This is a genomic window from Streptomyces sp. ATexAB-D23 (assembly GCF_000373645.1).
Classification (GTDB): Bacteria; Actinomycetota; Actinomycetes; order Streptomycetales; family Streptomycetaceae; genus Streptomyces; species Streptomyces castrisilvae.
Genome location: NZ_KB892005.1, coordinates 57,318 through 114,304 on the forward strand (window position 1 = coordinate 57,318; position 56,987 = coordinate 114,304).

49 protein-coding genes, 1 tRNA gene and 1 pseudogene (2 of these 51 cut by a window edge) are annotated in these 56,987 nt (G+C 70.3%); 34 read left to right on the top strand and 17 right to left on the bottom strand.

All coding sequences use genetic code 11. From position 1 onward, the window contains the following. Positions 1-478: the beginning of a prolyl oligopeptidase family serine peptidase gene (locus tag B082_RS0107140; RefSeq protein ID WP_234018121.1), read on the bottom strand. It extends 1,454 nt beyond the left edge of the window; only the first 478 of its 1,932 coding nucleotides appear in the window; it begins with the start codon at positions 476-478; its stop codon lies beyond the left edge, outside the window. Positions 479-547: 69 nt separating this feature from the next. Here B082_RS0107140 and B082_RS0107145 point away from each other — a divergent pair, with 69 nt between their 5' ends. Then, positions 548-1,390, top strand: coding sequence for a class I SAM-dependent methyltransferase (locus tag B082_RS0107145; RefSeq protein ID WP_026249515.1), 843 nt, complete (start codon positions 548-550; stop codon positions 1,388-1,390). A gap of 72 nt (positions 1,391-1,462) precedes the next feature. Here B082_RS0107145 and B082_RS0107150 read toward each other — a convergent pair whose 3' ends face one another. Continuing rightward, entirely contained in the window at positions 1,463-2,269 is an 807-nt protein-coding gene (locus tag B082_RS0107150; protein ID WP_018551128.1) for an SGNH/GDSL hydrolase family protein, read from the bottom strand. 468 nt (positions 2,270-2,737) lie between these two features. Here B082_RS0107150 and B082_RS0107155 point away from each other — a divergent pair, with 468 nt between their 5' ends. The 3 genes from B082_RS0107155 to B082_RS39770 all read left to right on the top strand — a co-directional run bounded on the left by B082_RS0107155 (position 2,738) and on the right by B082_RS39770 (position 4,929). Next, entirely contained in the window at positions 2,738-3,412 is a 675-nt protein-coding gene (locus tag B082_RS0107155; protein ID WP_026249516.1) for an ABC transporter ATP-binding protein, read from the top strand. Positions 3,413-3,619: 207 nt separating this feature from the next. Next, positions 3,620-4,333 (top strand): hypothetical protein, encoded by a 714-nt coding sequence (locus B082_RS39765; protein WP_234018122.1) that lies wholly within the window; start codon positions 3,620-3,622, stop codon positions 4,331-4,333. 197 nt (positions 4,334-4,530) lie between these two features. After that, on the top strand, positions 4,531-4,929 hold the full coding sequence (locus tag B082_RS39770; RefSeq protein ID WP_234018123.1) for a hypothetical protein: 399 nt from the start codon (positions 4,531-4,533) through the stop codon (positions 4,927-4,929). 129 nt (positions 4,930-5,058) lie between these two features. Here B082_RS39770 and B082_RS0107175 read toward each other — a convergent pair. Next, a tRNA-Pro gene (locus B082_RS0107175) sits at positions 5,059-5,132 on the bottom strand. A 96-nt stretch (positions 5,133-5,228) separates the two neighbouring features. Next, positions 5,229-6,170: a metallophosphoesterase gene (locus B082_RS0107180; protein ID WP_018551133.1), complete on the bottom strand. Its 942-nt coding sequence runs from the start codon at positions 6,168-6,170 to the stop codon at positions 5,229-5,231. Positions 6,171-6,249: 79 nt separating this feature from the next. Between B082_RS0107180 and B082_RS0107185 the strand changes: the two genes are divergently transcribed. Then, positions 6,250-6,714 (top strand): GatB/YqeY domain-containing protein, encoded by a 465-nt coding sequence (locus B082_RS0107185; protein ID WP_018551134.1) that lies wholly within the window; start codon positions 6,250-6,252, stop codon positions 6,712-6,714. 360 nt (positions 6,715-7,074) lie between these two features. Here B082_RS0107185 and B082_RS0107190 read toward each other — a convergent pair whose 3' ends face one another. Next, a complete protein-coding gene (locus B082_RS0107190) occupies positions 7,075-9,330 on the bottom strand; it encodes a transglycosylase domain-containing protein (protein ID WP_018551135.1) in 2,256 nt (751 codons plus the stop codon). 386 nt (positions 9,331-9,716) lie between these two features. Between B082_RS0107190 and B082_RS0107195 the strand changes: the two genes are divergently transcribed. Next, positions 9,717-10,067, top strand: coding sequence for a WhiB family transcriptional regulator (locus tag B082_RS0107195; protein WP_018551136.1), 351 nt, complete (start codon positions 9,717-9,719; stop codon positions 10,065-10,067). Positions 10,068-10,104: 37 nt separating this feature from the next. On the opposite strand, the gene B082_RS0107200 is transcribed toward B082_RS0107195, so the two are convergent. Together B082_RS0107200 and B082_RS0107205 are read right to left on the bottom strand one after the other, a co-directional pair. Continuing rightward, positions 10,105-11,478 carry an ArsA family ATPase gene (locus B082_RS0107200; RefSeq protein ID WP_018551137.1) on the bottom strand — a complete coding sequence of 458 codons (1,374 nt, stop codon included), beginning with the start codon at positions 11,476-11,478 and terminating at the stop codon, positions 10,105-10,107. Then, a complete protein-coding gene (locus B082_RS0107205) occupies positions 11,475-12,458 on the bottom strand; it encodes an ArsA family ATPase (RefSeq protein ID WP_018551138.1) in 984 nt (327 codons plus the stop codon). The genes B082_RS0107200 and B082_RS0107205 overlap by 4 nt, the downstream gene beginning before the upstream one ends. Positions 12,459-12,540: 82 nt before the next feature. Between B082_RS0107205 and B082_RS38640 the strand changes: the two genes are divergently transcribed. From B082_RS38640 to B082_RS0107225, 4 genes are all read left to right on the top strand, one after another. After that, positions 12,541-12,699 (top strand): DUF4177 domain-containing protein, encoded by a 159-nt coding sequence (locus B082_RS38640; protein ID WP_003991873.1) that lies wholly within the window; start codon positions 12,541-12,543, stop codon positions 12,697-12,699. Beyond that, complete coding sequence (locus B082_RS0107215; protein ID WP_018551139.1) at positions 12,699-13,169, top strand: RidA family protein; 471 nt, start codon at positions 12,699-12,701, stop codon at positions 13,167-13,169. The genes B082_RS38640 and B082_RS0107215 overlap by 1 nt, the downstream gene beginning before the upstream one ends. A 152-nt stretch (positions 13,170-13,321) precedes the next feature. Further along, entirely contained in the window at positions 13,322-14,281 is a 960-nt protein-coding gene (locus B082_RS35765; RefSeq protein ID WP_078622516.1) for an NUDIX hydrolase, read from the top strand. Continuing rightward, entirely contained in the window at positions 14,278-15,108 is an 831-nt protein-coding gene (locus B082_RS0107225; protein WP_018551141.1) for an MBL fold metallo-hydrolase, read from the top strand. The genes B082_RS35765 and B082_RS0107225 overlap by 4 nt, the downstream gene beginning before the upstream one ends. Before the next feature lie 67 nt (positions 15,109-15,175). Here the strand turns inward: B082_RS0107225 and B082_RS0107230 are convergent, their stop codons facing one another. Then, the gene (locus B082_RS0107230; RefSeq protein WP_014046869.1) at positions 15,176-15,850 is read right to left on the bottom strand and encodes a Crp/Fnr family transcriptional regulator; all 675 of its coding nucleotides are present in this window, start codon (positions 15,848-15,850) and stop codon (positions 15,176-15,178) included. Between the two features lie 371 nt (positions 15,851-16,221). On the opposite strand from B082_RS0107230, the gene nth reads away from it, so the two are divergent. The 3 genes from nth (at position 16,222) to B082_RS0107245 (ending at position 19,238) form a co-directional block, all read left to right on the top strand. Further along, complete coding sequence (nth, locus tag B082_RS0107235; protein ID WP_037709628.1) at positions 16,222-17,109, top strand: endonuclease III; 888 nt, start codon at positions 16,222-16,224, stop codon at positions 17,107-17,109. 113 nt (positions 17,110-17,222) lie between these two features. Further along, positions 17,223-17,945, top strand: coding sequence for an NUDIX hydrolase (locus B082_RS0107240; protein WP_018551143.1), 723 nt, complete (start codon positions 17,223-17,225; stop codon positions 17,943-17,945). 87 nt (positions 17,946-18,032) lie between these two features. Continuing rightward, positions 18,033-19,238 carry a MarP family serine protease gene (locus tag B082_RS0107245; RefSeq protein ID WP_018551144.1) on the top strand — a complete coding sequence of 402 codons (1,206 nt, stop codon included), beginning with the start codon at positions 18,033-18,035 and terminating at the stop codon, positions 19,236-19,238. Positions 19,239-19,305: 67 nt separating this feature from the next. Here the strand turns inward: B082_RS0107245 and B082_RS39775 are convergent, their stop codons facing one another. The 6 genes from B082_RS39775 to B082_RS0107270 all read right to left on the bottom strand — a co-directional run bounded on the left by B082_RS39775 (position 19,306) and on the right by B082_RS0107270 (position 27,902). Beyond that, positions 19,306-19,509: a hypothetical protein gene (locus tag B082_RS39775; protein WP_078622517.1), complete on the bottom strand. Its 204-nt coding sequence runs from the start codon at positions 19,507-19,509 to the stop codon at positions 19,306-19,308. A 106-nt stretch (positions 19,510-19,615) separates the two neighbouring features. Then, positions 19,616-20,641 carry an alpha/beta fold hydrolase gene (locus B082_RS0107250; protein ID WP_018551145.1) on the bottom strand — a complete coding sequence of 342 codons (1,026 nt, stop codon included), beginning with the start codon at positions 20,639-20,641 and terminating at the stop codon, positions 19,616-19,618. Then, positions 20,638-21,168: a phage holin family protein gene (locus B082_RS0107255; RefSeq protein WP_018551146.1), complete on the bottom strand. Its 531-nt coding sequence runs from the start codon at positions 21,166-21,168 to the stop codon at positions 20,638-20,640. Before B082_RS0107255 ends, B082_RS0107250 begins: the two co-directional genes overlap by 4 nt. Before the next feature lie 39 nt (positions 21,169-21,207). Further along, positions 21,208-22,614: a Na+/H+ antiporter NhaA gene (nhaA, locus tag B082_RS0107260; RefSeq protein WP_018551147.1), complete on the bottom strand. Its 1,407-nt coding sequence runs from the start codon at positions 22,612-22,614 to the stop codon at positions 21,208-21,210. Positions 22,615-22,904: 290 nt separating this feature from the next. Further along, on the bottom strand, positions 22,905-24,902 hold the full coding sequence (gene acs, locus B082_RS0107265; protein WP_018551148.1) for an acetate--CoA ligase: 1,998 nt from the start codon (positions 24,900-24,902) through the stop codon (positions 22,905-22,907). 264 nt (positions 24,903-25,166) lie between these two features. Further along, positions 25,167-27,902 (bottom strand): bifunctional SulP family inorganic anion transporter/carbonic anhydrase, encoded by a 2,736-nt coding sequence (locus tag B082_RS0107270; protein WP_199783769.1) that lies wholly within the window; start codon positions 27,900-27,902, stop codon positions 25,167-25,169. Positions 27,903-28,186: 284 nt separating this feature from the next. On the opposite strand from B082_RS0107270, the gene B082_RS0107275 reads away from it, so the two are divergent. Continuing rightward, positions 28,187-29,500 carry a hypothetical protein gene (locus B082_RS0107275; RefSeq protein WP_026249518.1) on the top strand — a complete coding sequence of 438 codons (1,314 nt, stop codon included), beginning with the start codon at positions 28,187-28,189 and terminating at the stop codon, positions 29,498-29,500. A gap of 120 nt (positions 29,501-29,620) precedes the next feature. On the opposite strand, the gene B082_RS0107280 is transcribed toward B082_RS0107275, so the two are convergent. After that, positions 29,621-30,616 (bottom strand): ATP-binding protein, encoded by a 996-nt coding sequence (locus B082_RS0107280; protein WP_018551151.1) that lies wholly within the window; start codon positions 30,614-30,616, stop codon positions 29,621-29,623. A 102-nt stretch (positions 30,617-30,718) separates the two neighbouring features. Here B082_RS0107280 and B082_RS0107285 point away from each other — a divergent pair, with 102 nt between their 5' ends. Then, the gene (locus B082_RS0107285; RefSeq protein WP_026249520.1) at positions 30,719-31,543 is read left to right on the top strand and encodes a hypothetical protein; all 825 of its coding nucleotides are present in this window, start codon (positions 30,719-30,721) and stop codon (positions 31,541-31,543) included. 395 nt (positions 31,544-31,938) lie between these two features. On the opposite strand, the gene B082_RS0107290 is transcribed toward B082_RS0107285, so the two are convergent. Then, complete coding sequence (locus B082_RS0107290; protein ID WP_026249521.1) at positions 31,939-32,778, bottom strand: HAD family hydrolase; 840 nt, start codon at positions 32,776-32,778, stop codon at positions 31,939-31,941. 564 nt (positions 32,779-33,342) lie between these two features. Between B082_RS0107290 and ssd the strand changes: the two genes are divergently transcribed. The 7 genes and pseudogenes from ssd to B082_RS37805 form a co-directional block, all read left to right on the top strand. Next, complete coding sequence (gene ssd / locus B082_RS0107295; protein WP_018551154.1) at positions 33,343-34,404, top strand: septum site-determining protein Ssd; 1,062 nt, start codon at positions 33,343-33,345, stop codon at positions 34,402-34,404. Continuing rightward, a complete protein-coding gene (locus B082_RS0107300) occupies positions 34,401-35,549 on the top strand; it encodes a TadA family conjugal transfer-associated ATPase (protein ID WP_018551155.1) in 1,149 nt (382 codons plus the stop codon). Before ssd ends, B082_RS0107300 begins: the two co-directional genes overlap by 4 nt. Before the next feature lie 35 nt (positions 35,550-35,584). Then, on the top strand, positions 35,585-36,427 hold the full coding sequence (locus tag B082_RS35770; RefSeq protein WP_018551156.1) for a type II secretion system F family protein: 843 nt from the start codon (positions 35,585-35,587) through the stop codon (positions 36,425-36,427). Next, the gene (locus B082_RS35775) at positions 36,424-37,263 is read left to right on the top strand and encodes a type II secretion system F family protein (RefSeq protein WP_018551157.1); all 840 of its coding nucleotides are present in this window, start codon (positions 36,424-36,426) and stop codon (positions 37,261-37,263) included. Before B082_RS35770 ends, B082_RS35775 begins: the two co-directional genes overlap by 4 nt. 66 nt (positions 37,264-37,329) lie before the next feature. Continuing rightward, positions 37,330-37,536, top strand: coding sequence for a DUF4244 domain-containing protein (locus tag B082_RS35780; RefSeq protein ID WP_018551158.1), 207 nt, complete (start codon positions 37,330-37,332; stop codon positions 37,534-37,536). Next, the gene (locus B082_RS35785) at positions 37,523-38,065 is read left to right on the top strand and encodes a TadE family type IV pilus minor pilin (RefSeq protein ID WP_202453585.1); all 543 of its coding nucleotides are present in this window, start codon (positions 37,523-37,525) and stop codon (positions 38,063-38,065) included. The genes B082_RS35780 and B082_RS35785 overlap by 14 nt, the downstream gene beginning before the upstream one ends. A 140-nt stretch (positions 38,066-38,205) precedes the next feature. Then, positions 38,206-38,463: pseudogene (locus B082_RS37805) on the top strand (Rv3654c family TadE-like protein); the annotation flags it as partial. 40 nt (positions 38,464-38,503) lie between these two features. On the opposite strand, the gene B082_RS0107325 reads toward B082_RS37805, so the two are convergent. Next, positions 38,504-41,095, bottom strand: coding sequence for a DEAD/DEAH box helicase (locus tag B082_RS0107325; protein WP_234018124.1), 2,592 nt, complete (start codon positions 41,093-41,095; stop codon positions 38,504-38,506). Between the two features lie 78 nt (positions 41,096-41,173). On the opposite strand from B082_RS0107325, the gene B082_RS0107330 reads away from it, so the two are divergent. The 12 genes from B082_RS0107330 to B082_RS0107385 form a co-directional block, all read left to right on the top strand. Next, positions 41,174-41,527 (top strand): STAS domain-containing protein, encoded by a 354-nt coding sequence (locus tag B082_RS0107330; RefSeq protein ID WP_018551161.1) that lies wholly within the window; start codon positions 41,174-41,176, stop codon positions 41,525-41,527. Positions 41,528-41,800: 273 nt separating this feature from the next. After that, on the top strand, positions 41,801-42,271 hold the full coding sequence (locus tag B082_RS0107335) for an ATP-binding protein (protein ID WP_018551162.1): 471 nt from the start codon (positions 41,801-41,803) through the stop codon (positions 42,269-42,271). Between the two features lie 426 nt (positions 42,272-42,697). Further along, entirely contained in the window at positions 42,698-43,339 is a 642-nt protein-coding gene (locus tag B082_RS0107340; protein ID WP_018551163.1) for a hypothetical protein, read from the top strand. A gap of 122 nt (positions 43,340-43,461) precedes the next feature. Next, positions 43,462-45,012 (top strand): N5-glutamine methyltransferase family protein, encoded by a 1,551-nt coding sequence (locus B082_RS0107345; protein ID WP_018551164.1) that lies wholly within the window; start codon positions 43,462-43,464, stop codon positions 45,010-45,012. Further along, entirely contained in the window at positions 45,009-46,016 is a 1,008-nt protein-coding gene (locus B082_RS0107350; RefSeq protein ID WP_018551165.1) for an ArsR/SmtB family transcription factor, read from the top strand. Before B082_RS0107345 ends, B082_RS0107350 begins: the two co-directional genes overlap by 4 nt. A gap of 99 nt (positions 46,017-46,115) precedes the next feature. After that, the gene (locus B082_RS35790) at positions 46,116-47,384 is read left to right on the top strand and encodes an ABC transporter ATP-binding protein (protein WP_018551166.1); all 1,269 of its coding nucleotides are present in this window, start codon (positions 46,116-46,118) and stop codon (positions 47,382-47,384) included. Further along, the gene (locus B082_RS0107360; RefSeq protein ID WP_018551167.1) at positions 47,381-48,172 is read left to right on the top strand and encodes an ABC transporter permease; all 792 of its coding nucleotides are present in this window, start codon (positions 47,381-47,383) and stop codon (positions 48,170-48,172) included. Before B082_RS35790 ends, B082_RS0107360 begins: the two co-directional genes overlap by 4 nt. A gap of 363 nt (positions 48,173-48,535) precedes the next feature. Beyond that, the gene (locus B082_RS35795) at positions 48,536-49,189 is read left to right on the top strand and encodes an ABC transporter permease (protein ID WP_018551168.1); all 654 of its coding nucleotides are present in this window, start codon (positions 48,536-48,538) and stop codon (positions 49,187-49,189) included. A 180-nt stretch (positions 49,190-49,369) separates the two neighbouring features. Continuing rightward, a complete protein-coding gene (locus B082_RS0107370) occupies positions 49,370-49,567 on the top strand; it encodes a hypothetical protein (protein WP_018551169.1) in 198 nt (65 codons plus the stop codon). Positions 49,568-49,900: 333 nt separating this feature from the next. Continuing rightward, positions 49,901-52,750: a type I DNA topoisomerase gene (gene topA / locus B082_RS0107375; protein WP_018551170.1), complete on the top strand. Its 2,850-nt coding sequence runs from the start codon at positions 49,901-49,903 to the stop codon at positions 52,748-52,750. Positions 52,751-53,175: 425 nt separating this feature from the next. Beyond that, positions 53,176-56,442 (top strand): dTMP kinase, encoded by a 3,267-nt coding sequence (tmk, locus tag B082_RS0107380; RefSeq protein ID WP_199783771.1) that lies wholly within the window; start codon positions 53,176-53,178, stop codon positions 56,440-56,442. 469 nt (positions 56,443-56,911) lie between these two features. After that, positions 56,912-56,987, top strand: the beginning of a protein-coding gene (locus B082_RS0107385; protein ID WP_018551172.1) for a DNA polymerase III subunit delta'. It continues 1,130 nt past the right edge of the window; the window shows 76 of its 1,206 coding nt (coding positions 1-76); the start codon lies at positions 56,912-56,914; its stop codon lies beyond the right edge, outside the window.

Sequence of the window (56,987 nt, forward strand, 5' to 3'; positions counted from 1 at the left end):
GGCGGTAGATCTCCACCGGGGCCGCGCCGGGCCGTACGACATGGACCGTCGTGCCGTCCTCGTCCGTCGAACGGCCGATCACCGCCGTGTTGTCGTGGCCGATCGCGAGACCGGCCGGGTAGGACGCTTCGAGGCCGGGCGCGGCGGGCTCGACCTTCACGTCCACACCGCCGCGGAACGGCCGGCGCATCCACACCCCGAACTCGTCCCCGTCGGTGTCGTTGAACCACCACACGGCCTCGCCGTCCGGCGTCAGCGTCCCGTCCGTCGTCCCGTTCGGCCGGTCGGTCACCTGGCGCTGCTCCCCGGTCGCCCGGTCCCACGTGTACAGCTCATAGGTCCCCGTCGCGTTGGAGACGAACAACGCGCGGTCCGGCGCGTCCTCGGCCCACTCGGGGAGCGATACCCGGGGAGCCCGGAAACGCTGCTCCCACAGCGGGACGGATGCGGTCGTCGACGAATCAGTGGCCTCAGTCATGTCCCCATTCTGCGTCGGACGGCCGACAATCCGTTCGCCTCGTCCGCAGCCTGTGGATAACCTCGCGGGATGTCCACTGCTCCGATACCTCCCGTACCTCCCGACTGGCGCGAGGCCAACCGCAGGATGTGGGATGAGCGTGTGCCCATCCACGCAGGCAGTGACTTCTACGACCTCGATTCCTTCCGCGCGGGCAAGGACGCCCTCAGGCCCTTCGAAGTGGCCGAGGTCGGAGAGGTGACGGGCAGGACACTGCTGCACCTCCAGTGCCACATCGGCCTCGACACGCTGTCCTGGGCCCGGCACGGCGCCGCCCAGGTCGTCGGCCTGGACTTCTCGGAACCGGCCGTCGAGACCGCCCGCTCCCTCGCCGCGGACCTGGGACTCGGTCCCGAGCGCGCGGCCTTCGTCGCCGCCGACGTGTACGACGCGGCCCAGGCGGTCCCGGACTCCTCGTACGACATCGTGTACACGGGCGTCGGCGCGCTGAACTGGCTGCCGGACATCGACCGCTGGGCCGAGACAGCGGCCTCGCTCGTCGCGCCCGGCGGCTTCCTCTACCTGGCGGAGTTCCATCCGCTCACGGACTGCCTCGACGACGAGACGGGTTCGCGGATCGTGCACGACTACTTCAGCCGCGAGGCATGGGTGGACGAGACACCGGGTACGTACGCGGACTTCGACGCGGCGACCGTCCACAACCGCAGCGTCGAGTGGCAGCACCCGGTGGGCAGTGTGGTGTCAGCGCTGGCCGCGGCGGGCCTGCGGATCGAGTTCCTCCACGAGCACGACGCGTCGCTCTTCGCTCGTTTCCCCGTACTGAAACGTGGTTCGGACGACTTCTACCGCTACCCGCAGGACCGCCCCCGCATCCCCCTCATGTACTCGCTCAAGGCGACGCGCCCGGCATGACAGAGGCGCGGCGGCGCCCCGGAAGGAAACCGGAACGCCGCCGCGCCTCTGCTTCTGCTGCCTCTTCCCGCCTTACGCCGCGGAGCGGAACGCGGGCAGATAGCCGCCCGACTGTCCTTCGGGCTTGGGGTGGTACGAGTCGCTGACGGGGATCGAGACGCTGTGCAGCCACGGGTCGCCGGAGCACAGCTCGTGCCCGGTGAACTCGTCCGCGACCCCGGAGAAGGTGAACCCGGCGTTCGCGGCCTGCTTGGCGATGACGCCGTTCAGCACGTCCGAGGCGTTGTTGATGGCCGCGCGCTCCTTGTCGGAGAGCCCGGCGATGCAGCTTCCGCCGATCTTGTAGAAGCGCGGGTAGCCCAGCACCACGACGTGGGCCTGCGGCGCCTTGGAGTGGATGGACGCGTACAGCGAACTCAGCCCGGACGGCAGAGTGTTGTTCACCTTCGCGACGGCAGCGTCCACGGCCGCGAGGCAGGCGGACTCGCCGGACAGTACGCAGTCCTGCATGACATTGGCGAACCCGACGTCATTGCCGCCCGCGGTGACGCTCACCAGCGAGGTGGACGAGCTCAGCGCCCCGAGCTGGCCACTGGCCACGGTGCTCGTGGTGGCGCCCGAACAGGCGGCGAAGGTGAACGAGGAAGGCGAGTTCGCAGCGGCCCAGAGGTAGGGGTAGGCCTTGGTGCTGCGCTTGCAGTCACCGCTGTCGGAAATGTAGCTTCCCGCGCCGACACCGGACGAGTACGAGTCGCCCAGAGCGACGTACCCGCCGGCGGCGGCCGATGAGGAAGCCGACGCCGGCTGAGCCACGCCCAGAGCGGCAGCGGCGGCGAGGAGCAGAGTGGATGCGGACGCCCAGAATCTCCGTACTGACATAGCTGTCAGCCCTCCGAAGTGTGGGGGGTGGGTGGGGGGTTGATCGAGCGTCCCCTGTTCTAGCAGCTCCCGGTACCAGTCGGTAATAGCCTTGCGAGAAGCCGCCGGAATTGCCCGAATGATCGCTGACCACTCGTAGCTCCGCGCGTAGATAAACCCACAACTCCCCCTGAACCGAAGGTTTTACGACGGTCTGGTCATCGCTTCGCAGGGGGGCGGGGTCGGGTGGCAGGGGCTGGACGGCCTTGCCTCGCCCTGAAGGGGCGGCACACCGAGAGGCCGGGGCGCCGATTTCTCTTGGTTCATCAGATAGGGGGAAGCGAGAACACTTTCGTGGATCAATCGACGACTAGTGACTACTCTCAGTGACGACTGGCTGGGGTGCTCGCCCGGTGGAAGCGTGCGGGCGAGCCGATACGAGGAGCGACGGCAACAACGGCCTCCAGAGACAGAGAGGTGCGGTTCACCATGCACGCCATCCTTCGCGCGGCAGACGTGGAGCTGTTCTACGGCTCGCAAAGGGCCCTGTGCGGAGTGGACTTCACGCTCGGCGCCGGTGAGGTCTGCGCGATCACCGGCAGTAGCGGTTCGGGGATTTCCTCGCTGCTCTACTGCTTGGCCGGCGTCCTGGCGCCGACCCGCGGCGAAATCCTCTTGGACGGAGTGCCGCCGCACAGCCTCGATGACGACGAACTCAGCACGGTACGCAGAGAACGGTTCGGCTTCGTCCTCCAGTACGGAGAGCTGCTGCCGGAGCTGACCGTGGAGGAGAACGCGGCTCTGCCGCTCCGACTGGCCGGCCGACGCAAGACGAAGGCGCTTGAGGTGGCCGGCGAGGTCCTGGGCCGGTTGGGCCTCGCCGATCTTCGACAGCGCAGAACGTCGCAGATCTCCGGGGGCCAGAGTCAACGAGTCGTGGTGGCAAGAGCTCTCGTCCACCGGCCGGACGACACCTTTGCGGACGAGCCGACAGGCGCCCTGGACAGCGCGAACGCCGAGGCCGTACTGGAAGAGTTCCTGACTCCCGCGCGGTCCCAGGGCACTGCCGTGGTCATGGTGAGGCACGATGCCTCGGTGGCCGCCCGCGCGGACAGCCAGTACATGATGGCCGACGGGTCCCTGGCCGGGCGGGCAGCCGTGTGAGCTCGCGCTTCGGGATCGCGTTCCTGATCGGACTGCGACTTCTGCGGGGCACCGGCCGTGCGGGGAAGGCGCGCTTCCTCCTGACGTCTCTCGGCTGCGCGCTGGGCGTCACCTGCCTGGCTGCGGTTCTCACCACCCCCGCCATCCTTTCGGCCCACGACAACCGCGCGGCAGCACGCGAACCACAGCCGGTGAGTGGGGTTCTGCATGCCCGATCGACCGAGGACACTGTCTTCCCGATTCGCCAGGCCCCCTACGGCGCACAGCCGTTCACCCGGGGTCTTCCTCGGCCACCCGGCGGGCCGTCCCTCGCCTCTCCCGCCCGGCATCGATCATCTGCCGGAGCCCGGCGAGGTGCTCGTCTCCCCGAGATTGCGCGAAGCCCTCACCGAGCGACCCGGCCTCGCCGGCCTCGTTCCCGGCCGGCTCACCGGAACGATCGGGCCCGACGGTCTCACAGGCCCCCACGAGCTGTACTCCTACATCGGGCGTTCGCCGGGTCAACTTCCGTACTCCGCACGTCCGCTGGGCGGCTTCGGCTCCGCCTGGACACCAGCGCCCGCCGTCGACTCCTCCACCCTCGACATCCTGCGATTCACCCTGACCTGCGTGGCGCTGCTGCCGCTGGCCGTCTTGCTGGCCGTCTTCCTGTCCGTGTGCGCCCGGCTCTCGGCCGAGGCCAGGGCGCGCAGACTGGCCGCGCTGCGGCTGCTGGGACTCGGCGTGAAGGAACCCTGCGGGTCAACGCCGTGGAGACGGTGGCCGCTGCCGTCATCGGAGCGGTGCTCGGCGTCGCCGTGTATGCGCTGGCCAACGAAGCGCTGGCTCGGATCGGACTGCCCGGTCTCCAGCGGTATCCGCCCGACGGGCGGCCCACTGCTGCCGTCCTCGCCTGCTGCCTACTCGCTTACCCGCTCCTGACCTGGCTGGTCGGACGCAGCCGTGCCCGCGAGGCTGCCTCCGCCCGCTGCAGGTGCGTCGAGGCGCGCAGCCCGTGCCCCCGAAAAAGTACGGCATGCTCCTGCTCCTGCCAGGACTCGGGTGTGATCCGGGCCCGCCAGCCCTCTGCCCTCATCGGCGCGGACGTCCGTATCCCGCCGTCCGCACACCCGCCCGGCATGAGGTCCGCAGCGCCGGTTCCTCCTGATGTCGAGCTCGGCACCGGAATGGTCCTCGGCCGCGTCGCCGCCTTCGCCGTGTCCGCCGCCGACCGCGCCATGGAACGCCGAGGCCGACTCGCGATGCTCAACCTCCTCGGCGCCCGGCCCCTGACGGTCCGCGCGGCCCAGTGCATTCAGGTCCTGCTCCCGCTCACTGTCGGCCTCGTCGGCGCCCTGGTCGCCGGACGCCTCGCCGAATCCAGCTACCTGATCACCGGAGGCGGCGCCGTCCACTGGGATGGCGACGGCCTCCCCATCCTCGTGATCTGCACCACCGGAATCCTGCTCACCGCCACCCTGGCCTCACTTCCCCTCGCCCGCCGCCACGTCGACCTCGAACACATCCGACGCGACTGACAGGGCGGCGCGGCCGGGGTCGCACACGCGGCTTCCAAAGGCTGCGACCGTTCCTGGAATGCACCCGGAAACCACTCAGGGGCCTGATCCGATTTCTCGGATCAGGCCCCTGACCTGGTCTTACGGCTGTCGGGGTGGCGGGATTTGAACCCACGACCTCTTCGTCCCGAACGAAGCGCGCTGCCAAGCTGCGCTACACCCCGATCGCCACCGGTCTCCCGGCGACATCGATTACTTTAGCCCACCGGCGCCCGGAGACGAAATCCGGTTTTTGTCGGGATCGGGTGGGGAGGTGTGGGTCACGCGTCCCGGGGCGTCAGTGTCAGGAGCGTCGCTTCCGGGGGGCAGGCGAGCCGGACCGGGGCGTAGCGGCTGGTGCCGCAGCCGGCCGAGACGTGGAGGTAGGCGCGGTTGCCGTGGGCGTAGTGGGTGGAGAGGCCCTTGACGCGGTCCGTGTCCAGGTCGCAGTTGGTGACCAGGGCGCCGTAGAAGGGGATGCAGACCTGGCCGCCGTGGGTGTGACCGGCCAGGATCAGGGGGTAACCGTCCGTGGTGAAGGCGTCGAGGGAGCGCAGGTAGGGGGCGTGGACGACGCCGATCGAGAGGTCGGCGTCCGTTTCGGGGCCGCCCGAGACCTCGGCGTACCGGTCGCGCTTGATGTGGGGGTCGTCCAGGCCGGTGAAGGCGAGCTCCAGGCCGTCGAGCTTGAGGCGGCCGCGGGTGTTGGACAGGTTCAGCCAGCCCGCCTCGTCGAAGCCGTCGCGCATCGGCTCCCACGGGTTGTGGACGACGCCGACCGCCGGGGCGTTCCCGTTGAGGCCGTGCTTGCCCGACGCCTTCTCGAAGAGGTAGCGGACCGGGTTGCGGAGCTTGGGGCCGTAGTAGTCGTTGGAGCCGAACACGTACACACCCGGGAACTCCATCAGCGGGCCGAGCGCGTCCAGCAGCTCCGGCACGGCCTCGGGGTCCGAGAGGTTGTCGCCGGTGTTCACGACGAAGTCCGGGCGCAGCCCGGCCAGCGACTGGAGCCAGGCGCGCTTCTTGCGCTGGCCGCTGACCATGTGCACGTCGGAGATCTGAAGGACGCGCAGCGGGCGGGCCCCTTGCGGGAGCACCGGGACCGTCACCCTGCGCAGGCGGAACGAGCGGACTTCGAAGCCTGCAGCGTAGGCGAGACCGGCGGCGCCGGCCGCGGCGGTGACCGCCGTGATTTTCAGGGGTACTCCGTAGCGTGCGCGCATGCGCCCATCGTCGCAGACGAGGCGGGCACGCAGGAAAACAGGCGGGCGCAGGGCGCCCCACACCTGCCACAATCACCCCATGACCACGCTCAAGTCCAAGCTCAAGGAAGACCTCACCACGGCCATGAAGGCGCGTGACGAGCTGACCTCGTCCACGCTCCGGCTGACCCTCACCGCGATCACCAAGGAAGAGGTCGGCGGCAAGGCCGCCCGCGAACTCTCCGACGACGAGGTTCAGAAGGTGATCGCCAAGGAGGCCAAGAAGCGCCGCGAGGCGGCCGAGGCCTTCGCCAAGGGCGGCCGGACCGAGCAGGCCGAGCGGGAGAAGAAGGAGGGCGAACTGCTCGACACCTATCTCCCGCAGCAGCTGAGCGACGAGGAGCTGGCCGCGATCGTGGCGTCCGCCGTCGACGAGGCCAAGGCCGCCGGGGCCGAGGGGCCGCGTGCGATGGGCGCCGTCATGAAGATCGTCAATCCGAAGGTCGCGGGCCGCGCCGACGGTGGCCGGGTGGCCGCCGCGGTGAAGAAGCTCCTCGCAGGCTGAGTCCGCCCCCAAGGCCCACCCGCGGGGATGAGCAGGCGTGGGACGTACGCGCCGGTCGGAGCCGCGTAGCCCGGGTATCCGTCGGACGGATCCGCGCCGCACGGGTAAGCAACCGGACGGATCCGCGCCGCACGGGTAAGCAACCGGACGGATCCGCGCCGCACGGGTAAGCATCCGACGCATCCGCGCCGCACGGGTAAGCATCGGACGCATCCGTCGCACGGACAGGCGTCAGATGTGGACGTAGACGTAGACGTATAGGCAGATGCGATACGAGGAGGGGCGCCCCCGGACAATCCGGGGGCGCCCCTCCTCGTATCGCACCTTCGGCTCAGGCGCCGTATCGCTGTGCGCGGCGGCTCACGGGCCGTTCGTGCCGCCGTCGTTCTGGCCGCGGCCGTGACCGTGGCCGTCGTTCCCGCCGATCACACCCGGCGGGATGCTGATGCCGGGGAACGGGTTGTTGTCGTCACCGGGCTTGTTGTCGTCGCCGGGCTTCTTGCCCGGGTCCTTGTTCTTGTCCTTGTCCTTCTCTTCCTTCTGCTTCGCCCGCGGTACATCGACGTGGTTGAAGGACGGGGTCTCGGCGGAGGTCAGGGAGCCGGTCATCGCCGTACGCCATATCGGGCCGGGGAGGCAGCCGCCGCAGACGTCCTCGTAGTACTGGCCGCCGATGGTGATGTTGCTCATCGGGATCTGCTTGGCGCCGTCGCTGCCGACCCACACCGCTGTGGACAGGTTCGGCGTGTAGCCGACGAACCAGACGTTCTTGCGCTCGTCGGTGGTACCGGTCTTGCCCGCGTTGTCCCGGTCGTCCAGGCCGGCCTGTGTACCGGTGCCGTCCTCGACGACGCCCTTGAGCATCTGGTTGATCGTGTCGGCCGTGTGCTCGCTCATGGCCCGGTTGCAGCTCGTCTTCGGTACGTCGATCGGCTTGCCGTCCGGCTTGGTCACCGAGAGGAGGGCGACCGGCGTGCAGTACGTGCCGCGGTTGGCGAAGGTCGCGTACACCGAGGCCATGGCCAGCGGTGTCGACTCCTGGCTGCCGAGGGTGGTGGTGGGGATCTGGAGCAGCTGCTTGTTGTCGCCGCGGTCGTAGCCGACCTTCTTGGCCATCGCGAGCGTCTCGCAGAGGCCGGCCTTCTGCTCGAGCTTGGCGAAGTAGGTGTTGATCGACTTGCCCAGCGCGCTGGTCATGTCGAACATGCCCTTCTCCGACTCGGTCTCGTTCTCCACGTCCCACGGCTTGTCGTCCGCGGGGCCGCCCTCACAGGTGCGGAAGGCGTCGGCGGGCAGCGTTATCGAGGAGGGAGTGTCGAAGCTCTGGGCCGGGCTGATGCCCTTCTCCAGCGCCGCCGCCGCGGTGATCGGCTTGAAGGTCGACCCGACCTGGAAGCCGGCGTAGCTGCCGCCCATCTTGTGGTCGACGGAGAGGTTCAGCACGGTCTGGTGCTTGGACGCGTCGAGACCGTACGGCCGGGACTGGGCCATCGCCAGGATCTGCCCGGTGCCGGGCTGGACCTGGACGAGCGCGGCCGCGACCTTGTCGTCGTTGTTGACCCGGGAGGTGGCCGCCTCGTTGGACGCGGCCTGCGACCTGGGGTCCAGGGTGGTCTTGATGGTCAGTCCGCCGGTCGCCCAGAGCTTGGCGCGGTCCTTCGCGGTCTTGCCGAAGGCCGGGTCGCTCGTGACGATCTGGCGCACGTAGTCGCAGAAGAAACCGGCACCGTTCACGGCGGTGATGCAGCCGTTCTGCGGGCGCTTGACCTTCAGCTTGATGGGGGTGTCCTTGGCCTTGTCGGCCTGCTCCTGCGAGATCTTCTTGACGTCCGCCATCCGCTGGAGCACGGTGTTGCGGCGCTTGGTCGCTTCCTCCGTGTCGTTGATGGGGTCGTAGCGGCTGGGCGACTGCACGATCCCGGCGAGCAGTGCCGCCTCCTCCAGCTTCAGGTCCTTCGCGGACTTGGAGAAGTAGCGCTGGGAGGCCGCCTCGACGCCGTACGCCTGCTGCCCGAAGAAGGTGATGTTGAGGTAGTTCTCCAGGATCTTCCTCTTGCCGAGCTCTTCCTCGACCTGGATCGCGTACTTCAGCTCCTGGACCTTGCGGCCCAGCGTCTGCTGGGTGGCCTCGGCGACCTTGGCGGGGTCGTCGCCCGCCTCCTCGACGAAGACGTTCTTCACGTACTGCTGGGTGAGGGTCGACGCGCCCTGCGCGGTCCCGCCCGCCTGTACGTTGCTGTTCATCGCGCGCAGGATGCCCTTGAGGTCGACCGCGCCGTGCTCGTAGAAGCGGGCGTCCTCGATCGCGACGATCGCGTTCTGCATGTACGGGGAGATGCTTGTCAGCGGCACCACTGTGCGGTCGCGCGAGTAGACCGTGGCGATCAGACCGCCCTTGTTGTCCAGGATCTTGGTGCGCTGGCTCAGCGGTGGAGTCTTCAGGTTGGCCGGGATCTCGTCGAACCCGTCGACCGTCCCCTTGGCGGCGAGACCCAGTGCTCCGGCAGCCGGCAGCGCGATGCCCGCCAGAACGACTCCCGAGAGTGCGGCGACACCGAGGAACTTGGCGGCCTGCTGGGTCGTCGTGAGACCCCCGCCCGAGCGCTTCTTTGGCATGGGGGCAGCCTACGTTCTCATTCGCCGGACACACGTATATGCCTTGGCCTAAGCTGCTCCCAACTGTCACAGCAGTCCAGTTCCGTATCAACCCCCGTGCACGATCCGGCCACACGCTCCGGCGCTCCCGAATTCGCCTCGTGTGTCACCGAACGTCCGTTGTGGTTCTGGTGAACTGTCCCGATTCTGACGGGATAGTCGCGCATGTCCTCACCTCACTCCCCTGGGTGATCTGCCGCATACGCATAGTCCGTTCGGGCCATTCAAGATTGGGCCCGAAGGGGGTGTTGTGCTGTCGCCACCTTCCGTAACGTCCTCAACTGGCAGCGGTGAATATGCCGCTGCCGCCGTGGGGGAGCCTCGATTCGGGAGAGGACGGCGCCGGGATGGGCTGGGTAACCGACTGGAGTGCGCAGGCAGCCTGCCGCACTACTGATCCGGATGAACTGTTCGTACAAGGGGCAGCGCAGAACAGGGCCAAGGCGGTGTGCACCGGATGCCCGGTGCGGACCGAGTGCCTGGCCGACGCGCTGGACAATCGCGTCGAGTTCGGCGTGTGGGGCGGGATGACCGAGCGGGAGCGCCGCGCATTGCTGCGCAGGCGTCCGACCGTGACGTCCTGGCGCCGACTGCTGGAGACCGCCCGCAGTGAGTACGAGCGGTCCACGGGCATCCTGCCTGTGGCGATCGGGCTGGAGGACGACGAGCTGCACGAGACGTTCGCCGCCGTGGGGTAGACCGGCGGCAGTACGTACGGCTTACGCGTACGAGGGGCTAGGCAGCTCCGACCGGGGACGAACCGGTCGCGAGCCGGTCCCCGATGGCTCGTAGCCCCGAGAGGTCATGGACATCTCCGGGCAGCGCGGCCACGGCGGTCACGGCCACCTCGGGGTGCAGTGCGGTGAAGCGGTCGCGTGTGTCCTGTTCGCGCGCGACCACCTGCATGCGTTCGGCGTGCAGACGCAGCAGGGCTGCCGTCAGTTCTTCGGTGGTGACATCCGGTGTGACCTCTGTGGTGGCATCTGCCGTGACGTCGGCTTCGGGCGTGGCGTCCGAGTCGGCTTCGCGTGCGTGGGATGCGGTGGTGTCGGGGGGCGGTGCGGACCCGGCCGCGGGGGAGTCGGCGGGCTCACGAAGTCCAGCCTTCCCGGCCGTCTGATCCACAATGCCGACGGCTTCAAGATTTTCTGCGGCAGTCAGCGCCTGCTCGGCCGAGAGCCGCGCGGCGTCACTGCCGTGGACCCGGTTGAGCACCAGACCCGCCAGCGGCATGTCCTCCGCGGCCAGGCGTTCCACGAAGTACGCCGCTTCGCGGAGCGCGTCCCGCTCCGGCGTCGCGACGACGAGAAACGCCGTACCGGGCGCCTGAAGCAGTTTGTACGTGGCATCGGCCCGGGTACGGAAGCCGCCGAACATGGTGTCCATCGCGGCGACGAAGGTCTGTACGTCACGCAGGAACTGGCCGCCGAGCAGCTTGCCCAGCGTCCCGGTCATCATCGACATTCCCACGTTGAGGAACTTCATTCCGGCCCGGCCGCCCATTTTCGCCGGAGCCATCAGCAACTTGATGAACTTCCCGTCCAGGAACGATCCCAGCCGCTTCGGTGCGTCCAGGAAGTCCAGTGCGGACCGCGACGGCGGCGTGTCGACGACGATCAGGTCCCACTCGTCGCGCGCCCGCAGCTGGCCGAGCTTCTCCATCGCCATGTACTCCTGCGTGCCCGCGAAGCCGGCCGACAGGGACTGGTAGAAGGGGTTCTCCAGGATCGCGCGGGCCCGCTCGCCGTCCGCGTGCGCCTCGACGATCTCGTCGAAGGTCCGCTTCATGTCGAGCATCATCGCGTGCAGCTCACCGGCGTCCTCGCCCTCGATGCCCTTCACCCGGCGCGGGACGTTGTCCAGGGAGTCGATGCCCATGGACTGGGCGAGCCGGCGGGCCGGGTCGATGGTGAGGACGACGACCTTCCGGCCGCGCTCCGCCGCCCGTACGCCGAGCGCGGCGGCGGTGGTCGTCTTGCCGACGCCGCCCGAGCCGCAGCACACGATGATCCGGATGTCCGGATCGTCGATCAGGGCGTCGGTGTCCAGCGAGGGGGCGGCCGCCGTGCTCGTCTCCTGGCCCGTTCCCGCGTTCGTACGTGCTGTCATGAACCCGCCCCTCGTCCGGACTCGCCCGCCCCCTGCTCCCGGAGCCCGACCGCCAGGTCGTACAGCCCGGCCCGGTCCACCCCCTCGCCGATCAGCGGAAGCTCGTATCCCGGCAGGCCGAGGCCGGCCAGCACGGCGCGCTGCTCACGTTCCAGTTCGACCCGCTGGGTGTGCTCGGCGGCCTGCTCGACCAGAGGGCGTACGAGCCCCGCGGCGCCGGTCACGCCGGCCCGCGTCAGCGTCTTGGCGATCTCCTTGCGCCGGCCGCCGACCGTGGCACGCAGCGCGTCCCCGTCCAGCAGCTGCGGGCGCACCATGTTCACGATGACCCGGCCCACGGGCAGTTCGGCGGCCCGCAGCTCCGCGATGCCGTCCGCGGTCTCCTGGACCGGCATCTCCTCCAGCAGCGTCACCAGGTTCACCGCGGTCTCCGGGGACTTCAGCACCCGCATCACGGCCTGAGCCTGATTGTGTATCGGGCCGATCCGGGCGAGCCCCGCCACCTCGTCGTTCACATTGAGGAAGCGGGTGATGCGGCCGGTCGGCGGGGCGTCCATGATCACGTAGTCGTAGACGAACCGGTTCTGCCGGTCCTTGCGGCGCACGGCCTCGCAGGCCTTGCCCGTCAGCAGGACGTCCCGCACACCCGGCGCGATCGTGGTCGCGAAGTCGATCGCGCCGAGCTTCTTGAGCGCCCGGCCCGCGCTGCCGAGCTTGTAGAACATCTGGAGGTAGTCGAGGAGCGCGAGCTCCGCGTCGATCGCGAGCGCGTAGACCTCGCCGCCGCCGGGGGCGACGGCGATCTTCCGCTCCTCGTAGGGTAGGGAGTCCGCCTCGAAGAGCTGGGCGATGCCCTGTCTGCCCTCGACCTCGACGAGGAGGGTGCGCCTGCCCTCGGTCGCGAGGGCGAGCGCGAGGGCGGCGGCAACCGTGGTCTTACCGGTACCGCCCTTGCCGCTGACGACCTGGAACCTGCTCACGTATTCGAGCCTAACCAGTCACACCGCAGGCTACGCACGAGGCTGCGTATGGCCGGGATTGCGCAGGCATTACAGTCGGGCCATGACCAAGTGGGAATACGCGACCGTGCCCCTTCTCGTGCACGCGACCAAGCAGATTCTGGACACCTGGGGCGAGGACGGCTGGGAGCTGGTCCAGGTCGTTCCCGGCCCGAACAACCCCGAGCAGCTCGTGGCCTACCTGAAGCGGGAGAAGCAGTAGTGGCGGGCACCGTCGAGGCGAAGCTCGCCGAGCTCGGCCTGCCCCTGCCCGCCGTCGTGCCACCGCTGGCCTCGTACCAGCCGGCCGTGCGGTCCGGGGTGTACGTGTACACCTCGGGGCAGCTGCCGATGGTGGACGGCAAGCTGGCCGTGACCGGCAAGGTCGGTGCGGAGGTCACGCCCGACGAGGCCAAGGAGCTGGCGAAGACCTGCGCGCTCAACGCTCTCGCCGCCGTGAAGTCGGTCGCGGGCGACCTGGACCGGATCGCACGCGTCGTGAAGGTCGTCGGCTTCGTCGCGTCGGCCACGGACTTCACCGGCCAGCCCGGTGTGATCAACGGCGCCAGCGAACTGCTGGGCGAGGTCCTCGGGGACAAGGGTGTGCACGCCCGCAGCGCCGTGGGCGTCGCCGTGCTGCCGCTGGACGCGCCCGTCGAGGTCGAGATCCAGGTCGAGCTCACCGAAGCCTGAGCCCGGCTCCGTAACCGCCTTCTGATCCCGCCCGGTCGCGAAGACCGGGCGGGATCTCGCGTCTCCGGCGCCCGTGGCCGCATCTGTGTACGGGCCATGTACAGATCACCGCCCCCCTCGAACATCGTCGCGGTTCCGGATAGCCTCCGGCCATGTCCAATGGTCAGTGGTACCCCCCGGAATGGCCTGGCCGGATCAGGGCCCTCGCGGCAGGCGAGCTGACGGCCGCCGTGCCTCGGCGTGCCGCCACCGTGATGCTGCTCAGGGACGACGCCGCCGGGGGCGCGCCCGCCGTCCACATGCTGCGCCGGCGCACCTCGATGGCCTTTGCCGGAGGGGCGTACGCCTATCCGGGTGGCGGAGTCGACCCCCGCGACGACGACCGGCTCGTCGGCTGGGCCGGGCCCGCGCTGGAGACCTGGGCGCAGCGCCTCGGCGTCGCCACGCCGGCCGAGGCGCAGGCGGTCGTCTGCGCGGCCGTCCGTGAGACGTACGAGGAGGCAGGCGTCCTGCTCGCCGGACCGACGTCCCGGACCGTCGTCACGGACACCACGGGGGACGACTGGGAGGCCGACCGCGAGGCGCTGGTCGCGCGGGAGCTGTCTTTCGCGGAATTCCTGGAGCGGCGCGGACTGGTGCTGCGGTCGGATCTGCTGGGGGCGTGGGCGCGCTGGATCACCCCCGAGTTCGAACCGCGCCGCTACGACACCTGGTTCTTCGTCGCCGCGCTGCCGGCCGGACAACGGACCCGTAACGCCTCGACGGAGGCCGACCGCACGGTGTGGATCACCCCGGGCGACGCGGCCGACGGATACGACCGGGGCGAACTGCTGATGATGCCGCCGACCGTGGCGACACTGCGGACCCTGCGCCCGCATGCCACCGCCGCGGAGGCTCTGGCGGCGGCCTCGGTGCAGGACCTCACTCCCGTACTCGCACAAGCCCGTCTGGACGGTGACGAACTGGTGCTGAGCTGGCCGGGGCACGAGGAATTCACCAAGAACATCTCCACGGGTGGCAAGGACGAAACGCGCGGTGGTGGCGAAACGGCCCGAAGGGGTGAAGCGCGCGGCGAGGAGAGGACGGCCGGCGTGGAAGGGGGCGCGGTATGAGCGACGCGGCGGTGCTGCCGGGGCAGCCGCGGGGCGGTGTGCTGTCCGGTCCCGCGACGGCCCGTGCGGTCAACGTCCTGGCACCAAACCCGTCGGCGATGACGCTGGACGGCACCAATACGTGGATCGTCGCCGAGCCCGACTCGGACCTGGCGGTGGTCATCGATCCGGGTCCGCTGGACGACGCCCATCTGCGGGCGGTCATCGACACCGCCGAGCAGACGGGTCGCCGTGTCGCGCTGACGCTCCTCACTCACGGCCACCCCGACCACGCCGAGGGCGCGGCACGGTTCGCGGAACTCACCCGTACCAAGGTGCGGGCGCTCGATCCGGAGCTGCGGCTCGGCGACGAGGGCCTGGGCACGGGCGACGTGATCACGACCGGCGGGCTTGAGATGTACGTGGTGCCGACGCCGGGCCACACGGCGGACTCGCTGTCGTTCCATCTGCCGGCCGACCGCGCGGTGCTGACCGGGGACACGATCCTCGGCCGCGGTACGACGCTGGTGGCGCATCCGGACGGTCGGCTGGGGGACTACCTCGACTCGCTGCGGCGGCTGCGCTCGCTGACGGTCGACGACGGGGTGCACACGGTGCTGCCCGGTCACGGTCCGGTCCTGGAGGACGCGCAGGGAGCGGTCGAGTTCTACCTGGCCCACCGCGCGCACCGGCTGGCGCAGGTGGAGACGGCGGTGGAGTCCGGGCACCGGACCTCCTCCGAGGTGGTGGCCCATGTGTACGCGGACGTGGACCGTTCGCTGTGGCCGGCGGCGGAGCTGTCGGTGCGGGCACAGCTGGAGTATCTGACCGAGCACGGGCTGATCTGAGGGCGCACGTGTGAGGGGCCCCGCCGGTCACCGGCAGGGCCCCTCACACGTGACGTACGACGGTGGGTCAGCGGGAGCGCTTGGCCAGCCGCTCCACGTCGAGCAGGATCACCGCACGGGCCTCCAGCCGCAGCCAGCCGCGGCCGGCGAAGTCGGCGAGGGCCTTGTTGACCGTCTCGCGGGAGGCGCCGACCAGCTGGGCCAGCTCTTCCTGCGTCAGGTCGTGCACCACGTGGATGCCTTCCTCGGACTGGACGCCGAAGCGGCGCGACAGGTCCAGGAGCGCGCGGGCGACGCGGCCCGGGACATCGGAGAAGACCAGGTCGGACATCTGGTCGTTGGTCTTGCGCAGGCGCCGGGCGACGGCGCGCAGGAGGGCCGTGGCCACCTCGGGGCGTGCGTTGAGCCAGGGCTGCAGGTCGCCGTGGCCGAGGCCGAGCAGCTTGACCTCGGTCAGCGCGGTGGCGGTGGCGGTGCGCGGGCCCGGGTCGAAGAGCGAGAGCTCACCGATCAGCTCGCCGGGGCCGAGGACCGCCAGCATGTTCTCGCGTCCGTCGGGGGAGGTGCGGTGGAGTTTCACCTTGCCCTCGGTGACCACATAGAGGCGGTCGCCCGGGTCACCCTCGTGGAACAGCGCGTCGCCGCGCGCGAGGGTCACCTCACTCATCGAGGCGCGGAGCTCCGCGGCCTGCTCGTCATCGAGCGCCGCGAAAAGCGGGGCGCGCCGCAGAACGTCGTCCACGAGTTCTCTCCTTGTCGGCCTGTTCAGGGAACCGTGGTCCCCATCATGCCGGACGGTAAAACAGTGCGATCAATCACAAACCAGTTTGACGCACGTGCGTGCCGGAGCGTACGGCAGGGGGCCGATTGGGGGTGGATCACCAGTGACCGGGGCAGATGTCAGTGGCGGGCTCTAGGCTGGCCGGGTGTCCAGAATCGCCGGTGAGAGTGCAGGCCAAGGGGGCTGATGGGGTGTCGGACGGCCATGATTCCGCTGTGGGCGAACAGGCTGCGAGCAGCCGGAAAAACAAGGACAAAGCGACAGTAAACCGGTCCGGACAGGCGGCGGGCGCCGGCTCGTCCGAGCGATCGACGGCGGGCCGGGAGGAAGCGGTGACCACAGGGGCGCAAGGCGCGGCGGCGGAGTCCGGTGCGTCCGGAGCGGACGGTCCGAAGAGCACGGCGAGCGCGAAGAGTGCGAAGAGTGCGAAGGCCCCGGGGAAGCGGCCCGGTCGGCCGGAATCGCACCTGGCCATGGTCCGCCGTGCCCGCCGGATCAACCGCGAGCTCGCGGAGGTCTACCCGTACGCCCATCCGGAGCTGGACTTCAGGAACCCGTTCGAGCTGCTGGTCGCCACGGTCCTCTCAGCCCAGACCACGGACCTGAGGGTCAACCAGACCACTCCTGCCCTTTTCGCCGCCTATCCCACCCCCGAGGACATGGCGGCCGCGGTTCCGGAGGATCTGGAAGAGATCATTCGGCCGACCGGCTTCTTCCGGGCCAAAGCCAGGTCGCTGCTCGGCCTGTCCGCCGCCCTCCGCGACGACTTCGGTGGCGAGGTGCCGGGGCGGCTGGCGGATCTCGTGAAGCTGCCGGGCGTCGGCCGCAAGACGGCCAACGTCGTTCTGGGTAACGCGTTCGGGGTGCCTGGACTCACTGTCGACACCCACTTCGGCCGGCTGGTCCGGCGGTGGAAGTGGACCGAGCAGGAGGACCCGGAGAAGGTCGAGGCGGAGATCGCGGCGATCTTCCCCAAGAGCGAGTGGACCATGCTCTCGCACCGCGTCATCTTCCACGGCCGCCGCGTGTGCCACGCCCGCAAGCCCGCCTGCGGTGCCTGCCCGATCGCCCCGCTGTGCCCTTCGTACGGTGAGGGCGAGACGGACCCGGAGAAGGCCCGCAAGCTTCTGAAGTACGAGATGGGTGGCAAGCCGGGCCAGCGGCTGAACCCACCGCCGGACTTCCCCGGAAGCCCGGCACCTCCGCTGGGCGCCGACTGAAGCGGAGACCGCCGCGGACTGTCGTCGCCATGTCCGGGCGCGGTTCTCGGCCGCGGTTCGCGGTCGCGGAACGAATCGTGTGACGACAGGCGTTGTGAGACGGAGGGGTGCCTATGAAGACGCATGAACCCGGCACGGGGCAGTACGGCGGCACGGAGAGCGGTGAGCGCGCGGTCGCCGTCTCGGCCGAAGGGCTGCCCGGCTGGCTCGACCCCGTGTTCCGGGCCGCGCAGACCGTACGGCCGCAGCAGCTCAGCCGCTTCCTGCCGCCGGAGAGCGGCGCGGGCCGCCAGTCGGCCGTGCTCGTCCTGTTCGGCGAGGGGGCGCGGGGCCCCGAGCTGCTCCTGATGGAGCGGGCCGGAAGCCTGCGTTCCCATCCGGGCCAGCCGTCCTTCCCCGGCGGCTCCCTCGACCCGGAGGACGGCGACCAGGCGACGACCGGGCCGCTGAGGGCCGCGCTGCGGGAGGCCGAGGAGGAGACCGGTCTCGACTCGCGCGGGGTGCAGATCTTCGGTGTGCTGCCCCGGCTCTACATCCCTGTGAGCAGCTTCGTGGTGACGCCCGTCCTCGGCTGGTGGCATACGCCCAGCCCGGTCGGGGTCGTCGATCCGGGGGAGACGGCACGGGTCTTCACGGTCCCCGTGGCGGATCTCACGGACCCGGCCAACCGGGCGACGGCCGTGCATCCCAGCGGTCACCGGGGCCCGGCGTTTCTGGTCGAATCCGCACTCGTCTGGGGGTTCACGGCCGGTGTGATCGACCGGATTCTGCACTTCGCGGGCTGGGAGCGCCCGTGGGACAGAGCCAAGCAGGTGCCGCTCGACTGGCGTGCATGACAGGCTGACTTCCGTGCTCCGCAGCTCCGGTCCGCCCGGACCACGGAGACGTACGGGCCCGGTTACGAATCTGCGAGGCAATAGACGGTGAACGTGCTGGACATCCTGCTGCTGGCCGGCGCCGTGTGGTTCGCGGTCATCGGCTACCGCCAGGGGTTCGTCGTCGGCATCCTGTCGGTGATCGGGTTCCTGGGCGGCGGCCTCGTCGCCATCTACCTGCTGCCGGTCCTGTGGGACCAGGTGACGGACGGTTCGGAGGTCTCCTCCACCGCGGCCGTCGTCGCCGTCGTCATCGTGATCGTGTGCGCGTCCGTCGGCCAGGCTTTCACCACGCACCTGGGCAACAAACTGCGCCGGCACATCACGTGGTCACCCGCGCGCGCCCTGGACGCCACCGGCGGCGCCTTGGTCAACGTCGTGGCGATGTTGCTGGTCGCCTGGCTGATCGGCTCGGCCCTGGCCGGTACCTCGCTGCCGACGCTGGGCAAGGAGGTCCGTAGCTCCTCCGTCCTGCTCGGCGTCTCCCGGGTGATGCCGCCCCAGGCGTCGACCTGGTTCACGGACTTCTCGTCGGTCCTCGCGCAGAACGGCTTCCCGCAGGTCTTCAGCCCGTTCGCCAACGAACCGATCACCGAGGTCAGAGCCCCCGACCCGGCACTGGTCGGGAGCCCCGTCGCGGCGCGTGCCAAGCAGTCGATCGTCAAGGTCGTCGGTACGGCCCCGAGCTGCGGCAAGGTCCTCGAAGGCACCGGATTCGTGTTCTCCGACCGCCGGGTGATGACCAACGCCCACGTCGTCGGAGGCGTCGACGAGCCGACCGTCCAGATCGGCGGCCAGGGACGTCTGTACGACGCGAAGGTCGTCCTCTACGACTGGCGGCGCGACATCGCCGTACTCGACGTCCCCGACCTCGACGTGAAGCCGCTGCAGTTCGCCACCACGGACAACGACGCGGAGACAGGCGACAGCGCCATCGTCGCGGGCTTCCCGGAGAACGGCGCGTACGACGTACGCTCCGCGCGCGTGCGTGCCCGCATCGACGCCAACGGCCCCGACATCTACCACCGGGGCACGGTGCGCCGCGATGTGTACTCGCTCTACACCACGGTCCGCCAGGGCAACTCCGGCGGACCGCTGCTGACCCCCGAGGGCAAGGTGTACGGCGTCGTGTTCGCGAAGTCGCTCGACGACCCGGACACGGGTTACGCGCTGACGGCGGATGAGATCCGCGACGACATCACGCAGGGCCGTACCGCCAACCAGCAGGTCGACAGCCAGGGATGCGCCCTTTAAGGAGCCGTACGCCCCTCAGGGAGTCGGCAGAGCGGGCCCCCGAAGCGGTCCGGGGGCGGTGAGCGGGTCAGTTACGAGGATGGCGCAGCCGCGCCGAGACCCAGCGGGCCCGGCGGCGGAGGATGCGCGAGATGCCGAGTCGGGGATCATGCAGAACGTGCAATGTGTGCACCCGGCCCGGAAGGCCGTCCCCCTCATGAGTGCCCGGAACCGCCGCGGCGGTCGAGCGACGGTTGCGTGCTGCGTCACCGAAGTCGTGCGTCCAGCCCATACCCGGACGTCTGCCCGTGCCACATGGTCCGTAATCGCCTATCCGTCAGCCAATTGGCCTATGCGCCAGGCACGTGGCCATTTCTCGGACACGTGTGCCCCGGCGGCTAGCGGTCGGGCTCGGAATCCTTGAGCCAGTTGATGAGTTCGGCCGAGAACCCGGCCGGATCCTCCTCGTGGGGGAAGTGGCCCAGACCGTCGAAAAGTCGCCATCGGTACGGTGCCTCGACATATTCTCCGGATCCCGCGGAGCTGCGGGTGCGGACCGCCGGATCGAGTGAACCGTGCAGATGCAGCGTCGGCACCCGCACGGGCCGTTTCATGCGCCGGTTGAACTGGATGCCGTCCGGCCGGGCCAGCGAGCGCACCATCCAGCGGTACGGCTCGATCGAGCAGTGTGCCGTCGATGGGATGGACATGGCGCGTCGGTAGACATCCAGCGAGCTCTCGTCGGGGAACTCAGCCGTGTCCGGGCCCGCCCAGTCGGTGATCAGGCGGGCCACCAACGCCGCGTCGTCGGCCACGAGCTGACGTTCCGGCACCCACGGCCGCTGGAATCCCCAGATGTACGAGCCTGCCCGGGACTGCGCGAAGTCGGAGAGCATCGAGGACCGCCACCGTCGCGGGTGGGGCATCGAGGAGACGGCCAGCCGGCGCACCAGCTTGGGGCGCATCACCGCGGCCGTCCAGGCCAGGTACCCGCCCATGTCGTGGCCGACCAGGGCCGCGTCCGGCTCACCGAGCGACCTGATCACGCCGGTGATGTCGAGCGCCAGGTTGGCGGGGTCGTAGCCGCGGGGCGTGCGGTCGCTGCCGCCCACCCCGCGCAGGTCCATCGCCACGGCCCTGAAGCCCGCCTCGGCGAGCGCGGGCAGCTGGTGGCGCCAGGTCCACCAGAACTGCGGGAAGCCGTGCAGGAGGAGGACCAGCGGCCCTTCGCCCATTTCGGCGATGTGGAAACGCGCGCCGTTCGCCGCGACGTCCCGGTGGGTCCAGGGGCCGTCGATGCGGACGGGGCCGCCGGCCGGGGCGGACGGTGCGGGGGCGGGGTCCGCCGGGCCGGCCGGCCTTTCGTGGCCCGCCCGGTCTTCGGGGCCGGGTGGGCCGAATGCGCTGGAATCGGGGACCGTCATGTGGTTGAGCGTGCCACAGCCGACGCGTTGTCCTGGACCGGTACGTTCTCGATGGCCCTGTCCGAGCGGGTGCTGCCGCCCACCGGGAGGATCGCGTCCGCGGCGATGCCCGGACGGGGGTGCGGCTTGACGCCCTGGAGGACGGCGGCGGTCTGCTTGGCGGAGGCGATGGACTTCTCCGGCGGCTTGACCTTCTTGAACTTCGCGTACCCGAAGAGCGCGAGCAGGATGCCCAGAAGGATGAACGCCCCGCCCACGATCAGGAACGACCAGGCGAGGCCCAGCCCCAGATTGTGGATTCCGTACGCGGCCGCGAAGCTCAGCACCGGGATCGCGAACAGGAGCAGCACGCCCGTGACGATGAACGCCGCGCTGCCGATGACGCCTCGTTTGACGTCCTGCCGCACCTCGGCCTTGGCCAGGGCGATCTCGTCGTGCACCAGTGCCGACAGTTCGGCCGTCGCCGACGCGACCAACTGGCCGAGACTGCGGTCGGCGCCGCCCGCGTAATTGCCGGGGTCGCTCATCCCTGACTCCCTCTCCTGTTCAACACGTCCGATGTCAGATCATGCCGGACTGTCCGGCTTGTTGCTCGCTGCCCCCGCCAGTCGGGCAAGGCGGCGGTGCTCGGCCGCCTTCTTCTCGTGGATGGCGGCCATCCGCAGGTGGTACGCCGGGTCGTCCTGTTCGTAGACGTCCGGCACCCCGGACCCGTCCTCGTCGAGTTCCTCGGCCTCGGACAGTGCCCTGTATCTGCGTACCCGGAGTTTGAGCAGTACACCGGAGAGTACGGCGGCAATCAGGGAGCCGAGCAGAACCGACGCCTTGATCTCGTTGATCATGTCGTCGTCACCGGCGAAGGCGAGCTCCCCGATCAGCAGCGAGACGGTGAAACCGATGCCGGCAAGGGTGGCGACGGCGAAGACATCGGCCCAGGCCAGCTCCTTGTTGAGCTCCGCCTTGGTGAGCCGGGTGGTCAGCCACGTACCGCCGAACACGCCGATCGTCTTTCCGGCGACCAGCCCCAGGACGACGCCGAGCGTTTCGGGCCGGCTGAACACACCTGCCAGCGCGCCGCCGGAGAGGGAGACGCCGGCGGAGAACAGGGCGAACACCGGGACGGCGAAGCCCGCCGACAGCGGGTGGACCAGATGTTCGACGCGTTCACCGGGCGAGTGGTCCTCGCCGTCGCGGCGGGTGCAACGGAGCATCAGGCCCATGGCGACACCGGCGATGGTGGCGTGGATGCCGCTGTTGTACATCAGGCCCCAGACGACCAGGGCGAGCGGGACGTAGATGTACCAGCCGCGCACTCCCAGCCGCAGCAGCAGGTAGAAGACGCCAAGGCCGACGAAGGCGCCGCCGAGCGCGACGAAGTCGATGTCCTCGGTGAAGAAGACCGCGATGATCAGGATCGCGAAGAGGTCGTCCACGACGGCGAGGGTCAGCAGGAACGCACGGAGTGCGGCCGGCAACGAGGTGCCGATGACGGCGAGGACGGCGAGCGCGAAGGCGATGTCGGTGGCGGTGGGGACCGCCCAGCCGTCCGTGGAGCCGTCGCCGAAGACGTTCACCAGCGTGTAGACGATCGCCGGTACGGCCATACCGCAGAGCGCGGCGGCCACCGGGAGCGCGGCAGCCTTGGGGTCGCGCAGTTCGCCCGCGACGAGTTCCCGTTTGAGTTCCACGCCGGCGACGAAGAAGAAGACCGCGAGCAGCCCGTCGGCGGCCCAGTGCGCCACGGAGAGATGGAGGCCGAGGCTTTCGGGCCCGAAGTGGAAGTGGCTGACGGCCGCGTAGCTCGAACCGAAGGTGTTCGCCCACACCAGTGCGGCCACGGCGGCGACCAGCAGGATGACACCGCCGACGGTCTCCGTACGCAGGGCCTCGGCGACGAAGTTCCGCTCGGGGAGCGGAAGCAGCCCCAGGAACGTGCGGCGGGGGCCGGTGGGTGCAGGGTTGGGCGTGGCCACGGGGAGGGACCTCCGGGTCGGTACGGCAGCGATGGCATGGCTGATGCACTTGCCGACCAGACTTCCCGGCACCCCTGTGGACTTTTTTCTTGTCTTCTACCGATCAGCGGCCACTGTACCCGGGCGATGTGTGGGGGTGTGGGTAGTGATCCGCACTCCAAATACCCGAAGGGCATCCGGCGCGCTGCCGGATGCCCTTCGGGTGCCGGAGCCCGTCCCCGGAAAGGGAGCTGCCCCCGGGCCGGCGGCATGCGCCGCCGGCCCGAAGCCGTGCTGCTCAGGCCTTGGACTCAGTCCTCCGACGGGGCCGAGGGCAGCTGGGTCTGGATCAGGTCCATGACCGAGGCGTCGGTCAGGGTGGTGACGTCGCCGAGGGCGCGGTTCTCCGCAACGTCACGCAGGAGGCGCCGCATGATCTTGCCGGAACGGGTCTTGGGCAGCTCGGCGACCGGCATGATGCGCTTCGGCTTGGCGATCGGGCCGAGGGTGGTGCCGACGTGGTTGCGCAGCTGGGCCACCAGTTCGTCGGAGGCGGTGGCGGTGCCTCGCAGGATGACGAAGGCGACGATGGCCTGGCCGGTCGTCTCGTCGGCGGCACCGACCACGGCGGCCTCGGCGACCGACGGGTGCGAGACGAGCGCGGACTCGACCTCGGTGGTGGAGATGTTGTGTCCGGAGACCAGCATGACGTCGTCGACCCGGCCCAGCAGCCAGATGTCGCCGTCCTCGTCCTTCTTGGCCCCGTCGCCGGCGAAGTACTTGCCTTCGAAGCGCGACCAGTAGGTGTCGAGGAACCGCTGGTCGTCGCGCCAGATGGTGCGCAGCATGGAGGGCCACGGCTCGGTGAGCACGAGGTAGCCGCCTCCGCCGTTGGGCACCTCGCGGGCGTCGTCGTCGACGACGGTGGCCGAGATGCCCGGCAGGGCGCGCTGGGCGCTTCCCGGCTTGGTCTCCGTGACGCCGGGCAGCGGCGAGATCATCATCGTGCCGGTCTCGGTCTGCCACCAGGTGTCCACGATCGGGCACTTGTCGGCACCGATGTGCTTGCGGTACCAGATCCAGGCCTCGGGGTTGATCGGCTCGCCGACCGAACCCAGGACACGCAGGGAGGTCAGGTCGAACTTCGCGGGGATGTCGTCCCCCCACTTCATGAACGTACGGATCGCGGTCGGCGCGGTGTAGAGGATCGTGACCCCGTACTTCTGGACGATCTCCCAGAAACGCCCCTGGTGCGGGGTGTCGGGGGTGCCCTCGTACATCACCTGTGTGGCGCCGTTGGCCAGCGGCCCGTAGACGATGTACGAGTGTCCGGTGACCCAGCCGATGTCGGCGGTGCACCAGTAGACGTCCGTCTCCGGCTTGAGGTCGAAGACCGCGTGGTGGGTGTACGCCGCCTGGGTGAGGTAGCCACCGGAGGTGTGCAGGATGCCCTTGGGCTTCCCCGTCGTGCCCGACGTGTACAGGATGAACAGCGGCTGCTCCGCCTCGAATGCCTCCGGGGTGTGCTCGGCGGACTGGCGGCCGGTGATCTCGTGCCACCAGACGTCGCGGCCCTCGGTCCAGGCGGTGTCCTGTCCGGTGCGGCGGACGACGAGGACGTGTTCCACGGTGTCGATGCGCGAGACGGCGTCGTCGACCGCGGGCTTGAGCGCGGAGGGCTTGCCGCGGCGATACCCGCCGTCGGCGGTGATGACAACCTTCGCGTCCGCGTCCTGGATGCGGGCGGCGATGGCGTCGGCGGAGAAGCCGCCGAAGACGACCGAGTGCGCTGCACCGATGCGGGCGCAGGCCAGCATCGCGACGGCGGCCTCGGGAATCATCGGGAGGTAGACGGCGACCCGGTCGCCCTTGCCGACACCGAGCTCGGTGAGGGCGTTGGCGGCGCGGGAGACCTCGTCCTTCAGCTCCGCGTAGGTGATGGCGCGGCTGTCGCCGGGCTCGCCCTCGAAGTGGATGGCGACCCGGTCACCGTTGCCCGCCTCGACGTGACGGTCCACGCAGTTGTACGCGACGTTGAGCTCGCCGTCCGCGAACCACTTCGCGAAGGGCGGGTTGCTCCAGTCGAGTGTCTCGGTCGGTTCGGTGGCCCAGGTCAGGCGGCGGGCCTGCTCGGCCCAGAAGCCCAGCCGGTCCGCTTTGGCCTGCTCGTACGCCTCTGCGGTGACGTTGGCGTTGGCGGCCAGCTCGGCAGGCGGTGCGAACTTCCGCTCTTCCCGAAGCAGGTTGGCCAGGCTCTCGTTGCTCACGACTTCTCCCAGTCCCAGGGTGTCCGTTGTGTCCCGGGGCATAGCTCATCAGGCCCAAGGCCGGGTGACAAGTGTCTGCCAGGAATTGGTTTAGACCTGTGTCTCGTGTATAGAGGCATGATCCCGCTTCCGCGCCGGAGTGCCGCGGTGGAGCACGGCGTCGGTGTGGCGGTGTGCCGGATGGCGCCGTAGTCGGGTGGTGGTTCACCCGTGTGGAGGCGGTGCTGGTGGCGGGTTGGGGGACGTTGCGGCGCGGTGACGCGGAAGCGGGATCACAAGGTCTCACGGACCCGAAGCCTGTGCGGTTCAGGCGCCGGTACGTGCCAGCTCGGCCGGTTGGGCGGGCGCGACCGGGTCGAATACCTCATCCGGCCTGTTTCTGGTCCCCGCGCGTTCGGTCAGCAGATACGACTGTGCTTCGGCGACGTGGAAGTACATGCCGTGAAGCTGGAGAGTGCCGTCGGCGATGCGGCGCGCCACCGGTGGATGGGCCCGCAGGTGGTCGAGCTGCTGGACCACATTGGTCAGGCAGAGCTGCTCCGCCGCATCGGCGGACTGTCGGCCGGAGAGCCTTGCGGGGGCGTGGTTGCGCGAAGCCACCCGCTCCAGGCTGGGAAGTCCGTGCCGGAGCCAGCGCCACAGCGGCGTGTCCCGGGTGTCCGGCTCGGCGCCTAGGAGCGCGTTCATCGCACCGCAGCCGGAGTGCCCGCACACGGTGATGGAATCCACGCCGAGAGTGTCCACCGCGTACTCGATCGCGGCCCCCACCGAGTGGTCGCCGTCCTCGGCCTCCGGGGGTGGTACCAGATTGCCGATGTTGCGCACGGTGAACAGGTCGCCCGGTCCGCTGGCCGTGATCATGCTCGTCACCAGGCGTGAGTCAGCGCACGTGATGAAGAGCTGGGAGGGCCGCTGACCCTCCTCGGCGAGCCGTGCCAGCTCCCCACGGACCAGGGGTGCCGTATCGCGCTGGAACGAGCTGATACCTCTGACCAGCCGGTGAGCGCCGCTCGCGAGTGAGACCCGGGCGGTGGGTGCCGGCTGCGCGAGGGGTGGCGCGGACGCGAGGGATGTGGGCTGCGGGGGCGCGGGCGACGTGGGCGTGAGCTGCGGGCCCGGCGGGGGTGACGTGGGGGAGGCGCTCGATTTGGTGCGGGGCTCCGCCGAGGGGGGCATCCGGCTGGGGGCGTGCCGGGTGGTTGCGGAGACTGCCTCCGTGGTGGGGGCTGGGCCGGTGGGGGTGGCGGTGCGCGTGGCCTCGGGGGCGGGGTCGGGGGCTGGGGCCGGTACCGGGGCGGCAGCGGGGTGGCCGGCGGGCGTACTTGTGGGAGGCGCGTGTTCGGGCTGGTCGTGGCAGTGGTGGTTGCGCCACGGGGTCCATGGACGACAGTCGGAGTCAGCCGATGAGGTGGGCTCGGCGATCCTGCCGCCCGATCTGCCGGCGAAAGCCACTCGGCCGCCATGTGCGCTATGGGCGTTGCTCCAGTCCTGGATCGTCTCGTACGCCGCGTGATCCATGAAGAAGCCGTCCAGTTCGACAACAACGTCGGCGTCCTGGGGCAGCCGTCCCAGCGTCCGGCTGAGCCGCGGCACGGCCAGGAAGGTCAACTGGCCGCGTACAACGACGAGATACCGGCCGTCTCGTTCGGTGACCGCGATGCGGGTGCGGGCCAGCCGATGCAAGGCGACCACCACCGCCGCAGCGATTCCGATCGCCACGCCTTTGAGGACGCCGACGAGCAGCACTCCGGCGATCGTCGCGCCGTACACGAGGAACTCCCGGTGCCGGTGGACGTTACGGATGTGCGCGAAGCTCACCATCTTGAGACCGACCATCATCACCAGCGCACCGAGGGCGGCCAGCGGGATGCACTCCAGGGCGGTGACGAGCAGGACGGAGGCGAGCAGAATCCACACGCCGTGCAGCACGGTGGAGGCGCGGCCGGTCGCCCCGGCCCTCACATTCGCCGAACTCCGCACCGCCCCGCCGGAGACCGCGAGCCCGCCCAGCAGGCCCGATACCGCGTTGGCGACGCCCTGCGCGCGGAGCTCCCGGTCGAGGTCGGAGCGCTTGAGCGGAAGGCTGAGGCGGGCGGCGCCGATTGCTCCCTGTCCTTCTCCTGCCGAGGCGGCACCGGCGGCCCGCTCGCGGCTTCGGTCGGCGGCCAGCTTGTCGACGGCGACGGCGGCGAGCAGCGATTCGAGGCTGGCCACGAGCATCATCGTGAAGACGGCTGTAGCCAGTCCGAGCAAGGGGCCCTGTGGCATTTCGGGGAAGACGTGTGAGCGCCAGGACGGCAGATCGACTCGGGCGATCGATGGCGCCGCCCACGCTGCTGCGGCGGTGGCCAAGCCCACGGAGGCCAGGGCTGCGGGAACGCGACGCAGGAGCCGGCCGGCCCGTCCGGGCAGCCGCGGCCACAGCACCAGGATTGCGATCGTGAGTGCGCCGATCAGCGGAGCGGCCGGACTGACACGTGCCAATTGCTCCGGGAGATGGAGCGCGTTGGAGATGGCCGAGCTCTGTGGTGAACCGCCCAGCACGATGTGCAGTTGAGCGAGCGCGATGGCGACGCCGATGCCGGCGAGGGTGCCGTGCACGATGGCGGGGCTGACGGCGAGCGCGCTGCGGGCTGCGCGCAGTGAGCCCAGCATGAGCTGGAGCAGTCCCGCTCCGATGGTGATGGCGCAGGTGGTGCGCCAGCCGTAGATCTGGATCACCTCGGCTGTCACCACGGTCAGTCCGGCGGACGGGCCGGAGACCTGGAGGGGGGTCCCGCCGAGCAGTCCGGCGACGATGCCACCGACCGCGGCGGAGATGAGGCCCGCTTCCAGAGGGGCGCCCATGGCGACGGCCAGGCCCAGCGACATGGGGATGGCGAGCAGGAAGACGGTGATGGATGCGGACACATCGGCGCCCGCGATACGGAATCGGCCGCCGCGCTGTGGCGGCGGGCTGTGTGGTCGCTTGACTCCCGAGGACCGGGAAGGACGCGAACTGCGGGACGAGCGGTCGTGACGAGTGGGTACGCAGGCAGACATGTTTCCCGTCTCCTCCTGAAGGGCGCGGTCGCGGAATGCGGTGACGCGGGCCGTGAAATACGGCGTGCAGCGGCGGGATATCTCAACTCTCGGTAAATAGACCGTAATGGAGAGTAAAGAAGCGTGTCCAGGGTTGGCGGCAAATGGGCCAGCCGACCACCCATTCCGGTGAATAGGCAGTTTTTCATTCGGCCTGTCGCGCCGATCTCTGAGCAGTGCGTGCGACCTTGGCCGCGCCGTGTCGGCACTCGGCGCAAGCTACCTGCGAGAAAGAGGGTGGGCGGATGATGGCCGCCACGAAAAGGATCACCTTGGGCTTCATGGCTGTTGCGCTGCTCGCGGGGGCGGCCGGATGTTCGGGATCGGGCTCCGAGTCGCAGGCCTCGGGTCTCGGAGCTGTGAACGGGGCTGCCGGGGAGAAGAAGAAGGCTGCGGAAGCGGCACCCAAGAGCGTGTTCCGGGCCATCGGTGACGGATCCACCGCGTTCACGGGCGCCCAGCCCAAGCAGCCGGCGGTACAACGCTTGGCGGCCGGCAAGAAGCCGCCTCAGTTCGTGGTGTTCTCATGGGACGGGGCAGGTGAGGACAGCCAGAAGCTCTTCTCGCACTTCCGTGAGGTCGGCAAGAAGTACCACGCCAACATGACGTACTTCCTCAGCGGCGTCTATCTGCTTCCCGAGGCCAAACGGGCACAGTACGACCCGCCCAAGCACAACGCAGGAAGCTCGGACATCGGCTTCAACGACACCAAGGGCATCCGGAACACCCTCACCGAGCTGCGTGGCGCCTGGCAGGACGGAAACGAGATCGGCACCCACTTCAACGGCCACTTCTGCGGCGCTGACGGCGGCGTGGGCACCTGGTCCGTCGATGAGTGGAAGAGCGAGATCAGCCAGGCCAAGTCGTTCGTGAAGAGCTGGAAGACGAACGATCCGGGCCTGAAGAGCGAGAAGCCGCTGCCCTTCGACTACGACAAGGAACTCGTCGGCGGACGCACTCCCTGTCTGGAGGGCCAGAAGAACATGGTGGCGGCGGCCCGCTCCATGGGATTCCGCTACGACTCCAGCGGCGTCAACAATCAGGTCTGGCCGAAGAAGAAGGACGGGATCTGGGATCTCTCCATGCAGCTCGTCCCGGTACCCGGACGGGAATTCGAGACGTTGTCGATGGACTACAACTTTATGTTCAACCAGTCCGGTACGACGCAGGGAGACCCGGACCAGCACGAGTACTGGGGCAACCAGATGCGTGACGGTCTTCTCCAGGCCTTCGACCGCGCGTATGACGGCAACCGCGCGCCGCTGATCATCGGCAACCACTTCGAGTCCTGGAACGGTGGCACGTACATGCGCGCCATCGAGGAGACGATCGCAACGGTCTGCACCAAGAAGGACGTGCGCTGCGTCTCGTTCAGGCAGTTGGCTGACTGGCTCGACGCACAGGACCCGGCGACGCTCTCGAAGCTCGAAACGCTGAAGGTCGGCCAGGCTCCGAAGGCCGGGTGGCCCGCGTTCCTCGAAGGCGGTACAGGATCCGGCCGCGACCAGGCGGCTTCGAAGGCGCCTGCGGCGGCCGCGGGGAACCCCGCCGGCCGTTGAGGGCTCGCCTTCCCGTTGGGCGCCGGGCAAGCGACATGCCCGGCGCCGTCCGGTGCATCGGGGCGGATGGCCCGGCGCCGTCACGGCCGGCCCCGGCCCGGAGGGCCCCTGACTGCCGGCTCAGGCAGGCTGGGTGGCTTCGGTCCGAATGAAGCGCTCGTCGAGCACGAAAGCCGGGTCGACCTGGGCGGCCAGATCGGCACCGGTCTTCTCGTTGCCCCAACTTTCCGCGTTCCGCAGGTGGAAGTGGACCATCTGCCGTGTGTACCGGCCCCAGTCCCGCCGCTCGTACGAGTCTTCCGCGGCGTTCTGCAGCGCCTGCAGGGCCATCCTGTTGTCCGCCTCCAGCAGCTCGAAGCGAGCGGGACGGCCCTTCTCCATGGCACGCACCCAGTCGGAGTGGCCGACGGTGACCAAGAGGTCCTCGCCCACCTCGTCGCGCAGGAACTCCAGGTCGTCCTCGCCCTGCACCTTGTTGCCGACGACCTTCAGGTCGACGCCGAAGTCCCGCGCGTACTCCTTGTACTGGCGATAGACGGAGACGCCCTTGCGGGTCGGCTCAGCGATGAGGAAGGTCATGTCGAAGCGGGTGAACATCCCCGAGGCGAACGAATCCGAACCGGCGGTCATGTCGACCACCACGTACTCATCGGGGCCGTCCACGAGGTGGTTGAGGCACAGCTCGACCGCGCCCACCTTGGAGTGGTAGCAGGCCACGCCGAGATCCGACTCGGTGAACGGTCCCGTCGCCATCAATCGGATGTCTCCGTCGTCGAGCCGCACCGTACGGGCGCAGGCGTCGAAGATCGGATTGTCTTCGCGCACACGGAGCAGGCGTGAGCCCTCGCCCGGCGGGGTCGTCTTGATCATCGTCTCTGCCGAGGCGATGCGCGGGTTGCTGCCGCGCAGATACTCCTTGATCAGAGGCAGCTGCGCTCCCATGGCGGGCAGCGCTGCGGATTCCTCCTCGTCGAGGCCGAGCGCGGCTCCGAGGTGCTGATTGATGTCGGCGTCCACCGCGACGACGTGGGCTTCATTGGCGGCGAGGTGGCGGATGAAGAGCGAGGACAGCGTCGTCTTGCCGCTGCCGCCCTTCCCTACGAAAGCGATCTTCATGTTCACCTAGGGTAGTCGATCGATTGCTTGGAGTTGTCCCATTTCGTGAAGAAGGCCACTCCCGGCCAGTGGTTGCACTTGAGGCGCGTAGCCTCGCTACTTATGAGTACGACTTCCTCGGACCCGCTTGTCGCTCTGGGTGCTCTGCCGGGTGTGACCGACGCGGTGGACTCGGTGCGCAAGGCCGTCGATCGCGTCTACGGTCACCGTGTGATGCGGCGCCGCAGCAACGAGGTCACCGCGGAGGCCGCGCTGCGAGGGGCCCGCGGATCGGCCGCGCTGTCCGGCGCGGACTGGAATCTCGAAGAGATGCGCCGACGCTCGGACTTCAGTGGCGACGACGAGGCTCGTGTGATCGGAGCTGCCCTTCGCCTGACGGCGGAAGCGGGGCAGCTTCTGTCCATCTGGCGCCAGTCTCCGCTGCGAGTCCTCGCCCGGCTCCACCTGGTAGCGGCGGGCAGTGCCGCAGCCGAGGACGCGGTGGGCCGGCCCCGACTCGCGGGCGAGTCGGTGGATGAGCCGCTGATCGAAGCGTCGTTGCCGGACGCGGACGAGGTCGCGGGTCGGTTGGACGGGCTGAGCAGCCTCATCCTTTCGGGGAGCGAGGCGCCCGCCCTGGTGATGGCTGCCGTTGTCCACGGTGAGCTGCTGGCCCTGCGTCCCTTCGGCTCGTACAACGGTCTGGTGGCGCGGACAGCGGAGCGCATCGTGCTGATCGGGAGCGGGCTCGACCCCAAGTCGATCTGCCCGGCCGAAGTCGGACATGCCGAGCAGGGGAGGGCTGCCTATGCGGCGGCCTTCGACGGCTACCTGTCGGGAACGCCTGCGGGTATGGCGGCCTGGATCAGGCATTGCGGCCGCTCGGCAGAGCTGGGCGCAAGGGAATCGACAGCGGTGTGCGAGGCCCTTCAGCGCGGAGCCGCGTAACTCGCTGCACGCAGGGTCGTGTGGGGATGAATCCCGGGGCGTTGCGCGGCCGGTGGAACCCATTGCGGCGGCACCGGTCTCGGTACCGCCGCCGGCACATCCGCCCAGTTACCAAGCGTCCTCGAAATATGCCCATCAGGCCGGGTTCTTTGCCCGTTCCTGGTGCGGCTGGCCCGTAATCGACGGGTCGACGTCGCGTGGGTGCTGGACTTCGTGCGCGGTCCGTGGGGCCTTTACTGCGTCATCAGGTCATCCTCTCGGATGTCCTTGGTCTCGCGGGCCGTTGAGTCCTTTGTACTCCAGGGGTCCGGTGAGTGGTAGCCCTGGCCGCATTTCTTTACTTTTAGGTTCAATTACGGACTAGTTGGTCTCATGGTCCTGGCACGCGGATCGCGCTACGTGGAGGCCGGCGCCGAGCGCCGACGGGCCGCGTACCAGACGATCCCTGCGGTGAGGGCGGCTGCGCTCACCGCAGCCGCGGCCATGAGCGCGGGACGCGGTGGCAGTGAGAAGGACGGCACTCGTTGCTTGAGCCGGACGGGCCGGTCGAAGACGAGAATCGGCCACTCCCGGAGGGTTGCCTCCCGGCGCAGCGCACGGTCCGGATTGACCGCGTGCGGATGGCCGACGGATTCCAGCATCGGTACATCGGTCGCGGAGTCGCTGTACGCGTAGCAGCGGGCCAGGTCGTAGCCCTCGGACACGGCGAGCGCCTTGATGGCTTCGGCCTTCGTGGGGCCGTAGGCGTAGTACTCCACCTCGCCGGTGAAGCAGCCGTCGTCGCCGACGACCATGCGGGTGGCGACGACGCGGTCGGCGCCGAGCAACTCGCCGATCGGTTCGACCACCTCGGCGCCCGATGTCGAGACGATCACCACATCGCGACCTGCGGTGTGATGTTCCTCGATGAGTGTCGCCGCCTCGTCGTAGATGATCGGGTCGATCAAGTCGTGCAGGGTCTCGGCCACGAGTTCCTTGACCTGCTGCACGTTCCAGCCCTTGCAGAGCGCCGAGAGGTATTCGCGCATCCGCTCCATCTGGTCGTGATCCGCACCCCCGGCGAGGAACACGAACTGTACGTACGCGGTGCGCAGCACAGCGCGGCGGTTGATCAGCCCGCCATGGTAGAAGGACTTGCTGAAGGTCAGTGTCGAAGACTTCGCAATGACCGTCTTGTCCAGGTCGAAGAAGGCGGCTGTGCGCGGCAAGAAGCGGTTTTCCACAAGGCAGAGCATAGGGGCCCGCCATTCGGCGTAAACCCCGGCGCGTGGGTTTGCCTGAGAAGGCCGTCGGGTACACCATGGAAGTCACGGATCGTTCGCGACCGTGCTAACCCGGTCCGGCTCCTCCCCCCCCGAGTCGGCCGTGGGGACGACCCCCGCTCTCCCCCCCGGCGGGGGTCGTCGCATGTCCGGACACGGTTCTCCCGGCGGAATCCACCATTTCTCCTCCTTCTCGCCCATCTTGGGCCATGCCTGTGCGCGACTCATCTCAGATTGCGCCGTGACACTGGGTAGCGAAAGGGTTGCAACCGGAAGTCACCGGTATGAGCGACGGAGTTATTCACAACGACTGCGTTGTCCACGGTTTTCGACCAAGATCCACATGATTTCCCGAAGCGTCGCACCGTGATTCCACCCGTGAAGTCCACGGGTACCGGAATCACGGTTCTCGGAACGTCCCGAGATCGCCGTGAAACCGCGGTGAAGGTGAGCGATGAAGGGGTGGAGAACGTGGCTGAATCCAGTGCTCGGGATCGTCTGCCGACTGCCGGTGTACGGCGCGGTGGACCGCTGATCGTGACCGAGGATGTGGAACTGCTCGACGATCTGCTCAGGCTGTGCGCGGCCGCCGGCGCGGAGCCGGAAGTGCATCACACACTGCCCGACCGCAGAGGGGGCTGGGAACAGGCTCCGATGGTGCTCGTCGGCGATGATGCGGCCGCGCGGTGCCGGGGGGCGGCCCGCAGGCGGGGCGTGGTGCTCGTGGGGCGGGATCAAGATTCGCCCGATGTCTGGCGCCAGGCCGTCGAGATCGGGGCCGAGTATGTGCTTCGTCTCCCTGATTCCGAGGGCTGGCTTGTGGATCAGATCGCCAACGCGGCGGAAGGCGTTGGCCGGCCCGCGCTCACAGTAGGGGTGATCGGCGGGCGGGGTGGTGCCGGTGCGTCCACGCTGGCGTGCGCACTTGCCGTGGCCGCCGCGAGAGCCGGACAACGAACGATGCTCATCGACGGGGACCCGCTGGGCGGCGGCATCGATGTGTTGCTCGGCGGTGAACGAGCCGAGGGGATGAGGTGGCCTGATTTCGCCCATTCCCAGGGGCGGGTCGGCGGAGGCGCGCTGGAGGAGTCACTGCCCTCGTTGCACGGGCTGCGGGTGCTCAGCTGGGGCCGCGACGACTGGGTCGTCATCCCGCCGCCGGCCATGCGGTCGGTCCTGGCCGCAGCCCGCAGGCTCGGCGGGGTGGTGGTGGTCGATCTGCCGCGCCGGGTGGACGAGGCGGTCGCCGAAGCCCTTGCGCAGCTCGATCTGGGCCTTGTGGTGGTCCCCGGCGAGCTGAGGGCGGTCGCGGCGGCGAAGCGGGTGGTGTCGATGGCCGGAATGGTGTTGGACGACCTGCGAGTCGTGGCCCGGGGGCCGTACGCGTCCGGACTCGACGAGCAGTGGGTGGCCGACGCCATGGGTCTGCCGCTGGCAGGTGAAGTCCCACTGGAACGCGGGCTGCTGGACGAGCAGGGCCGGGGCGAGCCGCCCGGCGGCAGCGCGCGCGGGCCACTTGCCAGGTTCTGCACCGCCTTCTGGGAACAGGCTCTCGCTCAGGAGGACGCCAAGAGCCCGGTCGCGGGGGGCCTCTCATGACCGAGGCGCTGCTCGACGCCGTAAGGCAACGGCTTGCGCACAGCGGCACAGCGCCGACCCCGGCGGGGGTTGCCGCGGCGTTGCGCGCCCAGGGGCGATTGCTGGGTACGGCGGAAGTGCTCGGCAGAGCAGATGAGTTGCGGGGCGAGCTGATTGGTACGGGGGTGCTGGAACCGCTCCTTGCCGACCCTCAGGTCACGGATGTCCTGGTCTCCGCGCCCGATCGGGTGTGGGTGGACCGGGGTGCCGGGCTCGAACTCACGGAGGTGGCCTTCGCCGACGCCGCGGCCGTCCGCAGACTGGCGCAACGGCTGGCGGCCGTGGCCGGACGTCGGCTTGACGACGCCCGGCCATGGGTGGACGCGAGGCTCCCCGACGGGACCCGGATGCATGCGGTGCTGCCTCCGGTGTCCGTCGGCTCGACGTGCCTCTCGCTGCGAGTGGTCAGGCCCAGGGCGTTCTCGCTGACGGAGTTGGTGGAAGCGGGGACAGTGCCGCCCGGGGGCGACCGGGTGCTGAGGGCTCTGGTGGAGGCCCGGGTCTCGTACCTGATCAGTGGGGGGACGGGAGCGGGGAAGACGACCCTCCTTTCGAGCCTGCTGGGGGTGGTCGGGGAACGTGAGCGGATCGTGCTTGCCGAGGATTCGGCGGAGCTGCGGCCGGACCACCCCCACGTCGTGCGGCTGGAGTCGCGCCCCGCGAATCAGGAGGGTGCCGGACGGGTGACTCTCAGAGATCTGGTGCGCCAAGCCCTGCGCATGCGCCCCGACCGGCTGGTGGTCGGTGAGGTGCGGGGAAGCGAGGTCACCGAGCTCCTGGCAGCCCTGAATACGGGACATGAAGGCGGTTCTGGGACTGTCCATGCCAACGCCGCCGGGCACGTTCCGGCCCGGTTGGAGGCGCTCGGGACTGCGGCGGGGCTGGACCGGGCAGCACTGCACAGCCAGTTGGCGGCGGCCCTGTCGGTGGTGGTCCATCTCGCGCGGGACCGTGCAGGGCGCCGCCGGATCGCCGATGTCCATGTGCTGGAACGTGATGCGGCGGGTCTGGTGGTCACGGTGCCGGCGCTGCGTTGGAACGCTGCGGGTTTCGAGCGGGAACGAGGCTGGGAGCGGCTGCGGGAGCTCACAGGGGGCGTGTTGTGAGCGGCGGGTCGGCATCGACCGGAGTCCCGGAGCTTGTGTACGCCGCAGCGCTGTGTGCGGTGACGGCGGTCTGGCTGCTGGTGGGGAACGGGCAAACACGGCGCAGGGCACGGGGGGTGCTTTCCGGCGAGGTCACTCCGTCGGAGCCCCAGGAGCGCTGGGGGAACGTCCGGAGCCGGATCCGGGCGGGGCTGAATGGGCGGTGGGAGTGGCTCTGCCTGCCGGTGGCTTCGGTTCTGGCGGTTCTCGGACAGTCAGTGCTGCCGATGATCGCGGGGCCGGTCGCGATTCCTCTGGTGCGGAGATGGCTGCGCAGGAGGAGGCTGCGCGCGGAACAGGAATCCCGGGCCGACGGGGTCGTGGACCTGTGCGGTGCGCTGGTCGGTGAGTTGCGGGCAGGGCACGAGCCGGGGCAGGCACTGCTCGTCGCGGTTCGCAGCACAGGGGTGGTGGGCGAAACGGCCTTCAGGGTGTCGGCTGCCGCGCGGTTCGGCGGCGATGTTCCGAAGGCGCTGGCGCAGGCGGCGGGTGAACCGGGCCTGGAGGGGCTGGCCGGAGTGGCCGCCTGTTGGCGGGTGGCGGTGGGCAGCGGTGCGGGCCTGGCGGCGGGCCTGGACCGGCTGGAAAGCGCATTGCGGGCCGAGCGCCGTCAACGCGAGGAACTACGGGCACAACTGGCCGGAGCTTGGTCGACGGTCGCGGTTCTTGCGCTGCTGCCGGTGCTGGGCACGGGACTTGGTGCCGCGCTGGGAGCGGATCCGCTGAGGGTGCTGTTCCACAGTCCGGCCGGTCTGTTCTGCCTGGTCACAGGTGGATTGCTGGAGGTCTGCGGTCTTCTGTGGGCCGCCCGTATCGTGCGGGCGGGGGAAGCGGAATGAGGGGCTTGGCCGGCGATGCCGTTCATACGGTGGGGGCCGTCGGGGTGGCACTGGGGCTTTGCTGTCAGGTGGTTCTGCCCTTGGCCAGGCGGCAGACCGGTCGGCGGGTGCGGCGGCGGGGCGAGCGGCTTCTGGCGGTGGCTCCGGTGGCGCCCGCCGTGTGGCCGGCCACGTCCCGAGCGTCCATACCGCTCGGGGGGCTGCCCATGCCCGTTGGGCAGTTCAAACGGTGGGCGGCGCTGCTGGGCGTAGTGCTGACCGGCTGGTTCCTGGTCGGTGGGCTGGTGGGGTGGGCGGTCGGCCTGGGGTCGGCCTACGGCGCCTGGCGGTGGCAGCGGTCCCGCCGAGGGCAGGCAGCCGGGCTCGCGGCGGAGGAAAAGGTACGTGCGGCGGAGGCCGCGCGCCAACTTCCACTGGCAGCAGACCTGCTGGCGGCCTGTATCTCCGCCGGCGCGGGTCCGACAGAGGCGGCCGAAGCGGTGGGTGAGTCGCTGGGCGGAACCGTGGGTGAGCAGCTTGCACGCACTGCGGCGGAAATCCGGCTCGGCGGTGACCCTGCCGTCGCCTGGGGGCGGTTCGGCGAAATACCAGGCGCTGCTGCCCTGGCCCGCTGCCTGGACCGGGCGGGTTCGACCGGTGCTCCGGCGGCGGAGCCGGTGGCTCGGATGGCCGAGGCGTTGCGGGCCGAGCGGGCAAGGGCGGCTGTGGCCAGGGCCCAGCGGGCTGCCGTGATGGTCACCGCCCCTGTCGGGCTCTGCTTCCTCCCCGCCTTCTTGGCGGTTGGGGTGGCGCCCGTGGTGATCGGGCTGGCCGGGGGCCTGCTGCAACCGGCTTAGCTCGAAAAGGGGCATGGGGAAAATTCAATCCGATTAGTGCTGTAAGTGAGACATCGGGGGTTTGGGATGATGCGCAAAATCATGAACTGGATGCGGTCCGTGGCGGGCGTCGTCCGGAGCCGGGCCGATAGCGGAATGACGACTTCTGAGTACGCGGTGGGCACGATCGCCGCCTGTGCGTTTGCCGCGGTGCTCTACAAGGTGGTCACCAGCCCTGCGGTCATGGCCCAACTGCAATCGCTGCTGAAGGGCGCACTCGATGCGAAGTTCTGAGGCCGACGACGAAGCGGTGGCGGGCGACGAAGCGGTCGCGGACGTCGGACTGCTGGGCGATCGGGGTGCGGTGACGGCGGAGGCCGCGATGGTGATTCCGGTGCTGGCGGTCTTCGCCCTCGCGCTGCTGTGGGCGTTGATGGCTGCCTCTGCCCAGATTCGGTGCGTGGATGCCGCTCGGGCAGGCGCCCGTGCGGCAGCCCGTTCCGAACCGGCACCGCTGGTGAAGGAGGCCGCTCTTTCCGCGGCGCCGGCAGGGGCTGCGGTCGATGTGGAACGGTCCGGGGCGCTGTGGCGGGTCAGGGTGTCTGCTCCGACGCCCGGCCCGGGGAGCCTGGCCGTGACCCTGAGCGCGGAGGCCGCTGCGGCGGCCGAGGACGCACCGGCGAGGGAGGACGCGCTGGTCGCGGAGACCGAGGCGGGGGCGAAGCCGGGGGCCGGGGTGGGCGCCGAGGCTGGTGTGACGGACGGGCACGGGGAGGGAGGAGGGCTTGGCAGGAGGCGAGTTGCGAGGGGGGATGAGGCGTGAGGGTGGGACGAGGGGCTGGGGAAGAGCGAGGGGTCGGAGAGCGGCAAGAGGCGAGGGTGCGGGGCCGGCCGGCGGTCCGGTGGCCGGTCCAGTGGCGGGTGCGTGCACCGGTCCGGTGGCCGGCTCGGTGGCGGGGTCGGGTGGGGGACGGAGGGCTGGCGACTGTATGGGCTGCGGTGACCACGGCGACGCTGTGCACCGTGTTCGCGGTGGTCCTGACGCTCGGACAGGTGGTGGCTGCTCGGCACCGTGCCGGGGGTGCGGCTGATCTGGCCGCCTTGGCCGCGGCCGACCGGGCGCTTGAGGGTGAGACGGAGGCCTGTCGGTCGGCCCGGGAGGTGGCCGGGGCGCAAGGGGCGGAGGTGGTGCGGTGCGTTGTCCAGGGGGAGGTGGCCGATGTGACGGCCAAGGTGCGGTTCGGGCCGTACGCGCCCGTGGTCAGGGCTCGGGCGGGGCCTGCGGCGACGGCTTCTCCGGCTCCTCCGCCGGTGACGCTTCCGTCGTCGGCGGGGTGGGAGAGCCGGGCTCGGCCGGGCCGTGTTCCGGTTCGGGCGAGTCCGGCGAGGCAGGACCGCCAGGGGCCGGAGGCGCGGATCGGAGGAGCTCCGTGAGAAGCCGGACGGCACCCCGTTTGTGCAGGGGCTCGTTACCGTTGCCGCACTTGGGGGACTGGATGCACGACGGGCAGCCCGCGTCGCACTCGCAGGACGCGATGGCCAGGCGGGTGGCGGACAGCCACTCGCGTGCGGTGCGGAATGCGCGCTCGGCGAATCCGGCACCGCCGGGATGGCCGTCGTACACGAAGACGGTCGGCAGCAGGGTGTCCGGGTGCAGGGGCACGGACACCCCGCCGATGTCCCAGCGGTCGCAGGTGGCGAAGAGCGGCAGCATTCCGATCGAGGCGTGCTCGGCGGCGTGCAGTGCGCCCCCGAGGATCTCGGGATTGATCCGGGCGGCGTCGAGCTGGTCCTCGGTCACCGTCCACCACACGGCACGGGTACGCAGGGTGCGGGGAGGCAGCTCCAGCTTGCTCTCGCCGAGCACCTCGCCGGTGATCAGTTTGCGGCGCAGGAAGGAGACGACCTGGTTGGTGACCTCGACGGACCCGTAGCAGAGCCGCCCGTCCCCCCAGGGGATCTCGGTGTCGGTCTCCAGGACGGCGATGGCGGTGGTGTCGCGTGCGGTGGTCGAGTACGGCGGGGCCGCCTCCTCTACCAGGGCCACGGAGTCCTCCAGGTCCAGCTTTCGGACCAGGTAGGTGCGGCCCTGGTGGAGGTGGACGGCGCCCTCGTGCACGGCGCTGTGGGCGGCGGACTCGTCCACGGTGCCCAGCAGCCTTCCGGTGCCCTCCTCGACGATCTGGACGGGGCGGCCGCCCTCGCCGCGGATATCGGTCAGGTCGGCGGCCCGCTCGCGTCGGGTCCAGTGCCAGCCCGAAGCCCGCCTGCGGAGCAGCTTCGCGGTCTCCAGTTGCGGGAGGAGGTCGGCCGCGGCCGGCCCGAAGAGCTGCAGGTCGCGTTCGGTGAGCGGCAGCTCGGCTGCCGCTGCGCACAAGTGGGGGGCCAGGACGTACGGGTTGTCCGGGTCGAGGACGGTCGATTCCACAGGCTGTTCGAACAGGGCCTCGGGGTGGTGGACGAGGAAGGTATCCAGCGGGTCGTCGCGGGCCACCAGGATGGCGAGCGCACCTTGGCCCGCCCGCCCGGCGCGGCCCGCCTGCTGCCACAGGGAGGCCCTCGTGCCCGGGTATCCGGATATGACGACGGCGTCCAGGCCCGACACGTCGATGCCGAGTTCGAGGGCGGTGGTGGCGGCGAGGCCGAGCAGCCGGCCGGAGTGCAGAGCGCGCTCCAGGGCGCGGCGTTCCTCGGGGAGGTACCCCCCGCGGTAGGCGGCGACCCGGGCCGGGAGGGTGTGGTCGACCTCGGCGAGGCGTTCCTTGGCGATGACGGAGACGAGCTCGGCGCCGCGCCTGGAGCGGACGAAGGCGACCGAGCGGACGCCCTGCACGGTGAGGTCGGTGAGCAGGTCGGCGGTCTCGGCCGTGGCGGTGCGGCGTACAGGGGCACCCTTCTCGCCGTGCAGTTCGGTCAGCGGGGGTTCCCACAGGGCGAAGACGAGTTCGCCGCGCGGGGAGGCGTCGTCGGCCACCTCTGTGACCGCGAGGCCGGTGAGGCGGCCCGCCGCGAGTGCGGGCTGTGCGGAGGTGGCGGAGGCGAGGAGGAAGACGGGATCGGCGCCATAGCGGGCGCAGAGGCGGCGGAGCCGGCGCACCACCTGGGCGACGTGGGAGCCGAAGACGCCCCGGTAGGTGTGGCACTCGTCGATGACGACGTAGCGCAGGGAGCGCAGGAAGGAGGACCAGCGGGGGTGTGACGGGAGTATCCCGCGGTGCAGCATGTCGGGGTTGGTGAGGACGTAGTTGGCGTACTGCCGTACCCACTCGCGTTCTTCGAAGGGGGTGTCACCGTCGAAGACGGCGGGCCGGATGCCGTTGCCCAGCGGAGCGGCGAGCGCCTTCACCGAGCGCCTCTGGTCGGCTGCCAGGGCCTTGGTGGGGGCGAGGTAGAGAGCGGTGGCTCCTCGCCCGTTGGGGGCCTCTGAGCCGTCCAGGAGCGCGCTGAGCACTGGGGCGAGGTAGGCGAGCGACTTGCCGGAGGCGGTTCCGGTGGCGATCACGACCGAGGTGCCGTCCAGAGCGTGTTCGGCGGCGGCCGCCTGATGGGTCCAGGGGTGGTCGATGCCGGCCTTCTGGATGGCCGCGATCACTTCCGGACGGATGCGATCGGGCCAGACGGCATGGGTTCCCGCGCGCGGGGGCAGGTGCTCCGTATGAGTGATGCGCGCGGACCGGCCCGCCCCTGCGGCGAGCCGGTCGAGGACCGTGTCGGGAGAGGGGCGGGAGCCCCCACTCTCCGGGGGTCGACTGGGGCGGTGATTCTTGGCCATCGGCACCGAGTGTGTCACTGGCAAGGCGGACAATGGTCCCAAGGCGTCGTGCATGGCTGCCGGTAAGTGATTGAATGCCATCGCGGCTGGCGATCCGTCCCCCGGCTCCGTCGGGGAGACCGAGGGGCGACCGCTCGATAGCAAGGTGCTGGAGGATCCGTGGACCTGTCCTTGTCGACTCGCAATGTGTCCGGCCCTGGTGGCGACCGTACGGTCGTCGAGGTCGGTGGCGAGATTGATGTGTATACCGCGCCCAAGCTGCGCGAGCAGTTGGTCGAGTTGGTGAATGACGGCAGCTACCACCTGGTTGTCGACATGGAAGGCGTCGACTTTCTCGACTCCGCCGGCCTCGGCGTGCTTGTGGGCGGCTTGAAGCGCGTGCGTGCCCATGAGGGCTCGCTGCGCCTGGTGTGCAACCAGGAGCGCATTCTCAAGATTTTCCGGATCACCGGTCTGACCAAGGTGTTCCCGATCCACACCACGGTCGACGAGGCCGTCGCGGCCACCGACTGATCTCCGGTCTGCCGCCGGGCCGGTTCCATACCGGTCCGGCGACGATCGGTGTGACGGCGGCCTCGGTGGAGGGCCGCCGGCGTGATGGCCCTCGTTCCGTGGTCGCCGGTGAGCCCGGCGGCCGGTGTCCGGCGTCGGCCGTCACCCGGTCGGCGGTCTGCGGCTGATTTATTTGTCAGCCGCCCGATCCGTCGGAGACAGAGACAGAGCCAGAGGCTCGGGGCCGCAGGGCCCGTTTCTGGCATGCACATACGTACGTTCGAGGGGGATCGCATGGCCACCGTTGAACTCCGCTTCAGCGCCCAGCCCGAACACGTCAGGACCGCCCGTCTCGTGGCAGCGGCCGTGGCGCGCCGGGCCGGGGTCGACGAGGCCGTGCTCGACGAGGTCCGGCTCGCCGTGGGTGAGGCGTGCAGCCGCGCTGTCGGGCTGCACCGCAGTCATGGCATCACGGCACCTGTCGCGGTCTTCCTGATCGAGGAGGAGAAGGCGTTCTCCATCGAGGTCGGTGACGAGGTGCCGGGCCCCGGCGCGGACGGCTCCGTGCCCGGTGGGGTTTCCGGACGGCGCGGTGTCGTGTCCGGCGGAGGGCTCGACCAGCCCGAGCCGGAGACCGATGACGAGGACGAGATGGGCCTCGCGGTCATCAGCGGTCTCGTCGACGACGTGGAGGTCAGGTCCGGCGCGGACGGCGGAGTGATCCGGATGACCTGGCCCAAGACGCCGGTGGCCGTACTGCCCTGAGCCGAGCGCACCGGTTCGGCCGGGCGGCCCGTTCACGGGCGATGCCTGAGCCGGACGTGCCGGGTGGCCCGTGCCGCCCTTTTCGCGGGGCTGCGTCACGCTTCCCGAGGCCCTGCTCAGCAGGGCCTCTTTTTTCGCTCTCGTGAGTGATGAGGGATCAGATGTGCCATCAGTAGTGCATTAACTGAGCGATTTTGATGTTGCGTCAGTCGGTCGGGTCGCCGTACGGCATCTGTGGGCGCCTCGTACGGGTGGCTGATCGCTCACGTGTTCCCGTTGGTGGGAGCCGTGTGGGTGAGTTGTATCTCCCTCCTTTCGCTTGGTGCAAATGGCTGCAAAAGCTGTCCTACCGGACGACTGGCACCCGGATGGAGGTCGTTCGGCGTGTAAGTTCCGGGGCCGAGAGCCTTGGAAGGGACCAATCCGGTGAACAAGAAGCTTGCAGCCGCGCTGTCCGGCGGTGCGGTACTGGTACTGACGCTGTCGGGCTGCAGCGACGACAGCGACGACAAGGTGAACGACTGGGCCAAGAAGGTCTGCGACCAGGTCCAGCCGCAGCTGCAGAAGATCGCGAACGCCAACGCCTCCATCCAGCAGCAGACGGCCGACAACAGCAAGCCCGCCGACGTCCAGGAGACCGACTCGGCCGCCTTCCACCAGATCTCGCAGGCGTACAAGGCGCTGGGTTCCGCTGTCGAGTCGGCGGGTCCGCCGCCGGTCGACGACGGTGAGACCACGCAGAAGGAGGCCGTGAAGGAGCTCAACGCCTCCTCCACCGCCTACGCGAAGCTGCAGAAGAAGGTCGACGCCCTGGAGACGAAGGACCAGGCGAAGTTCGCCGACGGCCTCAAGGGCATCGCGGACGAACTGAACAAGATCAGCACCAACGGCGATCAGGCGCTGAACAAGCTCCAGTCCGGCGAGGTCGGCAGCGCGATGGCCAAGCAGGAGGGCTGCCAGAAGCCCACCGCGTCGGCCTCGCCCTCGACCGGTTCCTCCGGTTCCTCGGACGACTCCGAGCCGTCGAAGGAAGCGTCGCCGTCCGTGTCGCCCAGTAAGAAGTCGTAACCGGCGGCCGATCGCCGTGGCCGGAGCCACGGCCGGCGCACCTCGGCCGAGCGGCCCGGCGCACCCCCTGGAACGCACGGGCGGCGGCCGGGCCGCTGCCGTTGTCAGTGGGACCCCTCACAATGGGTCACGTGAGTAAGACCAGCCTTTTCGCAGCAGACCTGCCCGCGGCAGACCACGCGCCCCGGCTCCGCGAAGCCCTGCTCGCGGCCGCCTTCACCGCCGATGGGCTCCTCGACCTGCTCGGCGCGCCCGCCTATGCCGCGCTCGCCCGCAGCGAGACGGTTCCGGCGCTGCGCGCCACGCGGGGCGAGGGGCCGCTCGACACGCTGGTGCGGCTCTTCCTGCTCCAGCGCCCTGTCCGGTCGGAGCGGGCCGCCGCCGTGCTCCCGCTGGCGGAGTGCGTGGCGGACGGCTGGCTGACCGAGAAGGACGGCGATGTGCGGGCGACCGTCGACCTGCGGCCGTACGGCGGACCGGACGGCCAGGACTGGTTCATCGTCTCCGACCTGGGCTGCGCGGTGGGAGGCGCGGGCGGTATCGGCTCGCGCGAGAAGGGCGTCGTCCTCGGTATCGGCGGGGCGTCCACCACCCTGGCCGGGATCACCGTCCGCCGGCCCGTCGCCTCCGCCCTCGATATCGGCACGGGCTCCGGCATCCAGGCGTTGCACGCCGCCCAGCACGCCACGAAGGTCACGGCCACCGACCTCAATCCGCGCGCCCTCGCCTTCACCCGGCTCACCCTCGCCCTGTCCGGCGCCGCCCCGGCCGACCTCCGCGAGGGCTCACTGTACGAGCCGGTCGGCGACGAGACCTTCGACCTGATCGTCTCCAACCCGCCGTTCGTCATCTCGCCCGGCGCGCGGCTCACCTACCGCGACGGCGGTATGGCCGGCGACGACCTGTGCCGGACCCTCGTCCAGCAGACGGGCGACCGGCTCAACGAGGGCGGATTCGCCCACTTCCTGGCCAACTGGCAGCACACCGAGGGCGAGGAGTGGCAGGACCGGGTGCGTTCCTGGGTGCCGGACGGCTGCGACGCCTGGATCGTGCAGCGCGAGGTCCAGGACGTCACGCAGTACGCCGAGCTGTGGCTGCGCGACAGCGGGGACCATCGCACGGACCCGGCGGAGTACGAGGCGCGGTACGACGCCTGGCTGGACGAGTTCGCGGCCCGCCGGGCGAAGGGCGTCGGCTTCGGCTGGATCACGCTGCGGAAGTCCGCCGCGGCCGCAGCCGGTGCGCCCTCCGTCGTGATCGAGGAGTGGCCGCACGCGGTGGAACAGCCGCTCGGCCCGGTGGTCGAAGCGCACTTCGCTCGCCAGGACTACCTGCGGGAGCAGGACGACGCGGCGCTCCTGGCCGCACACTTCACCCTGGCCGCCGAGGTGGTGCAGGAGCAGGTCGGGCTCCCCGGGGCGGAGGACCCCGAGCATGTGGTGCTCCGTCAGAATCGTGGCATGCGCCGGGCGACGAAGGTCGACGCGGTGGGCGCGGGGTTCGCGGGCGTGTGCGACGGCTCGCTGCCCGCCGGGCGCATCCTGGACGCCATCGCCCAGTTGATGAACGAGGACCCGGTGCTGCTTCGCGACCGCACCCCCCAGGCCATTCGGCTGCTGGTCGAGGAGGGCTTCCTGGAGCCGCTGCCCCCGGGCGGGCAGGTGGCCGGATGATCCGGATCGAACTGGACGAGGCGTCGCTCGGCGCGACCCGGATCGCCATCAGCCCCCTGTGGGACGCCTTTTGCAGCCTCCATCTCGCGATGCCGCACCGCCACCCCTCCCGCCCCTACGAGGAGTGGGTGGTGCGGGCCCGCGAGGTGCTGAGCGAGGACGATCGGACGCATGCGCTCCGGCTGCTGATCGACGGCCCGCACCAGTTCCCGGACTTCATGCTGCCCCGGCCGGTCGGGGCGTCATCCGTCGAGACGGAGCTCGACACGATCCGGGCCACCCCTGCCGACGTCGTACGGGCCGGAGTCGCCCGGCACTACGAGGGGCTCCAGGACCACCCGCACGTACGCCCGTACGTCGCCGACCCCGAGGCCGCCTGTGGGGCGCTCGCCGATGCGTATGCCGCGTACTGGGAAGGAGCGATGGCCGCGCACTGGCCCGTCATGCGCCGCCTGGTCGAGGACGAGGTGCTCATCCGGGCCCGGACCTTCGCCACCGAGGGGGTGGACGCGCTCTTCGCCGGGCTGGAGAGCCGGGCGAAGTGGGAGCCGCCCGTCCTGGAGCTGACGAAGCACATCGACGCGGAGTACCGGGCGGGGGAGCGCCGGCTGCTGCTCGTGCCCCTCGTCTTCGCGGAGGGCTGCCGGCTCTACTCCACCGACGACCCGGACGTCCTGACGGTGTCCTTCCAGGCCCGGGGCGCGGGCGCCCTGCGCGAACGGGCGGCGGAGCGGGCCGACAGCGGTGACCGGCTCGGGCTGCTCCTGGGAAAGGGCCGGGCCTCGGTCCTGCGACAGCTCGGGGGACCGCTCACCACGGCCGGGATAGCCGACCGGATGGGGCTCGCGCCGAGCACGGTCTCGGAGCACTTGTCCGTCCTCGCCGACGCCGATGTTGTCACCCGGCACCGAATAGGACGCAGCGTGTACTACCAGCTCACCGACACCGGCCGCGCCCTCCTCGCACTGCTGTCGGGGGAGGACGTGCTGCGCGCGGTGTCCTGAGGGGCGCGGACAGGCGGAGGCCGGCAAGGGGCGGCCGGACGATTCGGGAGGTTCCGAATCGATGGCGGGAGTGGCGGGGCCGGGCCTAACGTCCGCGCCATGCTTGCGATCGAGGCGAAGAACCTGCGCCGCACCTACACCAGCCGGACCGGCTTCCTGCGTCCGCGCCGCACCGAGACCGAAGCCGTGCGCGGGGTCACCTTCGAGGTGGCGCGCGGTGAGCTCTTCGGCCTCCTCGGGCCCAACGGCGCGGGCAAGACCACCACCATCAAGATGCTCAACACCCTGCTGCTGCCCACCTCCGGCACGGCCCGGGTGCTGGGACACGACGTGGCGTCCGACCCCGTCGCCGTACGCCGCAGGATCGGCTACGTCTTCGGCGGTGACCGGGGCCTGTACGACCGGCTCTCCGCCCTCGACAACCTGCGCTACTTCGTCGAGCTGTACGGCGTCGAGCCGCGCGACCAGAAGCGGCGGATCGCCGAACTGCTCGATCTGGTCGGCCTCGCCGGGCGGGAGAAGGAGCGCGTCGAGGGGTACTCGCGGGGCATGCGGCAGCGGCTGCACATCGCGCGCGGCCTGCTGCACCGGCCCGATGTCCTGTTCCTCGACGAGCCGTCGATCGGCGTGGACCCGGTGGCGGCCCGCGATCTGCGCCGTACCGTCGCCGACTTGCGGACCTCCGGCACCACCGTGCTCCTGACCACGCACTACATGGCGGAGGCCGATGAGTTGTGCGACCGGATCGCGGTCATCGCGGGCGGCACCATCAGGGCCCTGGGCACGCCGGAGCGACTCAAGTCCCGTGTGCGGGAACGCGACGTCCTGGAGATCGAGGCGTACGGGGCGGGCGAGGACCATCTCGAACGGATCCGGGCCGTGGCGGGCGTGCACGGTGTGGCCGCCGAGGACAGAGGCAGCCGACAGGCCGTCATCGTGCAGACCGAGCGCGGCGCCGACCTGCACGTTCACGTGCTGTCCGCGCTCAAAGGCGTGCGCGTCGGACGGGTCGTCACCCGCGAACCCACGCTGGAGGACGCCTACATCGCGATCGTCGAGGAGGCGGAGGGCGGGGCGAGCACGTCACGCGCGACAGGCGGGGCGCGCGGGCCGGACGCCGCACCCGAGTCGGACCGCGCACCGGAAGCGGGTGGCGTGCCTGGGCCCTTCGGGTCCGTACCCGCCGGGCCCATGCCCGTCGCGCCCACGGCCGCCGGCTCCACGGCCGCCGGCTTCACGCCCGTCGGGCCCATGAACGCGGCGGTTTCTGGGGCGGCTGCCTCGGGGAACGTGGACGCGGGGCCGGTTGAGGACGTGCGGGTGGAAGCGGCTGAGACCGGGCGGGTTGATGGGGAGGCCGTGGCATGAGGGTTGGCAGGGCCCTGCGCCTGACCCTCGTCGGGGTGCGTACCCACGTCTCGTACATGAGCCGTTCACCGCTCGAAATCACCTTCGCCGTCCTCGTGCCTCTGGTGTACGCGACCCTCTCCGTCTACCTCTTCCGCGCTGCGGACGACCCCGACCGGCTGCTCACCGCCGCCGTCGGCGCCGGGCTGATGGGCATCTGGTCCTCGGTGCTCTTCGGGTCGGGCGGAGCCGTACAGAATCAGCGCCGGCTCGGCACACTGGAGACGCTCGTCGCCTCGCCGACCCCGCTCTCCCTCGTTCTGCTGCCCATCACCCTGGCCACCGCCGTCATCGGCACCTACGCCATGGGCGCGACGGTGATCTGGGGCGCCGTGCTGTTCGATGTGCCGCTCGATTTCGCGCACCCTCTGCTCTTCCTGGTCGCCGTCCCGGTCTGTGTGCTCTCGCTCGGGATGATGGGGCTGCTGCTCGCCGCCACCTTTGTGCTGCTGCGCAACGCGAACGCGCTGGCCAACCCGCTGGACGCGCCCGTGTGGCTGTTGTCCGGGATGCTCGTGCCCATCACCGTGCTGCCGGACTGGACGCGTCCGTTTTCCTGGGCGCTCCCCACCACCTGGGGCTCGCGGGCGGTGCACGCGGCGACCTCCGGCAGCGCGGGAGCCGGTGAGGTGCTGGTCCCCATGGGCGTGTCCCTGACGCTCGGCGCGTTGTACGCGTTGCTCGCCGTCCTCGTTCTGGGGCGGGTCGAACAGCGTGCCCGCGCCGCCGCGACCCTCTCGCTGGCCTGACACCCGGCCTGACACCGGGTCTGACACCGGGTCTGACACCCGGCCGGACGGCTCGACGACGGTCCATGGCCGGACCGCTGGACGTCCCGGCGGCGGTCACCAGGCCCGGCGCGCATGAAACCGGTGCCGGATCGCGCGCAGAACCGTTCCTCGAACTGCTTCCCGAACGCTTCCCGCCCCACCCAGGAGTTGCCCGCATGCCCGCCCGTACACCGTTCATGGACCCCGGCCCCGCACCTGCGGACCGGTCCCCGCGCCTCTACCGCCGGTTCGCTTCCGCATGGCGGCTCGTCGTGATCGGCGGTTCCCTTTCCTACCGGGCGCTCTTCAACTGGACGACGCCGCCCATGTTCATCGGGCTTCGTGTTCCTGGGACGGCAGCTCCAGGTCGCCGACGACCGGTTCTATCTGCTCGGCAACGCCGTGATCTCCGCCTCGACCGCCTGCGTCTACGGCGGCACGATGGCCGTCGCCAACGAGCGGCGGTACGGGACGCTGGGCGCGGTGCTGCTCAGCCCGCGGAACCGGGCTCCGCTCTGGTTCGGACGCGCGCTGCCGTATGTGCTGAACGGCCTCCTCATCAGTGTCTTCACGCTCTCCGCTGCCTGCCTCCTGCTTGGTCTGCGCATTCCGGTTGAGGCCCTTCCGGGGCTCGGCGCGGTCCTGCTCGCCGCCTCCGCCGGGTGTTCCGCCTTCGGCCTGGCCCTGGGGGCGCTGGGGCTGCGGTTCCGCGATGTCTTCCTCGTATCGAACGTGGCCAGTTCCGCGCTCCTGCTGCTGACCGGTGCCAACGTGCCCCGGGAGACCCTGCCGGGGTGGATGCGCGCCCTCGGGGACGTACTGCCGCTGACTCACGCGGCCGACGCGGCACGTCAGTTGTCAGCCGGGGCCGGGCTCGACGGCCGGGGCATCGCGGCGGAACTCGCGACGGGTGCGGGGTACGCGCTGCTCGCCGTCGTACTGCTCGCGGTGTTCGAACGGGGGAGCAGGCGGCGCGCCACGCTGGACGTGATGTGAGGGACGCGGGCGGCGGCCGGCGTGTGAATTCGGCCATGGCCGGGCCCTGCCCCTCTGTCGCCCTGTCGGCGGGCCCTGCTGTTCACCCCGTGTTGGCGTCCGCGACGCCGTGCGGTGGGAGCCTCCGTGAGAAACCGGGGGTAGCCCGGGGCATGCCGGGGAAGAGGGAGGCGTACGGATATGGAGAGCGGGCCCGCTGTCTTCGCCGGAACGGCGTTCGTGCTGTTCGGTGCGGCACTGCTGCTGTGGACGGGGGCGCGCGTGCTGCACCGCGCGCCGGTGGCGTACCGGGTGAGCCCCGCTGTTTCCACCGCACTCGCCACTGTGTTCGGCGTACTTTTCCTCGTCCTCGGGGTGTGGTGCCTCGGCCGCGTCTGAGCCCGCGCCCGCAGCGCGCGACCGGTCGCGCCCCGTCGGCATGTTCCCTCCGGCCGCTGGGAACACGCCCGGGATGTCCGCCCCTCGTCCTCGACGTAGGACGGCCAGGACGCCGCCGAAACCCGCAGGCAGCGGCCGTGCGCATGGCGGACCGAGTGGGCCGGGCGGCAGGAATGGCGGAAGTCGGGTTACCGTTCGAGTGGCCGTTGCGGGCTTTCGCCGTTTGACACGGGGGCGGGTTGTACCGTCACACTCCGCAGCGACAGCACTGTCGGCAGCGCCCCTCGCGCTGCCCTGATGCCCACCGAGCGTCGACCGGAGAGAAGAGCGAAGTTGTCCCCGACCAGCGAGACCGCACAGGGCGGCCGCCGACTCGTCATCGTCGAGTCGCCTGCCAAGGCGAAGACGATCAAGGGCTATCTCGGCCCCGGATACGTCGTCGAGGCGAGCGTCGGGCACATCCGCGACCTCCCGAACGGCGCCGCCGAGGTACCGGACGAGTACACCGGCGAGGTGCGCCGGCTCGGCGTGGACGTCGAGCACGACTTCCAGCCGATCTACGTCGTCAACGCCGACAAGAAGGCCCAGGTCAGGAAGCTGAAGCAGCTGCTGGCCGAGTCCGACGAACTCTTCCTCGCCACCGATGAGGACCGCGAGGGCGAAGCCATCGCGTGGCACCTCCAGGAAGTGCTCAAGCCCAAGGTCCCGGTCCACCGGATGGTCTTCCACGAGATCACCAAGGACGCGATCCGGGCCGCCGTCGCCAACCCGCGCGAGCTGAACCAGCGCATGGTCGACGCCCAGGAGACCCGCCGCATCCTCGACCGCCTCTACGGCTACGAGGTCTCGCCGGTTCTGTGGAAGAAGGTCATGCCGCGGCTGTCGGCCGGCCGCGTCCAGTCCGTCGCCACCCGCCTCGTCGTCGAGCGGGAGCGCGAGCGCATCGCCTTCCGCTCCGCCGAGTACTGGGACCTGACCGGCACCTTCGCCACCGGGCGGACCGGTGACGCCTCCGACCCCTCGACGCTCACCGCCCGCCTCAGTGCGGTCGACGGGCGCCGCATCGCGCAGGGCCGTGACTTCGGTCCGGACGGGCAGCTCAAGTCCGCCTCGGGCCAGACGCTGCACCTGGACGAGGCGAACGCCCGCGCGCTGGCCGCCGCGCTCGCCGATTCCGCGTTCGCCGTGCGGTCCGTCGAGTCGAAGCCGTACCGCCGTTCCCCGTACGCCCCCTTCCGTACGACGACCCTCCAGCAGGAGGCGAGCCGGAAGCTGGGCTTCGGGGCGAAGGCCACCATGCAGGTCGCGCAGAAGCTGTACGAGAACGGCTTCATCACTTATATGCGTACCGACTCCACGACCCTGTCGGACACCGCGATCTCCGCGGCCCGAGCCCAGGTGACGCAGCTGTACGGGGCGAACTACCTGCCCGACAAGCCGCGCACGTACGCCGGCAAGGTCAAGAACGCGCAGGAGGCGCACGAGGCGATCCGCCCCTCCGGCGACCGCTTCCGTACCCCGGCCGAGACCGGTCTCACCGGCGACCAGTTCCGGCTCTACGAACTGATCTGGAAGCGGACCGTCGCCTCCCAGATGAAGGACGCGGTCGGCAACTCCGTCACCGTCAAGATCGGCGGCCGGGCGAGCGACGGCCGGGACGCCGAGTTCTCCGCGTCCGGCAAGACGATCACGTTCCACGGCTTCATGAAGGCGTACGTCGAGGGCGCCGACGACCCGAACGCCGAGCTGGACGACCGCGAGCGGCGGCTGCCGCAGGTCGCCGAGGGCGACGCGCTGTCCGCCGACGAGATCTCGGTCGACGGCCACGCGACCAAGCCGCCGGCCCGTTACACCGAGGCCTCGCTGGTCAAGGAGCTGGAAGAGCGCGAGATCGGCCGCCCGTCGACGTACGCCTCGATCATCGGGACGATCCTCGACCGCGGCTACGTGTTCAAGAAGGGCACGGCCCTCGTGCCGTCGTTCCTCTCGTTCGCCGTGGTCAACCTGCTGGAGAAGCACTTCGGCCGGCTCGTGGACTACGATTTCACGGCCCGCATGGAGGACGACCTCGACCGCATCGCACGGGGTGAGGCCCAGTCCGTGCCGTGGCTGAAGCGGTTCTACTTCGGTGCGCAGGAGGGGGACGAATCGGCCGGTGCCGGAGCGGCTTCCGACGCGGGCAACGGCGACGGCGACCACCTCGGCGGGCTCAAGGAGCTCGTCACCGACCTCGGTGCGATCGACGCCCGGGAGATCTCCTCGTTCCCCGTCGGCAACGACATCAAGCTTCGCGTCGGGCGTTACGGCCCGTACATCGAGCGGGGCGAGAAGGACGCCGAGGGCCACCAGCGCGCGGACGTCCCCGAGGACCTGGCCCCCGACGAGCTGTCCGTCGAGTACGCGGAGGAGCTGCTGGCCAAGCCGAGCGGCGACTTCGAACTCGGCGCGGACCCGGTGAGCGGGAACCAGATCATCGCCAAGGACGGGCGCTACGGGCCGTACGTCACCGAGGTGCTGCCCGAGGGCACGCCGAAGACCGGCAAGAACGCGGTGAAGCCGCGGACGGCGTCGTTGTTCAAGTCGATGTCGCTGGACACGGTGACGTTGGCCGACGCGCTCAAGCTGATGTCGCTGCCGCGGGTGGTCGGCGAGGACGCCGAAGGTGTCGAGATCACCGCGCAGAACGGCCGCTACGGCCCGTACCTGAAGAAGGGCACGGACTCGCGGTCGCTCACCTCCGAGGACCAGCTCTTCGACATCACGCTCGAAGAGGCGCTCGCGATCTACGCGCAGCCGAAGCAGCGGGGCCGGGCCGCGGCCAAGCCGCCGCTGAAGGAGCTGGGCACCGACCCGGTGAGCGGGGCGCCGGTCGTCGTGAAGGACGGCCGTTTCGGGGCGTACGTCACCGATGGGGAGACGAACGCGACGCTGCGCACCGGTGACAGCGTCGAGGACATCACCCCTGAGCGGGGCTACGAGCTCCTCGCCGAGAAGCGGGCCAAGGGGCCGGCGAAGAAGAAGACAGCGAAGAAGGCCGCGGCCAAGAAGGCGCCTGCGAAGAAGGCCGCGGGGGCTGCGAAGAAGACCGCGGCGAAGAAGACGACGGCGAAGTCCGCGGTGAAGAAGGCGGCCGTGAAGAAGACGGCTGGGGCTGTGAAGAAGGGTGCGGCTTCGGAGGACTGAGGTCGCGGGGGCCTTCGGTGGGTGGGGCGGTTGGGGGTGCGTGTCCGCTGGGTGCGGCGTCGGGGGTGGGCGCCTGCGGCGGGCTTCCCCTCCCCGCCCCTTCCCGAAACCGGGGCTCTGCCCCGGGGCCCGTGCGGGGCTTTGCCCCGGACCCCGCGCCTCAAACGCCGGCGGGGCTGGGGGTGCGCGGGGTTCTGTCCCGGGCCCCGTGCTTCAAACGCCGGCGGGGCTGGGATGGCCGGCCGGAGTGGCCGGAGTGGCTGGCGGCGCGGTTGGTGGGGTTGGAGCGGCGGGGGCTGGAGGGTGAGGCTCTGCCCGGGGGGCCAGGTGGCAAACGTCGGTGGGGGCTCGGGTTCCGGGGGTGTTGCGGGCGTATGTTCGGATGCGGGACGCGAGCGGGGGGAGCGTCCCGATAGGCTGGGCGGATGACGCGAGCCGAGCAGCCTACGGTCGTGAGCCCCACCTCCGACACACTTGCCGCAGACTCACGCGAGCGCGCCGTACGAGCCTTGTTGCGTGTTCCCCCGCTGAAGCGGTTGTGGAGCGCCCAGCTCGTCGGCAGTACCGGCGATGCACTCGCCCTTCTCGTGCTGGTGTTGCTGTCGCTGCAAGCGGCGGTCCTTGAGGGCTCATTCGGGTCCGGATACCGCGGGGCGGCCTTCGCCGTCGCCGCCGTGTTCGGGGCCCGGATTATTTCCACCTTGCTCTTCGGAGCCGTACTTCTGGGGCCTTTGACGTCCCTGACCGCACCCGGCGGGCCGCTCGACCGGCGATGGCTGATGATCGGGGCCGACGGGCTGCGGCTCGCGCTGCTGGTCGTCGCGCCCCTGTGGATCGACTGGACGCCCGCCAACGCGCTCACGATGATCCTGGTCACCGTCTTCGTGACGGGGGCCGCCGAACGCCTGTGGACGATCGCCAAGGAGAGCGCGGCCCCCGCGCTGCTGCCCGCCCCGCCGATCGAGGGTGCCGCCGTGCGCCCGCTGCCGGACCACCTCGGCGCACTGCGCCGGCTCTCCCTGCGTACGGACTTCGCGGCCATTCCCCTGGCCGCGGCCGTTCTGCTGGTCGCCACGGTCATCGGCAATCTGCTGGGCTCAGGGCTCGACTGGTTCTCCTTCCACCAGGCGGCCCTCGGCTCGTACGTCGCTGCCGGTCTGTTCTCCGCCTCCATCTCCACCCTGTACTTCCTGGAACTGCCCGGTAGGCAGACGCCCCGCCCGCGCTCGCCGCTGGAGGGATTGCGGCGGCCCGCCGCGGGGAACGGCCCGGACAAGGGCCGTACCGGAGCCATTCCGCTGATCGTCGCCACCTGCGCGGCCGTCGCCGGAGTCATCGCCGCAGCGGCCGCGGTCGCCGTGCTGCACGCCACCGATCTCGGCGGCGGTCCCGTCACCCTGGCCCTGCTGATCCTCGCCCTGACCGGCGGTACCGGAGTCGGTATCCGTACCGCGCAGAAGGTGCTGCCGACCCTGTCGCGGCGGCGGCTGCTCTCACTGGCCACCGCCGTCACGGGCATCGCCCTCCTGGCGATGGGCCTGGTGCCCGACACCGCGACCGTCGTCCTGCTCGCCGTACTCGCCGGGTACGCGGCGGGCGTCGCCGCGAACACCGGTCATGTCCTCGTCGACCAGGAGACCGAGGAGACCCGCCGTACCAGGACCGCCGAACACCTCCAGGCCGTCGTCCGCGTCCTGATAGCACTCGGTGCGGTCGGCGGCCCCCTGGTGGCCGCGGCCATCGGCACCCACCGGCTGACCGTGGGCGACTTCGTCTTCGCCCACGGCGGCGCGGCGTTCACGCTGATGCTGGTCGGCGCCCTGCTGCTGCCGGTCGCCGCGATCGTCCTCGCCAAGACCGACGACCGCTCCGGCGTACCGCTGCGGCGTGACCTGCGCGAGGCACTGCGCGGCGGCGACCCGGCGGTCGCACCCGCCGCGACCGGCTTCTTCCTCGCCCTGGAGGGCGGCGACGGAGCGGGCAAGTCCACCCAGGTCGAGGCGCTCGCCGAGTGGATCCGGGCCAAGGGCCACGAGGTCGTCGTCACCCGTGAGCCGGGCGCGACCCCCATCGGCAAGCGGCTGCGCTCCATCCTGCTCGACGTGTCGTCGGCCGGGCTCTCCAACCGGGCCGAGGCCCTGCTGTACGCCGCCGACCGCGCCGAGCACGTCGACTCGGTCGTCCGCCCGGCTCTGGAGCGCGGCGCGATCGTCATCTCCGACCGCTACATCGACTCGTCCGTCGCCTACCAGGGCGCGGGCCGCGATCTGGCGCCGACCGAGATCGCCCGGATCTCGCGCTGGGCCACGGGCGGACTCGTCCCGCACCTGACGGTGCTCCTGGACGTCGCCCCGGAGACCGCCAGGGAGCGGTTCACCGAGGCACCCGACCGGCTGGAGTCCGAGCCGCCCGAGTTCCACGCCCGCGTGCGCTCCGGCTTCCTGACCCTGGCCGCCGCCGACCCGACGCGCTACCTCGTGGTGGACGCCGGCCAGGACCCCGAGTCGGTCACCACCGTCGTACGCCACCGGCTCGACCAGTTGCTGCCGCTCTCCGAGGCCGAGATCAAGGCCCGTGAGGAGGCCCGCAAGGCCGCCGAGGAGGAGGCCAGGCGCCGCGCCGAGGAGGAGGCCGCGCGCAAGGCGGAGGAGGAGCGCCTGGAGCGCGAACGGCAGGAGCAGCTCGCCAAGCTCCGTGCCGAGGAGGAGGAGCGCAAGCGCCGCGAGGAGGAGGAAGCGCGCCGCCGGGAGGCCGAACGCCAGGCGGAGGAGGCCCGGCAGCGTGCGGAGGAAGCCCGCCGGGTCGCCGAGGAGGAAGCCCGGCAGCGTGCCGAGGAGGCCCGCCGGGTCGCCGAGGAGGAGCGGGCCCGCCGCGAGGCCGAGGAAGCCGCCTACGAGGCCGAACAGGCCCGGCTGCGCCGCCAGGCGGAGGAAGACGCCCGGCTGCGGGCGGAGGCCGAGGCCAAGCGGCTGGAGAAGCAGCGCAAGGCCGAGGAGGCCCTGCTGCGTGCCGAAGCCGCACGCCGGCAGGCGGAAGCGGAGGCGGAGGCCGCTGCGGAGCGGGCTCGTGTCCAGGCCGCTCAGGAGGCGGAGGCGGCCCGGCTGCGGCAGGAGGCCGATGAGCGGAACTCCCGGGACTCCTCGCCGTCCGGGCCCGACAACGAGCTGACGGTGCCCACCCCGATCGTCAACCCGAACGAGGTCACCCAGCCGGTGGCCTCTCCGGTGGACCGGCCGTCCGACGAGGCCGAGACGACGATGCTTCCGAAGTTCTCGGACGCGCCCGAGGCTCCCGGTTCCGCCGACGAGACGACGGTGCTCCCGGCGGTGCGGGACGCGGGCGAGGACTCCGGACCGGGTACGGGCCGGGGCTCCGGCCGCGGCGGCGCACGGGCGTCCGACCCCGCCGACCGGGTACCGCGCGGCATCTTCCGGGACGAGCGCCCGGCCGGCCCCGCGGAGGGCGAGAACGAGCGCACCCGCGAGCTGCCGCAGATCACCGACCCGCATGCGGAACCGCGGCAGGCCGAGGACCAGCAGCCCCGTTCCCGCCGGACCCGGCGCCCCCGCCCCGACTGGGCGGAGGAGACCCCGCTGGACGACCTGCCCAGCCTGGCCGACGAACTGCTGGGCGGTCATGACGACGAGGGCCCGGAGCCCTCGGGCGGCCGGGGACGACGGCCGCGGCGCTGAGCGGTTGAGTCGTTGAGCTACGAGCTACGAGCTACGAGCTACTGAGCCACTGAGCCACTGCCACTGAGCTATTGACCGTTGAGCGGCTGGGTCGCTGACCGAAGTCCGGGGTCGGGAGTCCGGAGTCCGGAGTCCGGTACGGCTGTGGTGCTGGATCCGGGAGTCCGGGTACGGCCCCGAGTCCGGGTACGGCCCCGAGTCCGGGTACGGGTTCGGCTACAGGCTTGGGTTCAGGTTCACGTTCGGGCTCGGGCTCGGGTTCAGATTTCGGGATGCCGGATGCGCCGGTGGTTCCGCCCCGCGAACGGGGGTGGGGCCACCGGCGTCCGCCTTTTCGGGCCCGTCCCCGCACGCGTTGTCAGACCCGTCCTCCACAATGGAAGCCGGATCGACGAGAGCCATACGTGGTCGCGCCGCCGCTGCCCCACGGGCGGTGGCGCGCCCGCAGATATCTGAAGGGCGGTGCCCCATGTCCGTATGGGACGACCTGGTCGGCCAGGACCGGGTGCAGGAACAGCTGGGCGCCGCCGCCCGGGATGCCGACA

Excerpts from the sequence above, each read along its gene's own strand:
- B082_RS0107325 (WP_234018124.1), bottom strand. The coding sequence starts at position 41,095 with ATGGCATTCAATCACTTACCGGCAGCCATGCACGACGCCTTGGGACCA.
- B082_RS0107155 (WP_026249516.1), top strand. The coding sequence starts at position 2,738 with ATGCACGCCATCCTTCGCGCGGCAGACGTGGAGCTGTTCTACGGCTCG.
- B082_RS0107270 (WP_199783769.1), bottom strand. The coding sequence starts at position 27,902 with ATGTCTGCCTGCGTACCCACTCGTCACGACCGCTCGTCCCGCAGTTCG.
- B082_RS0107280 (WP_018551151.1), bottom strand. The coding sequence starts at position 30,616 with ATGAAGATCGCTTTCGTAGGGAAGGGCGGCAGCGGCAAGACGACGCTG.
- B082_RS0107290 (WP_026249521.1), bottom strand. The coding sequence starts at position 32,778 with ATGCTCTGCCTTGTGGAAAACCGCTTCTTGCCGCGCACAGCCGCCTTC.
- B082_RS0107225 (WP_018551141.1), top strand. The coding sequence starts at position 14,278 with ATGAGCGACGCGGCGGTGCTGCCGGGGCAGCCGCGGGGCGGTGTGCTG.
- B082_RS35785 (WP_202453585.1), top strand. The coding sequence starts at position 37,523 with ATGCGAAGTTCTGAGGCCGACGACGAAGCGGTGGCGGGCGACGAAGCG.
- B082_RS39770 (WP_234018123.1), top strand. The coding sequence starts at position 4,531 with ATGAGGTCCGCAGCGCCGGTTCCTCCTGATGTCGAGCTCGGCACCGGA.
- B082_RS39765 (WP_234018122.1), top strand. The coding sequence starts at position 3,620 with ATGCCCGATCGACCGAGGACACTGTCTTCCCGATTCGCCAGGCCCCCT.
- B082_RS0107275 (WP_026249518.1), top strand. The coding sequence starts at position 28,187 with ATGATGGCCGCCACGAAAAGGATCACCTTGGGCTTCATGGCTGTTGCG.
- B082_RS0107150 (WP_018551128.1), bottom strand. The coding sequence starts at position 2,269 with ATGTCAGTACGGAGATTCTGGGCGTCCGCATCCACTCTGCTCCTCGCC.
- B082_RS0107180 (WP_018551133.1), bottom strand. The coding sequence starts at position 6,170 with ATGCGCGCACGCTACGGAGTACCCCTGAAAATCACGGCGGTCACCGCC.
- B082_RS0107255 (WP_018551146.1), bottom strand. The coding sequence starts at position 21,168 with ATGAGCGACCCCGGCAATTACGCGGGCGGCGCCGACCGCAGTCTCGGC.
- B082_RS35775 (WP_018551157.1), top strand. The coding sequence starts at position 36,424 with ATGAGGGGCTTGGCCGGCGATGCCGTTCATACGGTGGGGGCCGTCGGG.
- B082_RS0107195 (WP_018551136.1), top strand. The coding sequence starts at position 9,717 with ATGGGCTGGGTAACCGACTGGAGTGCGCAGGCAGCCTGCCGCACTACT.
- B082_RS0107185 (WP_018551134.1), top strand. The coding sequence starts at position 6,250 with ATGACCACGCTCAAGTCCAAGCTCAAGGAAGACCTCACCACGGCCATG.
- B082_RS38640 (WP_003991873.1), top strand. The coding sequence starts at position 12,541 with ATGACCAAGTGGGAATACGCGACCGTGCCCCTTCTCGTGCACGCGACC.
- B082_RS0107370 (WP_018551169.1), top strand. The coding sequence starts at position 49,370 with ATGGAGAGCGGGCCCGCTGTCTTCGCCGGAACGGCGTTCGTGCTGTTC.
- B082_RS39775 (WP_078622517.1), bottom strand. The coding sequence starts at position 19,509 with ATGGGCTGGACGCACGACTTCGGTGACGCAGCACGCAACCGTCGCTCG.
- B082_RS35790 (WP_018551166.1), top strand. The coding sequence starts at position 46,116 with ATGCTTGCGATCGAGGCGAAGAACCTGCGCCGCACCTACACCAGCCGG.
- B082_RS0107285 (WP_026249520.1), top strand. The coding sequence starts at position 30,719 with ATGAGTACGACTTCCTCGGACCCGCTTGTCGCTCTGGGTGCTCTGCCG.
- B082_RS0107335 (WP_018551162.1), top strand. The coding sequence starts at position 41,801 with ATGGCCACCGTTGAACTCCGCTTCAGCGCCCAGCCCGAACACGTCAGG.
- B082_RS0107345 (WP_018551164.1), top strand. The coding sequence starts at position 43,462 with ATGGGTCACGTGAGTAAGACCAGCCTTTTCGCAGCAGACCTGCCCGCG.
- B082_RS0107300 (WP_018551155.1), top strand. The coding sequence starts at position 34,401 with ATGACCGAGGCGCTGCTCGACGCCGTAAGGCAACGGCTTGCGCACAGC.
- B082_RS0107350 (WP_018551165.1), top strand. The coding sequence starts at position 45,009 with ATGATCCGGATCGAACTGGACGAGGCGTCGCTCGGCGCGACCCGGATC.
- B082_RS35765 (WP_078622516.1), top strand. The coding sequence starts at position 13,322 with ATGTCCAATGGTCAGTGGTACCCCCCGGAATGGCCTGGCCGGATCAGG.
- B082_RS0107200 (WP_018551137.1), bottom strand. The coding sequence starts at position 11,478 with ATGACAGCACGTACGAACGCGGGAACGGGCCAGGAGACGAGCACGGCG.
- B082_RS0107145 (WP_026249515.1), top strand. The coding sequence starts at position 548 with ATGTCCACTGCTCCGATACCTCCCGTACCTCCCGACTGGCGCGAGGCC.
- B082_RS0107250 (WP_018551145.1), bottom strand. The coding sequence starts at position 20,641 with ATGACGGTCCCCGATTCCAGCGCATTCGGCCCACCCGGCCCCGAAGAC.
- acs (WP_018551148.1), bottom strand. The coding sequence starts at position 24,902 with ATGCCCCGGGACACAACGGACACCCTGGGACTGGGAGAAGTCGTGAGC.
- B082_RS0107360 (WP_018551167.1), top strand. The coding sequence starts at position 47,381 with ATGAGGGTTGGCAGGGCCCTGCGCCTGACCCTCGTCGGGGTGCGTACC.
- B082_RS35780 (WP_018551158.1), top strand. The coding sequence starts at position 37,330 with ATGATGCGCAAAATCATGAACTGGATGCGGTCCGTGGCGGGCGTCGTC.
- tmk (WP_199783771.1), top strand. The coding sequence starts at position 53,176 with ATGACGCGAGCCGAGCAGCCTACGGTCGTGAGCCCCACCTCCGACACA.
- B082_RS0107190 (WP_018551135.1), bottom strand. The coding sequence starts at position 9,330 with ATGCCAAAGAAGCGCTCGGGCGGGGGTCTCACGACGACCCAGCAGGCC.
- B082_RS0107240 (WP_018551143.1), top strand. The coding sequence starts at position 17,223 with ATGAAGACGCATGAACCCGGCACGGGGCAGTACGGCGGCACGGAGAGC.